This is a genomic window from Acidovorax radicis (genome assembly GCF_020510705.1).
GTDB lineage: Bacteria > Pseudomonadota > Gammaproteobacteria > Burkholderiales > Burkholderiaceae_C > Acidovorax > Acidovorax radicis_A.
The window spans coordinates 4612501-4669165 of record NZ_CP075184.1 but is presented as its reverse complement, the minus strand read 5'-3'; the positions used below and the strand labels follow the sequence as shown (position 1 = coordinate 4669165).

The following is a 56665-nucleotide window of genomic DNA, read 5'->3' as shown; positions in this document are numbered from 1 at the left end:
GCTGTTGTGCAGTCGGGCTTTTTTTTGGAGCAAAGAGTTCGCGCTGGTTGGAGAGTTCGGTCTACATCCAGCAAGCGCGACAGTGACAAGAATTTCTTCATGTAAGCTCATGGTCAGCTTGCCCGGAGCAGGCGCCGTGTGAAGTGTCTGATACCAAGTCGCCGTCCACACCTACCAAACCGGTCACGCCGGGCTTTGTCGACGCGCTGCAAAGGGCTGCGAAAAGCCCCGCCCGAACGCAATGGGATGAGTGAACGCGAATCCGTATGAACCTTTCTTTATGACTCTGATGATTTCTAAGTTCCGGTGTCTGTTGCCCTGTGCCGTGGCCGTGTTGATGGCTGCGTGCGCGCCTTTGACGACCCCGTCCCAGGCGGAATATTCCGTGGGCCGCGCGCGTTTGGTGCTGCCGCCAGGGAACTGGCAAGACCTGGGTACCTCCGAAGAGGCGATGCCCGGCCCCGGAGGCCCTATGGCGTTGCAAACCCGCGCCGTGGGCCTGCATGGAGCGCGGGGTGAGTGGATAGCGGTGCTGCGCGTGCAGACAAACCGCACCGGCGCCCTGACCGGAACCCCGCCAGGGGTGGTGGGCTATTGCCCGGCCCAACAGGATGTCACGGTGGAGGATACCGCTGCGGGCAGCCCCGTGCGCGCGGACTGTCTTCGCCTCAAGCGCTGGGGGAGTAGCGCCCAGTGGCTTGAAAAAAACCGGCCGGACCTTGTTCAATGGCTGACGGGTCGCCAGATCGCGTTGAACCAGCCTTACTCCTATCTGAGCTACCGCTATGCCACCCCATCGGGTGCCTGGGTCGTGGTGGATGCGCTGGTAGACCAGCGGCTGTTGCGACCCACTAGTCGCAACAACGAAGAGTTCCTGGTGGCAGGTCGACCAGCATTGCAATGGGGGCATGACTTGGCCGAGGCTGCGCGTCTGAGCGTCGGCATGATGGACGGCCACTTGGCCTTGCCGCCGTTCCCGTTCGCCGTGCCTGTCCCCTAGCGCACGCAAGTCCCCTTTGCCTGGCGGCCTTGCATAACGATTACAAACTCGAGGAGACCTCTCATGCAGACAAGCCCAGTTCCGCAGCCGCAGCGTATCGGTGTGCCGCGGGAAATCTTCCCTGGCGAAAAGCGCGTGGCCACAGTGCCCGATGTGGTGGAGAAACTGATCAAACTGGGCTTCTCTGTCACGGTGGAATCGGGGGCCGGGGATGACGCCAATTTCAGCGATGACGCCTACCGTGCTGCAGGGGCTCAGATCGTTGGCGACGCTGCCGCGTTGTGGGCAGCATCAGATATCGTCTTCAAGGTGCGCCCGCCGAGCAGCGACGAGGTGGCACTGATGCGCGAGGGCACAACGCTCATTGATTTCATCTGGCCCGCCCAGCACCCTGAGCTGATGCAGCAACTGGCGGCCCGCAAGGCCACCGTGCTGGCCATTGATTGCCTGCCACGCACGCTCTCGCGCGCCCAGAAGATGGACGCGCTCACGTCCACCGCTGGCGTCAGCGGCTACCGCGCTGTCATTGAAGCGGCCAACGCCTTTGGTCGTTTCTTCAACGGCCAGATCACGGCGGCGGGCAAAGTGCCGCCTGCCAAGGTGTTCATCGCGGGTGCCGGCGTGGCAGGCTTGGCCGCCATCGGCACCGCTGCCAACCTGGGCGCCATCGTGCGCGCCAACGACACGCGCGCCGAGGTGGCCGACCAGGTCAAGTCGCTGGGCGGCGAGTTTGTCAAAGTGGATTACGAGGAAGAAGGCTCAGGCGGTGGCGGCTACGCGAAGGTCATGAGCGAAGGCTTCCAGGCCGCGCAGCGCAAGATGTATGCGGAGCAGGCCAAGGACGCCGACATCATCATCACCACCGCGCTGATCCCCGGCAAGCCCGCCCCCAAACTCATCACGACCGAGATGGTGCAGAGCATGAAGCCCGGCAGCGTGATTGTGGATATGGCCGCCGAGCAGGGCGGCAACTGTGAGCTAACCGTGCCTGGGCAGGCCGTGGTGCGCCATGGCGTGACCATTGTTGGCTACACCGATCTGGCCTCGCGTCTGGCCAAGCAGTCGTCCACGCTGTACGCCACCAACCTGCTGCGGCTGACCGAAGAGCTGTGCAAGGCCAAGGATGGCGTGGCCGTGGTCAATATGGAAGACGACGCGATCCGCGGACTCACCGTGGTCAAGGGCGGCGCGATCACCTGGCCCGCCCCGCCACTCAAGCAAGCTTCGGCACCAGCACCCAAGGCAGCGGCGGCCCCCGTGGCCGTGAAGAAGTCCAGCCATGGTCCGGGCGCCCCCATGTCGGCAAAGACGCTGACCATCGTCTTTGCCGTGATGGCTGTGCTGTTCTGGGCCATTGGTGCCCACGCGCCTGTGGCCTTCCTGGGACATTTCACGGTGTTCGTGCTGGCCTGCTTCATCGGCTACATGGTGGTGTGGAACGTCACCCCCGCATTGCACACGCCGCTGATGAGCGTGACCAACGCCATCTCCAGCATCATCGCCATCGGCGCACTGGTGCAGATCGCGCCGCCCGACGCGAGCCTGAACGGGCGCCCGGCCGGGCTGATTCTCTGGCTGGCCTTTGCCGCCACCGTGCTCACGGCCATCAACATGTTCGGTGGCTTTGCGGTCACGCGCCGCATGCTCGCCATGTTCCGCAAATAAATAACAACGATAAGAACAACGAGGAGCACAGAACATGTCCCAAAGTCTCGCCGCCGTCGCCTATCTCGGTGCGGCCATTCTTTTCATCCTGAGCCTGGGCGGGCTCTCCAACCCTGAAACCTCGCGCCGCGGCAACCTGTTCGGCATGGTCGGCATGGCGCTGGCCGTGCTGGCCACGGTGTTCGGCCCACGCGTCAGCCCGTCGGGCATGGCCTGGATCGTCGGCGCGCTGGTGATCGGTGGTGGCATCGGTCTGTATGCCGCCAAGGTCGTCAAGATGACCCAGATGCCCGAGCTGGTCGCTCTCATGCACAGCCTGGTGGGTTTGGCGGCCTGCCTGGTGGGTTTTGCCAGTTACGTCGATAGCTCAATCCCTTTGCAAGGCGTGGAAAAAACCATCCACGAGGTGGAAATCTACGTCGGCATCCTGATCGGTGCCGTCACTTTTTCGGGCTCGCTCATCGCCTTCGGCAAGCTCAACGGCAAGATCGGCGGCAAGCCGCTGTTGCTGCCCGGCCGCCACTGGCTCAACCTGGCTGGCCTGCTGGTGGTGATCTGGTTCGGTCGTGAGTTTCTGCGCGCCGAAACGGTGGAGCAGGGCATGCTGCCGCTGGTCGTGATGACGGTGATCGCCCTGCTGTTCGGCATCCACATGGTGATGGCCATTGGTGGCGCAGACATGCCGGTGGTCGTGTCCATGCTCAACAGCTACTCGGGCTGGGCGGCTGCGGCCACGGGCTTCATGCTCTCCAACGACCTGCTCATTGTCACGGGCGCGCTGGTGGGCTCTTCGGGCGCCATCCTCTCCTACATCATGTGCAACGCGATGAACCGCAATTTCATCAGCGTGATCGCGGGGGGGTTTGGTTCGGGGGCTGGCACGCCTGCCAAGAAGGGCCAACCCGGAGAACAGGCACAGCCGCAAGGCGAGGTGGTGCCTGTTGGCTCTGCCGAGACGGCCGAGCTGCTGCGCGACGCCAAGAGCGTCATCATCGTGCCCGGCTACGGTATGGCAGTGGCACAGGCCCAGCATACGGTGTACGAGATCACCAAGACCCTGCGCGAAAAGGGCGTGAATGTGCGCTTTGCCATCCACCCGGTGGCGGGCCGCATGCCTGGTCACATGAACGTGCTACTGGCCGAGGCCAAGGTGCCGTACGACATCGTGATGGAGATGGACGAGATCAATGCGGACTTCCCCGATACCGACGTGGCCATGGTCATTGGGGCCAACGACATCGTGAACCCCAGCGCCCTCGATGATCCGTCCAGCCCCATCGCCGGCATGCCGGTGCTCGAAGTATGGAAGGCCAAGACCTCGATTGTGATGAAGCGTTCCATGGCTTCTGGCTATGCGGGGGTGGACAACCCCCTGTTCTACAAAGACAACAACCGCATGTTGTTCGGCGATGCCAAGAAAATGCTCGACGAAGTGCTGACCGCGCTCAAGGGCTGAGGGGCATAATTCCTTCAAAATAAAAGCACGATCGTGCTGAAAAATCCAGCGCGATTTTCATGGCCCCAACAATACTTATGAGGAGACAACGAGAATGACCGACCGCCCGTGGCTGTCCGCCTATCCGCAAGGCGTCCCTGCTGACATTGACCCTACGCAATACACCTCGCTGGTGGCCTTGATGGAAGAGGCGTTCAAAAAGTACGCCGACCGCGTTGCCTACAGTTTTATGGGCAAAGACATCACCTTTGGCCAGACCGATGCGCTCAGCAATGCGTTTGCGGCGTACCTGCAGGGGCTGGGGCTGGTCAAGGGTGACCGCGTAGCCATCATGATGCCCAACGTGCCACAGTACCCTGTGGTGGTGGCCTCAGTGTTGCGTGCGGGGTTTGTGGTGGTGAACGTAAACCCGCTGTACACGCCACGTGAGCTGGAGCATCAGCTCAAGGATTCAGGCGCCAAGGCCATCGTCATCATCGAGAATTTTGCGACCACCCTGGAGCACTGCATCGGCCACACCCCGGTCAAACATGTGGTGCTTTGCGCCATGGGCGACCAACTGGGCGTGCTCAAGGGCGCGGTGGTCAACTATGTGGTGCGCAACGTCAAGAAGATGGTGCCTGCCTACAACCTGCCGGGTGCCGTGCGCTTCAATCAGGCGGTGGCCCAAGGCGCACGCGGCACGCTCAAGCGGCCCGACATCAAGCCTGACGACATTGCGTTGTTGCAATATACCGGTGGCACCACCGGCGTCAGCAAGGGCGCGGTGCTGTTGCACCGCAACGTGATTGCCAACGTGCTGCAGTCCGAGGCCTGGAACGAGCCCGTGATGAAGAAAGTGCCAGCGGGCGAGCAGCCCACCAGCATCTGCGCATTGCCGCTGTATCACATCTTCGCGTTCACCGTGAACATGATGCTGTCCATGCGGACGGGCGGCAAGACCATCCTGATCCCCAATCCCCGTGACCTGCCCGCAGTGCTCAAGGAGTTGTCCAAACACACCTTCCATAGCTTTCCGGCGGTGAACACCTTGTTCAACGGGCTGGTCAATCACCCGGATTTCAACACCGTCAACTGGAGCCACCTCAAGGCGTCGGTGGGTGGTGGCATGGCCGTACAGGGCGCTGTGGCCAAGCTGTGGCTGGAGAAGACGGGCTGCCCTATTTGCGAGGGCTATGGGTTGTCCGAAACCAGCCCCACCGTCAGCTGCAACCCCATGACTGCCACCGAATACACCGGCACCATCGGTGTGCCGCTACCGAGCACCCGCCTGAAGTTGCTGGACGACGACGGCCACGAGGTCACCACGCTGGGTCAGCCTGGCGAGATCGCCATCAAGGGCCCACAGGTGATGGCGGGCTATTGGCAACGCCCGGATGAAACCGCCAAGGTCATGACGGACGATGGGTACTTCAAATCTGGCGACATCGGCGTGATGGACGAACGCGGCTACTTCAAGATCGTCGACCGCAAAAAGGACATGGTGCTGGTCAGCGGTTTTAACGTGTACCCCAACGAGGTCGAAGAAGTAGTGGCCAACTGCCCCGGTGTACTCGAATGTGCGGTGGTGGGCGTGCCTGACGAAAAAACAGGCGAAGCCGTCAAGCTGGTCATTGTGAAAAAAGACCCCGCGCTGACCGAGGCGCAAGTCAAAGAGTTTTGCCGTGCAGAGCTCACGGGCTACAAGCAGCCCCGTGTGATTGAGTTTCGCACCGAATTGCCCAAGACCCCCGTGGGCAAAATTCTGCGGCGCGAGTTGCGCGACAAGAAATAACGCTGCGGTCGTTGGAGCGCCCGGTGTTGCACGCGCAGTCTGCGCCATGACATGACGCAGACCCGATGAATTTACCGTCCAGTAGGTAATACCCTAGCAAAGGGGAATTGGTTTTTTGGGGCATCATCCCGCGATGTTGCGATTCCTACTGACTCGCGTCAGCTTGCTCATTCCTACCTTTTTCGGAATGACCTTGCTGGCGTTTTTTTTGATACGCCTGGTGCCGGGCGACCCCATTGAAACCATGGCTGGCGAGCGCGGTATTGATGCCGCGCGCCACGCCGCACTGCTGGTGGAGTACGGCCTCGACAAGCCCGTGCTCACGCAATATGGCGTGTACATCGGGCGCGTGCTGCAAGGCGATCTGGGTAAGTCCATCATCACCCAGGTGCCGGTGCTCGACGAGTTCATGGCCCTTTTCCCCGCAACCATCGAACTTGCGGTGTGTGCCATTTTGTTTGCGCTGTTGCTCGGCATTCCGGCGGGCATCATCGCGGCGGTCAAGCGCAATTCCTGGTTTGACCACGGCGTCATGACGGTATCGCTCACGGGGTACTCGATGCCGATTTTCTGGTGGGGCTTGCTGCTCATCATGTTCTTCTCGGTCAATCTGGGGTGGACGCCGGTGTCCGGGCGCCTGGACGTGATGTTCTACGTCGAGCCCGTCACCGGGTTCATCCTGATCGATACGCTGATGGCCGGTGAAACCGAGGCGTTTTTCTCGGCACTCAAGCACCTTATCCTGCCAGCCATCGTGCTTGGCACCAACCCGCTGGCCGTGGTGGCGCGCATGACGCGCTCGGCCATGCTGGAAGTGCTGGGCGAGGACTACATCCGCACCGCCCGTGCCAAGGGCCTATCGGGTTTTCGCATCGTGGCGCTGCACGCGCTGCGCAACGCCCTCATTCCTGTGGTCACGGTGATTGGGCTGCAGGTGGGGGTGCTGTTTACGGGGGCGATCCTGACCGAAACCATTTTTTCCTGGCCCGGTGTCGGCAAATGGCTGATTGAAGCCATCAATCGACGTGACTACCCCGTGCTGCAAGGCGGCATGCTGCTGTTGGGCACCGTGGTGATGGTAGTCAACCTGCTCGTCGATGTGACCTACGGCATCATCAACCCGCGCATTCGCGTGGGCCACTGAAGGGTTTTCTAATGGCTTCCAACACTTTGGCTGTGGGTGCTGTGGCGCCCGTGCCCCCCGGCCCGCTGCGGGCTTTCTGGCAAGCGTTCTCGGCCAACAAAGGCGCCGTGTTTGGACTTGTTGTGGTGTGTCTGCTGCTCGTGCTGGCGGCGTTGGCCCCCTGGCTTGCTCCGCACCCTCCGTACGACACCAACAGCGCGGCTTTCTTGCGGCCGCCATTCTGGCAAGAGGGCGGTAGCACTACCCATCTGCTGGGCACCGATGCCATCGGCCGCGACATACTCTCTCGGCTGATGTATGGCTCGCGGCTGTCGCTCTCGATTGGCGCGGTGGTGGTGCTGATCGCTCTGGCGGTTGGCGTCACGCTGGGGCTGATCGCCGGGTTTTACCGCGGCATCATCGAGATCGCCATCATGCGCATGATGGACATCATCCTCACGCTGCCCAGCCTGCTGCTGGCGATCGTGATCGTGGCGATTCTGGGCCCTGGCCTCATCAACGCGATGCTGGCCGTGGCCGTGGTGGTGCTGCCGCACTATGTGCGCATCACGCGTGCGGCCGTCATCACCGAGGTATCCAAAGACTACGTGACGGCGGCGCGCATCAGCGGTGCCGGCACGCTGCGCCTGATGTTCCGGGAGGTGCTGCCCAACTGCGCCGCGCCGCTCATCGTGCAGGCATCGCTGGGTGTGTCCACGGCTATTCTCGATGCCGCAGCGCTGGGCTTTCTCGGCCTGGGCGCCCAGCCGCCTTCCCCTGAGTGGGGGACCATGCTGGCCGACGCGCGCGAGTTTGTCATGCGCGCCTGGTGGGTGGTCACACTGCCGGGTCTGATGATCGTGTTGGCAGTGCTGGCATTCAATTTGCTCGGGGATGGCTTGCGTGATGCGCTGGACCCCAAGCTCAAACGATAAGGCAGCCATGGCATTGCTTGAGATAGACAACCTCCGCGTGGAGTTTCCCACCCAGGGCGCGGTAATGCACGCCGTGGACGGCGTCAGCCTGCAACTTGACGAAGGTGAAGTGCTGGGCATCGTCGGGGAGTCGGGTTCCGGGAAAAGCGTCACTATGATGGCGCTGATGGGATTGATTGGCTACCCGGGCCGTGTCAGCGCCGACCGGCTGCGTTTTGCGGGGAACGACCTGCTGGGCCTGTCCGACCCCCAGCGCCGCTCCCTGGTGGGCAAGGACGTGGCCATGATTTTTCAGGACCCGACGACCAGCCTGAACCCGTGCTTCACCATCGGCTTTCAGCTGATGGAAGTGCTGCGCCTGCACCTGAAGATGGACAAGGCCAGTGCACGTAAACGCGCCACCGAGCTGCTGGAGCAGGTGGGTATCCCGGCCGCCAGTTCGCGCCTGAACGACTACCCGCACCAGATGTCGGGCGGCATGAACCAGCGCGTGATGATCGCCATGGCCATTGCCTGCAACCCGCGCCTGTTGATTGCAGACGAACCCACCACCGCGTTGGATGTGACCATCCAGGCGCAGATTCTGGATCTGCTGCGCACCCTGCAGAAAGACCGCGGCATGGCGCTGGTGCTGATTACGCACAACATGGGTGTGGTGCAAGAGATGGCGCAGCGCGTGGCGGTGATGTATGCCGGCCAGATGGTCGAGCAGCGCAAGGTGGCGCAGCTGTTTGTTGCGCCCCAACACCCCTATACCGAAGCCTTGCTGGCGGCCATGCCCGAACAGGCGGCGGCCAATGGGCGTCTGGCCACCATTGCGGGCGTAGTGCCTGGCCTGTACGACCGGCCCAGCGGCTGCCTTTTCACACCGCGCTGCGCCTACGCCACCACACGCTGCCAGGCCCAGCGCCCTGGGTTGCTGCCCGCGCCCGGCGTTGAGCCGGACGCGCGCGTGCGCTGCCATTACCCGCTGGGCGACGCAGATCGCGTTGCACGCATCCAGGCGGATGGGCGGCTGATGCAGGAGGTGGCGGCATGAGCGCGCCGGGTACTGCCGTGAACCAGGCGCCAGACCGCATCGTCGTGCAGGCTACCGATCTGCGCCAGGTGTATGCCATCCATCGCGGCATGTTCCGCCCGTCGGCCCAGCTGCAGGCCGTGGGCGGTGTGTCGTTTGTGGTGCGCGCGGGGCAGACGCTGGCGGTGGTGGGAGAGTCGGGCTGCGGCAAATCCACCCTGGCGCGCATGGTCTCGTTGATCGAGACACCGGCCGCAGGCACGCTAATGCTCGATGGCACGGACGTCACCCACGCCACGGCGCACGAACGGCGCGCCCTGCGCAAGACCGTGCAGCTGGTGTTCCAGAACCCCTATGGCTCGCTGAACCCGCGCAAGAAAATCAGCGCCGCGCTCGAAGACCCGCTGACCATCAACACCCAGTTGCCCAAGGCCGAACGCCGCGAGCGCGCCCGCGCCATGCTGGCCCAGGTGGGTCTGCGCCCCGAATACGCCGACCGCTACCCCCACATGTTCTCGGGCGGCCAGCGCCAGCGCATTGCCATTGCACGTGCCCTCATGCTGAGCCCGAAGCTCGTGGTGGCCGACGAGCCCGTGTCTGCGCTGGATGTGTCCATCCAGGCCCAGGTGCTGAACCTGCTGGCGGATTTGCAGCGTGACCTGGGCCTGGCCTACCTGTTCATCTCGCACGACCTGGCTGTGGTGCGCCACATCGCCCATGACGTGCTGGTGATGTACCTGGGCCACGCGGTGGAGCAGGGCCCCAAGGACAAGATTTTTGCGCAGCCGCTGCACCCCTACACCCAGGCCTTGCTTGCCTCGACACCCGGGCTGGTGGGGCCGGACGGCCAGCGGCGTGAGCGCATGGTGCTCAAGGGTGAACTGCCTTCGCCCCTGAACCCGCCCCCAGGCTGCGTGTTTTCCACGCGCTGCGCCTACGCCACCGACCGCTGCCGGGCCGAACGGCCGCTGCAGCGCCCGGTGGACGAGCGGCTGGTGGCCTGCCACTATGCGGAAGAGTTTTTGGCGCCGGCGACCCGCCCGGCGTCGCCTGGCGCGCTGCCGACCTCGGTGGCCTGATTTCAACCTGAAGGAGATCTGTGATGAAACACATCCGCTCGCGCAAGCGACTCGCTCTGGCCGCGTTGGCCCTGCCCGTGATGTTGGCCGCTGGCGCCGCGTCGGCCAAGACCCTGGTGTATTGCTCTGAAGGCAGCCCGGAGAACTTCTACCCAGGGGTCAACACCACCGGCACTTCGTTCGATGGCAACGAGCCCATCTACAACCGCCTGGTTGAATTCGAACGCGGCGGCACCAAAGTCGTGCCCGGCCTGGCAGAGCGCTGGGACGTGTCGGCCGATGGCAAGGAGTACACCTTCCACCTGCGCAAGGGCGTGAAGTGGCACAACACCAACAAGGGCTTCAAACCCACGCGCGACATGAATGCCGACGACGTGTTGTTCATGTTCGAACGCCAGTGGAAGGAAGACAACCCGTACTTCAAGGTCACCAGCCCCAACCACTCGTACTTCAACGACATGGGCATGCCCAAGCTGTTGGTGTCGGTGGTGAAGGTGAATGACCTCACGGTCAAGATCACGCTCAACAAGCCCGAGGCCCCTTTCCTGGCCAACCTGGCGATGCCCTATGCCGCCGTGCAGTCCAAGGAATATGCCGATGCCATGCTCAAGGCCGGCACACCCGAGAAGATCGACCAGGACCCCATCGGCACCGGCCCGTTCTACCTGGTGCAGTACCAGAAGGACGCCGTCATCCGCTACAAGGCCTTTGCCCCCTACTGGGGCGGCAAGGCCAAGCTGGATGACCTGGTGTATGCCATCACGCCCGATGCCTCCGTGCGCTGGGCCAAGCTGCAAAAGGGCGAGTGCCATGTCATGCCTTACCCGAACCCGGCCGACCTGGAGGCCATTCGCAAAGACCCCAACATCCAGCTGCTGGAGCAGCCCGGCCTGAATGTGGGCTACATGGCCTACAACACCAAGAAGAAGCCGTTTGACGACGTGCGCGTGCGCAGGGCGATCAACATGGCGATCGACAAGAAGGCGATCATCGACGGTGTCTACCTCTCCACCGGCATTGCCGCCAAGAACCCGATCCCGCCGACCATGTGGTCTTACAACGACGCCGTCAAGGACGACCCGTTTGACCCCGCCGCCGCCAAGAAGCTGCTGGCCGAGGCCGGTTACCCCAACGGCTTGACGACCGACCTGTGGGCCATGCCCGTACAACGCCCCTACAACCCCAACGCCAAGCGCATCGCCGAGCTGATGCAGGCAGATCTCGCCAAGATCGGCGTCAAGGCCGAGATCAAGTCGTTTGAATGGGGCGAATACCGCAAGCGCATGCAGGAAGGCGAGCACCAGATGGGCATGCTCGGCTGGACGGGCGACAACGGCGACCCGGATAACTTCCTGTACACCCTGCTGGGCTGCGCATCGGCAGAGTCCAAGAGCGGCAGCAACATTGCCAAGTTCTGCTACCAGCCGTATGAAGACCTGGTGGTCAAGGCCAAGACGGTGACCAGCCAGGCCGAACGCGCCAAGCTGTATGAGCAAGCCCAGGTGATCTTCAAGGAGCAGGCGCCCTGGTTCACCATTGCGCACGCCGTGCAATTGAAGCCCGTGCGCAAGGAAGTGGTGGACTTCAAGCTCAGCCCGTTTGGGCGGCACAACTTCTATGGCGTCGATCTGAAGTAAAACGACGGCTGCGGCCGCTTTGCCGTCACGGCTTTCATGCGCTGCGGGTGCCTGGAGCCGTGACCCTGCCCTGGTGCCCGAGATGGCCCAGGGTTTTTTATTTTTGACTGCCCCTTTTTGCCATGACCTTCGCCATCCTCAGCGCCCTGCCCGAAGAACAATCGGGCCTGGTGGCCCATCTGCAGCACCCCGAACAGGTGGCACGCGCGGGGCGCACTTTCACGCGCGGCATGCTGCACGGCCAGCCGGTGGTGCTGGCGCTGTCGGGCATTGGCAAGGTGGCAGCGGCCACCACGGCCACGGCGCTGGTGGAGCACTTTGGCGCTGCCGCCATCGTGTTCACGGGCGTGGCGGGCGGTGTGGGCGAAGGGGTGCAGGTGGGCGATGTGGTGGTGGCGCAAGACTATCTGCAGCACGACATGGACGCCTCGCCGCTGTTTGCGCGCTGGGAGCTGCCGGGGTATGCGCGCGCTCGCCTGGCATGCGATGCGCACCTATCTGCTCATCTTTTGGAAGCTGCTGGCGCTTGTGTATCAAGCGCTAGAGGCCATTTTGACTTGAATTACCCCGCGGCGCGTGTGCACCACGGCCTGGTTGTCAGCGGCGACCGGTTTGTGTCGGCCGCGCGGGAGTCTGATCGCCTGCGCCAAGACCTGCGTGCCGCCGGGCATGAGGTGCTGGCGGTGGAGATGGAAGGCGCTGCCGTGGCCCAGGTCTGCCTGGACTATGGTGTGCCTTTTGCCGCCGTCAGAACCATCTCAGACCGCGCCGACGACGCGGCGCACGTGGACTTCCCCTTGTTCGTGCAGACGGTGGCCAGCCGCTACGCGGAGCACATGGTGCTGGCATTTCTGCAGAAACTATCAAATTTATAGCCGCTAGCGCTTGATGGATAAGCGCTAGAGCCAGATTTGACTCATTTTTTGCGCAGAGACAGCCGCCGAACCCATCACCAGCCTTGCCCAAGGCTTCGACACGCTCAGCCCGAACGGGCAGGGGCTCGGATTCCTGGGATCTGCCATAGCGTCAGCGGCTACAAGTTCGACCACTGCACCATGAAACCGGCGCGCGCCCAATACCAGCGCCACCGCGGAACCGGCTCTGCCGGGCCGCTGGAGGCGTCCCCCCTCGGGGGGGACGGCGCGCAGCGCCACAGGGGGGGCTACTTCAACCAACCGCGCTTGCGGAAGTACCACATAGGCCCCAGCGCGCTGGCCACCATCAGCGCCAGCGCGTACGGGTAGCCCAGGGACCAGTCGAGCTCGGGCATGAACTTGAAGTTCATGCCATAGACGCTGGCGATCAGCGTGGGCGGCAGCAGGGCCACGCTGGCCACCGAGAAGATCTTGATGATCTTGTTCTGGTTGATGTTGATAAAACCGACCGTGGCGTCCATCAGGAAGTTGATCTTGTCGAACAGAAAGGCGGTGTGGTTGTCCAGCGATTCGATGTCGCGCAGGATCTGGCGTGCTTCCTCGAACTGCTCGGCGTTGAGCATCTTGCTGCGCATCATGAAGCTCACGGCGCGGCGCGTATCCATCACATTGCGGCGGATGCGGCCGTTCAAGTCTTCCTGGCGTGCGATGGCCGCCAGCACTTCTCCTGCTCGGGCGTCGGTCACGTCGCCGGCCAGCACCTGCGTGCTCACCTTTTCCAGCTCGTCATAGATGCGCTCAAGCGTGTCGGCCGAATATTCCGCGTCGGCGTCGAACAGCTTGAGCAGCACTTCCTTGGCGTCTTCGATGAGCCCCGGCGCGCGCCGGGCACGCATGCGCAGCAGCCGGAACACCGGCACGTCTTCATCGTGGATAGAGAACAGCACGCCCCGGCTCTTGAGGTTGGTGTTGTGCTGGTTCAGGATGAAGGCCACGCGCACCGAGCGGGGGTCTTCGTCGTCATCGATCAGAAAGTCGCTGCGGATGTGCAGCTCGCCGTTGTCTTCTTCGTAGAAGCGGGCGGATTCCTCGATGTCTTCATCCATCGCATCCTCGGGGATGGACAGGCCGTAGTGCTGCTTGATCCAGCGCTTTTCTTCGAGCGTGGGGGCTTCCAGGTCCACCCAGATGGGCTGGAACCGGGTCAGCTCCTCCAGGGACTCGATTTCTTCCTGGAACAGCCGGCCGTTGGCAAGCGAAAAGATGTTGAGCATGGACTCACTCCCTTGGTTGGTGGCGTCTGCAGTGCGGGGGGCGGGGTGCTTTCAACCCCACGGCAGGCCGGGGAGCCGAAAGCTACCAACTCGGGTAGGTTTCCAAGGAGCTGTCTCCGTCAAATTAAGCTGTCAGCAAAGGGCGGATTATGTCATTGCACAAGACGTCTCAGCCCTTGGATCGTGAACACGTTCTTGGCCTCAGGTGCCCGCGCAGGCTGCGCGCACCAGGGCCAGCGCGTGGCACAGATCGGCCCACGCGGCGGCCTTGGCGTCCTGGGAGCGCAGCAGGAAAGCCGGGTCGTACGTCACCACGGCGGGACATCCGGCCAGCGCATGGGGCCCGGCGCGCAGGCGGCCCAGGGGCTCGGTGCGGCTCAGCGCCACACGCGCGGCGATGTGGCCCAGCACCAGCACCATGGCAGGCTGCAGCGACTGCACGACATCGGTCAACGTGGTGGCAATGGCGTCATCGGCTTCACCGCCGGGCAACGCGCGTTCCAGTGCGGCAACAAATACGCGTGGGTGTTGGTGCAGGCGCATGGCGCGCAGCATGTTGTCCAGCAGCCGTCCGGCGTCACCTTGCAGTGGTTCGGACGCGTTCACGCTTTCGGTCACGATCAACCAGCCCCCACCGAGCTCGGCGGGTGTCTTGGCCGGATCTGCCGTGGGGTAAAGCGCCTGAGGCGCATGCAGCTTCAGCGCTGGCATGACCTGGCCAGCCGCAGGCGCAGCCGGTGTGGGCGCGCGCGCGCGGGGCGCTGCCGCTGCGGCGCGCGCCGTAGGGGGCGCGGGGATTGCTGAGGGCGGACGAGCGTTGGTGGCCACCGGCATGGGCGGCGGCACTTGGGAATGGCCGGGCGCCGTGCGGGCATCCGTCGGGCGTGCGGCGGGGTCTGCTACGGGGGCGATTGCGGTTGTGGTTGCGTTTGCAGTCGGTTCTGCAGGGGCCCATACGGTGACGCCCATTTCTTGCAGCATGGCGCGTTGCCGCGCATCGAGGTGAAGGCTCATACAGGCAGGGACGTGTTGGGGTGGCAGGTGGGGCGCTTGTGTCAGAGCGCCAGGCTCATGACCACGGCGTCTTCACGCTGGCCGTGTTCGGCGGGGTAATAGCGTTTGCGTTCGCCCACGCGGTGAAAGCCGTGGGTCAGATAGATGTCTTGGGCGCGCTGGTTGCTGGCGCGCACTTCCAGCCAGAGCCACTGTGCGCTGCGGCCCCGGGACCACAGGGCCAAGGCATCGAGCAGCACCCGTGCCCAGCCCTGGCGCTGGTAGTCCGGGTTGACGGTGAGGTTGAGCAGGTGCACTTCCTCCACCCCCATCATGGCCACAAAATAACCGAGCAGATGATCGTCCGCCATCAGCAACTGCGCCTGGTAGCCTGAGGCCATGGCATCGGTGAAATTGCCCCGCGTCCACGGGTGGGTGTAGGCGCGTTGCTCCACCGCCAGCACGGCATCAAGCTGTGCGAGCGTGAGCGCTTCAAAGCGCGCTTCGGGCCGCGAATTCAGTGCATCGCTGTCAGGGGACGTGGGTAAGGCGCTCATGCTGGTCAGGGTTGGGCTGTGGGCGGGTTGGCGCGCAGGGCGGCGCGTTCGGCCGTGGTTTGTGCCACTTTATCGCGGATATAGCGGGGCAGTGCCTCGCTGGCGGGCATGCCGCCGCCAGCGGCCAGCAGGGCGGGCGCCAGGCGCAGCAGGGCCGTGGCGGTGGGCAGCGCCACCACGTGGTGGGCGGCGGGTGCCAAACGATCACCGTAGGGCGCGCGTGCGTTGCCCGCCACGGTCCACCCGGCGGGGGCCAGCACCGTTTCGGGTGCGCCCAGGCCAAAGTCGCCATCGGCCTGCCAGCCGACGTCGCTGCCCAGCCACTCGCAGCGCGCGTGGTAGACCTCGTCCATGCGCGCATCCAGCACGGCCACCACCTGCGTGCAGCCGTGTTGCTGGCGGGCTTCTTCGGCCAGGGCGAGCAGGGTGTCCACCGGCAGCACGGGCACGCCCAGGCCGCCGCGGGCGCCAAACGCCAGCCCCTGCGCCACCGCACACGCGGTGCGCAGGCCGGTGAAGGACCCCGGGCCGCGCCCGAACACGATGGCGTCCAGCGTGTCGAACGACAGCCCCGCCAGCGCGAGCAGGCGGCGCACCTCGGGAATCATGCTGGCCGACGCCTGCGGCCCGCCCGGACCGGTGTGCTGCACCACGGCATCGCCGTGTTGCACGGCGATCGAGAGCGTGTCGGTACTGGTATCAAAGGCGAGCAGATTCATGGGACAGTGGGAGATGGTTACGAGGGCGGCCCTGCAGGCACCGCAGGGACGGCGGGCGCTGCACCCTGGCTTTTGCGCAACACGCCCAGCAGGATACCGGCGGTGACCAGCAGCAGCCCGGCGAACAGGTTCCAGTACATGGGCTCGTCCAGAAAAACGACGGCACCCATGGCCGAGAGCCCGGGCACCAGTGCGGTGATCATGGTCGACCGCACGGGGCCGAAGTGCTGGATCATGCGCGTAAAGCTGATGCCCGAGATCACCACCGAGCCCCCACCCTGGAACACCAGCTGAAAGACGATCTCGTTCCACGGCGCGATGCCCAGGTGGCTGTTGACTGCGCCCAGCGCCACCAGTAGCGCATAGGCGGGCACATACACCATGCAGGCAAAGGTGGTGATGGCTATGGTGGCCTGTACGGCGTCAACGGCATGGCGCCGCGCCAGCACGCTGTAGGTGGCCCAGCACGATGCGGCCAGCATGAAGAGCGCATCGCCCTTCCATACATCGCCACCAGAAAATGCGGCCAGCAGGCTGCGCCCTCCCACCAGCAAGTCACCCGCCACGATCAGCGCCAGCCCGGCCGCACGCAGCGGGGTGATGTAGTCGCGCAGCACTACTGCAGCGAGCAGCGTGGTCCACAGCGATAGGCTGCCGGGCATGAGCACCGCCGCATGCGTAGCGGGCGCATGAAAGAACCCCGAATAGGCCAGCAGCGCGTAGAGCAGCCCGCCAAACGTGCCCAGCAGTGTGGTGGTGCGTAATGGCAGGGGGGAGATGCCCAGCAGGCTGTATGCAGCCGCCTGCGCGCCCTGTGAGGCCTTGCGCCGCCGCACCATCCACCAGCCCCACGGCAGCAGCACCAGGCTGGCGCCGATGATACGCAGCAGGGCAATGTCGAACGGGGTGAGCGTGCGCTGGGCCGAGGCGCGGGCGATGACGATGAAGCCCGTCCAGATGATGACAGTGACAACCGCCGCCAGCAGGCCGATGGCGCGAGGAGAAAAACGCATCGTGGGATTATCGGGCGGCGCCGCAGCGAGGCTCATTCGCCGGGGTAAGCCCGCAATGGACACCCCGGCATCTGTAGCTGCGGCGCACCTCCCGCTGAGCGAGACCGGTCAAAACTCAGAAGGACTCCCAATCCTCGTCATTTCCGGTGTTGGACGGGCGGCTTTGGACCTTGGGCGCTGCCGCCAAGGCTGGCCGTGCCGCCTTGGGTGGAGAAAAGGGCACCTTGGCGGACACGGTCTGGGCGGTCGAGGTCTTTGCGACAGACTTGGATGCCGGTGCGGCTGGCGAAGGCGCGAGCTTCTTGGGGGCGGCAGGCCTGGAATAGGCGCCCGGCGCCTGGGTTTGGTCGGCCGTCAGCTTGAAGATGGCCACCACCTGCACCAGGTCGTGGGCCTGGCTTCTGAGGCTGCTGGCCGCTGCGGCCATTTCCTCTACCAGCGCCGCATTTTGTTGTGTGGCTTGGTCCATCGATGTCACGGCTTCGCCGACTTGCGCAACACCTGCACTCTGTTCGTTGCTGGCGGCACTTATTTCGCCCATGATGTCCGTCACCCGGCGAATGCTGCTCACGACCTCCGTCATGGTGTTTCCGGCCTTGTCCACCAGTGCGGTTCCGTGTTCTACCCGCTCCACGCTGGCGCTGATGAGGTTCTTTATCTCCTTGGCTGCTTCCGCGCTGCGACCAGCCAAGCTGCGAACTTCTGACGCAACCACTGCAAAGCCCCGGCCTTGTTCCCCCGCCCGGGCCGCTTCCACTGCGGCATTGAGCGCGAGAATGTTGGTCTGAAAGGCAATGCCGTCAATGACGCTGATGATGTCGCTGATCTTGCGGCTGGCGTCGTTGATGCCTTTCATGGTCTCGACCACTTCTCCCACCACGGCACCGCCCTGAACAGCGACATTCGACGCCGTCAACGCAAGCTGGTTGGCCTGGCGCGCATTGTCGGCGTTGTTACGGACGGCTGAATTGAGCTCTTCCATGCTGGCCGCCGTTTGTTCCAGCGCGCTGGCCTGGTGTTCGGTGCGGGCGCTCAGGTCGCTGTTGCCCTGGGCGATCTCAGCGCTGGCGTTGGAAACCGACTCGGAGCCACTGCGCACGTTGTTCACCACAGTCGCCAGGCTCGTCTGCATGAGTTCCAGCGAAGACATCAGTTCACCGACCTCGTCCTTGCCATACGCAGGGATCCGGGCGGTCAGGTCACCCGCTGCCACGCGTTTGGCAACGTCCGACGCCTGCGCCAGCGGCTTGGTGACTGAGTTCGCCAAAACCCATGAAAAGAGCCCGCCAAGAAAAATGCTGAGTACGCCCAGTGCCATTAGCAGCTGGCTGCTGGACTTGCGGTTGGCCTGGATGGCGCGCCCCAGTTCGTCAACCTGATCGCGTTGCGCACGCAGCAATTCATCCATCTTGGCCGCGTAGTTGTTGGCATCGGGCATGAACTGTTTTTCGAGGAGGCTGTTGGCCTCGTCCACTTTGCCTTCCTTTTTGAGGGCAAAGATCGTGTCGCGATTCTTCAGGTACAGAGAACGCAGGGCGCCGATCTCCTGAAAGATCCTCTTTTCTGAATCCAGATACATCAGCGCTTCGACAGCCTTTTGCAGCTCTCCCGAGCTTTTGGACGATGCCTTGCTGTCTTCGGCAAAAAAGTCTGCCAGGGAAGGATCGCTGCTGCGCGCGACGGCCGCCGTGCGCGTGATGCCAGTGCGCAGGTTGCGAGCCCAGTCGCTGACCAGTCGCTCTGTCTTGATGGGGTTCTGAACCATCTCTTCTGTTGCGGCCGCCAGGGCGTTCAGGCGCGAGATGCTCACGCCGATCACGCCCATGGAGAGCAGCAGCACCAGTGCGAATCCAAGCGCTAGGCGCTTGGCGACGGAGATATTTGAAAGTTGACTCATAGACACCCTGCTGTATGGAGATTGGAGATTTTTTGGGTTGAGAAGACTGTTGCTGAAAAGGCGGTGAACATGGATGCCTCCAGCCTGATGCTCCGAATCTGTTGCGTAGTGTAAATACGGATGTCATGTAGGGATCATTCCATGCGCCATCACGGCGCCGCGGTGGCGCTCGCGCCACACAGATCGATCGTGGTGCTGGTCTAGACTCCTCGCATGAAGACGACGCGATTCAACACGGGCCGCCGCCAGGTGCTCGCATGGCTGGGCGGTGCGGTGCTGCTGGCGTGCAGTGCCGGATGGCAGGATTCCCAGGCCCAGCCCGCGGTGGCCGCCCCGGTGGCCCTGCCGCCGGAGGTCGAGGCCGCGCTGGCCCGCGCCCGCCTGCCGCGCGAGGCGCTCAGTGTGCTCGTGATCGACGCCCAGGGCACTGAGCGAACAGCCCCACGCCTGTCGCACCGCGCACAGGTGCCTGTCAACCCCGCCTCGGTCATGAAGCTGGTGACCACTTACGCTGCACTGGACCAACTGGGCCCTGCTTATGTATGGAACACCCCCGTTTTTGTGGAGGGCTCGGTGCAGGACGGCAGCCTGCGTGGCAATGTCTACATCCAGGGACAGGGCGACCCCAAGATGGTCATGGAGCGTTTGTGGCTGCTGATGCGGCGCTTGCAAGGGCAGGGGATTCAGGTCATCGTGGGAGACATCGTTCTGGACCGCTCGGCCTTCGATGTGCCCGACCAAGATCCGGCACTTTTTGACGGCGAACCCCTGCGGCCGTACAACGCGTCGCCGGACGCGCTGCTGCTCAACTACAAGTCGTCGGTGATGACGTTTGTGCCAGATGTGGCCGCAGGTGTGGCGCGCATTCAATATGACCCGCCCCTGTCCGGTGTGCAGCGCCAGGCCAGCGTGGCGTTGGCGGCGCAGGGCGCTGGCTGCGGTGACTGGCGCGGCGCCCTGCGGGCGCAGCTGGCTGACCCGGTGAAGGTGACATTTCAAGGCGTCTATCCGGCCGCTTGTGGCGAGCGGGTGTGGCCCGCTGCCGCAGCAGACCCCAACGGCTTTGCGGCGCGGGTGGTGGAGGGCATGTGGCGTGAGTTGGGCGGAAAACTCACGGGCCGCGTTCGTGACGGTAAGGTGCCGGCAGGCCTCAAGCCCGTGTTTGTGTTCACTTCGCCCACATTGTCGGAAGTGGTGCGCGACGTGAACAAGTACAGCAACAACGTCATGGCGCAGCAGGTGTTCCTGACGATGGCGCTCCAAAAGAACGGAGTGGCCACTTTTGATGGTGCCCGTGCGGCGCTGCGCCAGTGGTGGCAGTCGCGGATGGGTGGCGCCGATGTGCCGCAGACCGACAACGGTGCCGGGCTCAGCCGCGACGCACGCGTCACAGCGCAGGCGCTGGCGCGCATGTTGCAGGTGGCCTGGGGGTCGTCGGTGATGCCGGAGCTGATGGCGTCGCTGCCGATTTCGGGGGTGGACGGAACCCTTCGTCGCAGCCAGAGCCGCGCTGGCATGGCCCACCTCAAAACAGGTAGCCTGCGCGACGTCATGGCGGTGGCGGGTTATGTGGATGCTGCCAGCGGCCGCCGCTACGTGCTGGTGGCCATCGTCAACCACGCCAACGCGGCCGCCGCGCGGCCCGTGCTCGACAGCCTTATCGACTGGGCCGCACGCGACCAGTGAATCATCCAGGCAGCAGCCCGGCCGCGCCCGGAATACTTTTTGTGCCCGCACGCCCTCTATGCAAACCTCCGAACTCATCGGCTATCTGGCCGCAGCGCTGACCACCTGCAGTTTCGTGCCCCAGGCGCTGCACACCTTTCGCACGCGGGACGTGAGCGGTATCTCTCTGGGGATGTACAGCGTGTTCACAGCCGGCGTGGCGCTGTGGCTGTTGTATGGCCTGGCATTGGCGGCATGGCCCATCGTGGTGGCCAATGCGATCACCCTGACGCTCGCGGGCACCATATTGACCATGAAGCTGCGCTACCGAACGCGCCCCAGGGATTGAGCGAGAGGCGGGTGGGGCTGCCGCTGTCGCCTACGTGTCTGGGAGCGCGGGATTCACGCGTTATCCCCAATGGATGCTGCAGCGCAGGTGCGAGCAGGATGCGTCGTTCTTTACTGTCCTGAGGTATCCATCCATGACTTATTTTCGCCTGAGCTGTGTGGCTGCTGCCGCGTTGCTGCTTGTTGCCTGCGGAGGCTCCGACGGCCCCGAGCGTGGTGCATTGATCGACCCACCAGCGACCTTGGCCACACTGACCACCGCGCAGATTGACGCAGCCACGGCCAGCAGCGGATTGCAGGCGCTCACCGGAAAAGCAAAGTGTGATGTGAAGGTGGTGGCGCTGAACTATGCGACCGTGGGCGCGAAAGAGGGAGAAAAAACCAATGCGTCCGGCGTGATGCTCGTACCCGGCGGGAGCTGCAGCGGTGCTGCGGCGTTGGTGGCCTATGCGAAGGGGACGGACGTTCAAAAGCCGCATACCCTCGCGAATCCTCAAGACAGTGAAACGTTCCTGCTGGCGGCCATGTACGCAGCCCAGGGCTACGCCGTGGTGGCCACTGACTATCTGGGTTTTGCCAAATCCGGCTATGCCTACCATCCTTATCTGCACGCAGACTCTGAAGCCACTTCGGTCATTGACTCGGTGCGCGCGGCACGCAACGCGGCCGGCACTGTGGGGGCGAACCTGTCGGGCAAGATCATGTTCACCGGCTATTCGCAAGGGGGTCACTCGTCCATGGCGGCGCAGCGCGCTGCGGAGCGCGATTACGGATCGGAGTTCAACGTGGTGGCGGGCGCCCATCTGGCGGGGCCGTACAACCTGTCGGGTTCGCTGCGTATTCCCGATGCCATTGCAGGCGTGCAGTTCTTTGTGCCCTATCTGGTCACGGCCTGGCAGAAGACCTACGGCAACGTTTATGCGAACGTCAACGATGCTTTCAAACCGCCCTATGCGACCTATATCGAGAACCTGCTGCCCAGCCCCACACTGAACTACACCACGCTGGTGACCACAGGTGCCTTGCCGGGCGGAACCCCCAACCAGGCTCGCGATGCGTTGTTTCAGCCCGCGTTTCTTGCGGGTGCGCAAACCAGTTCGAGCAACCCGCTGTATCTGGCCGCCAAAAAGAACGATCTTCTGGGGTGGACGCCCAAGGCGCGCGTGATGTTGTGTGGCGGCGCTGGCGACCCTACGGTGCCACCCGCAGTGCACCTGGCTGTGATGAAGGCCGACTTTGACAACCGTGGTGTGACCAACGTCACGACGGTGGATGTGGACGCAGCGGTGCAGGCGACATACGGGCCGGGCGGCAAGGCCCCCACGGATCCCACCTCGGCGGCCTTTGCGACCTATTACGGCAGCTACCACGGCGCCTACGAACCACCGTTTTGCCATGTAGCGGCACGCGCTGTTTTTGACGCGGTCAAATAGACGCAGAACCCGACGCCTGACATCCCGCGCGGTTGATAGAAAGGCCGCGATCCAAGCCTCATCGGTGTTATCCCGGTGAGGCGCTTTGGCGTTCCCGCATACAATCGCTGAAAAATAGAACGGTCGTTCTATTTTTAAGAATATTGCAGGAGTAATACGGATGAATTTTCAGCGCAAGGCATTGTGGGTTTCGCTGGCGGCTGCGGCGTTGCTGGCGGGGTGCGGTGGTGGAGGGGCTGACACCACTCCCTTGGCCCCGATCAAAAGCGTCAAGGTAGTGGGCGACAGTCTGGCCGACAGCGGCACGTTTGGCTACAAGTTCACGGTACAAGGCGCGGCTCCTACCGGGACGGGCGCCACTGCTTTGTGGGTCGACCGTGTGGCTGCCAGCTATAGCCAGACGCTGTGCGCACATTACGCGTCAGCCGATAACGTCAACTTTGCCAACAAGGCAGGTTGCACCAACTATGCAGTGGGTGGCGGACGCATCAACAACTTCTCCGCGCCTACGTCGCCGGTGTCGATCACGCAGCAGCTCAAGGATGCCGGTACTGCAGGCTACGTGGCCTCTGACCTGCTTTTGGTGGATGGGGGTGCCAACGATGCCGCCGATTTGATCGGTGCGTATCTCAAAGCGGCCAGCGATGGCGGCGTGGCCTACAAAACCGTGCTGGGCACCGTGCTGGACGCCGCCACCGTCAGCGCCGCGCTGGCTGCCGGCTCCACAGGTCTTGCACAGGCGGGGGGCGCCTACATGAAGACGCTGGCCGCCCAGTTTGCCGTCACGATCAAGGCCAATGCGCTGGACAAGGGCGCCACACGCGTCGCGGTCCTGAACGTGCCGGACATATTGAAAACGCCGCGCTTCAAGCTGGTGTTGGGCTCCATCACTGCCGCACAAGGCGCTGCAGCCGGTGCGCAGGCGGTGGTTGTGTTTGATGCGTGGATCCAGGCGTTCAACACGCAGTTGGCGGCGAGTTTTGCCGGTGACAGCCGCGTGGCCATCGTTGACTTCAACGCGTCATCCAAAGACCAGGCGGACCATCCCGCCCAGTACGAAATCGCCAATGCCACCACCCCGCTTTGCCCTGTCACCGGGCGAGGTAGCGATGGGCTGCCTACCTACACCTTTCCCGCCTGCACCGCTGCCGCCTTGTCGGCTGCACCGCCTGCAGGTGTGACCGGCGGCGCTGACTGGTGGAAGTTCTACGGGTTTTCCGATGGCTTTCATCCCGCGCCTTACGTACACCAGTTGATGGGGCAGTTGGTCTCGCGCTCGTTGTCCCAGGCGGGCTGGCTCTGAGCCCCTGCAGAACCCCCTCAAGGAACTCTCATGCACCATTTCCCCAAGATCGGCCTCGCCGTTGCCACCCTGCTGGTGGGCGCCAGCGCCAGTGCACAGGTCGCGGGCACGTTCAGTGCGCGCGCCGGTGTAACCCACATTGCTCCACAGGTGAGCAGCGGTTACCTGTCCACGCCCAGCTTTCCGGGCACTACCGTGGATGTCGGCTCAGCCAGTGCCTTGACCGGCGGGTTGAACTACATGGTGACCGATAACTGGGCGCTGGATCTGCCTGTTGGCCTGCCGTTCAAGCACGACTTTTATGGCGACGGCGCCATTGCCGGTACGGGCAAACTCGGCGAGACCAAAGTGATACCTGCCACGCTGTTTGCTCAGTACCGGTTTGGTGAAGCCAATGCCAAGTTTCGCCCTTACCTGGGGCTGGGGGTGACGTACAGCCGGTTCTTCAAGAACCGCTCGACGGCTGCGCTGACAGGGGTCACAGGTGGCAACCCCGCCAACCCGACCACGGCTTCGATCGACAACAAGTGGGGGCTGACGCCTCAGGTGGGTTTTGTCTGGAACTTCAACGAGCGCTGGTTCGTGGACGCGGCCTATTACAAGAGCTTCTTGAAGACCACCACACACCTGTCGTCGGGGCAGTCGATCAACATCAAACTCAACCCCAACGTGTTTGCCGTGGGCATCGGCTACCGCTTCTGAGCCTGGTGCTCTCGGGCATAAAAAAACCGACCTGCGGGTCGGTTTTTTTGTGCTGCGCAGGCTGCAAATTTACCAGCGCGCGCGCAAGCGGTCGTAGGCATAGGTGCCAAACTGGCGCTGGGCCGAAGGCGACAGGTAGACAGAGTCAGCGAAAGTGTATTTGTCCTGGTTGGCCCCGGACAGCAGCGTGGAGGTATTGCACAAGGCCGAGTTCACCTGGCCTGCACCGATGCCAATGCCATTGGTGGCATCCACCGACGTACACACGGCCGTGGTAGCGTCTTCGAAGCCGTAGCTACCGGGTGAGCTGGTGTACAGGTTCACATAGTAAGCCGAGTCCACGTAGAGCACGTTGGCACCCAGGTCCACGATGCCCACCAGCAGGCCTTCATTGAAGCGGCTGCTCGCGTTGGTCAGCAGGGATTCCCGTCCGATGGACTTGGCCCAGGGTGTTTTGCTTAGGTCGTAAGTGCCGGTCAGTACCACGTATTTGGCGCCCGCGTCCACCAGACGTTTGACTTGTGCGGCCATGTCTTCGCCCGCCTGGCGGGAGGCCGCCACCATCGCGGCTTCGGTCTGGGTGCCGGCCTGCACGGCTGCCGTGCCTGCGATCACGTCACTCACGCCGCCGCTCATGAACACCACATCGCTGGCGCCAAAGCTGCCGCCGCTGGCCAAAAAGCTATCGATCTGTTCGGTGAGGGTGAGGGTGCTGGTTTTGCCTGCGGCGTCGGGCTTGGCCTTGATGCGGGCATTGCCCACTGCATAACTCGTTCCACCAGCTGATGCCGCCGTCAAAGACTTGTCATATTTGGCCGCGATCTGCAGCGTCCAGTTGTTCACGCTGCCGTCGTTGACCGTGTAGCGCGAGCCGTTTTGCCCCACATCGCTGTTGGCATCACCGAACGCGATAAAACGCGTTGGCGTGATGGCCGATTCGGTGGTGCTTGAACCGCAAGCCGCAAGCAACGCGGCCGACGCACATGCGGCGACCAGAACGGTGCGGCGCATCCAATTTGCTGCCATGTATTTCTCCAGAAAAGTGAGGGGTAGTTTAACGACGCAACGTCAACGCATGTAAAGCGCCACGGTTGCCTGCCCGTGAGCCGCGAGAGGATTCTGGGGGCATTGTGCGTTGCCCCTTGCAGCCCAGGCCCGCGGACACGGGGCAAAGCCCGCCCCGCTGCGCTCCTGCGCGTTGGTGGCGTCCCCTGGGGACAAAGGCGTGATGCGAGTCACTCGGCACGCTGTCATGCCGTCACGCGGCTGCCGCACGTTGGAGACGGTCACGCACGCCCTCCCATTCGGGGCTGGGGGGCGGGGTCTCGATCCAGATCAGTTTCACCCGCTCATCATCGAAGCCGCGCAATACCGCAAAAAGCTGCTGCGCCGTGGCGGCAGCGTCGTCGGGCATGCGGCGTATCACCAACCGGGGGGATTTCGATCGCAGCACCACGCGGGCATATACCGCGATGTGGGCGGCGTCGCTTCCCAGTAGATCCAGGCCGGTTTGCAGCGCCTTGGCGTCCATGAGGCGGACCTTGGCATGGGGCGCGTAGTGGGCTTCAAGGGTGCCGGAGGCGCGGGGGGTGAGTGCGGGCAGGTCCTCCTTGGACAGGGGCTTGATGCCACACGCCGCCTCAATCTGCTCGCGCGTGACGGCGCCTGGGCGCAGCAGCACTGGCACACCGCGTGTGCAGTCCACGATGGTGCTTTCAATACCGACGGCGCAGGGGCCGCCATCGAGCACCAACAGGTCGGCTCCCAGCTCGTCTTGCACATGCTGTGCGGTGGTGGGGCTCACCCGGCCAAAACGGTTGGCGCTGGGAGCGGCCACGCCCCATACGGGCGGCCCGCCCTGGGTTGCCTCGTCGCCCGGCGCCGCGCAGGCCCGCAGCAGCGCCTGCGCCACGGGGTGGGCGGGGCAGCGCAGCCCCACGCTGTCCTGGCCGCCCGTGGCGGCGCCTGCCACCCCCGGCAGACGCGGCAGGATAAGGGTGAGGGGACCGGGCCAATACGCATCCACCAGCTTCTGCGCAAAATCCGGCACCTCGCTGGCGAAGTGCGCGATGCCTTCTGCGCTGGCCACGTGCACGATCAGTGGGTGGTCGCTGGGGCGGCCCTTGGCGGCAAAGATCTGCGCCACCGCCGCATCACTGCTGGCATCGGCGGCCAGGCCGTACACGGTTTCGGTGGGCAACCCCAACAGGGCACCGGCGCGCACGGCGTGGGCAGCGGCGGCGATGGCCGCAGGGTCATTTCCATCCAGGATCATGTCACTGCGGCCTTCAAAACGGGGCAATGCCAAGCAGCGCGGCAGCGCGCAGGGCGATGGCGCGCACGCCATCGGGCGTGGAACCGGTCACGTTGAGGTGGCCCATCTTGCGGCCGCGCTTGGCCTCGCGCTTGCCGTACAGGTGCAGGTGGGTGCCGGGCAGGGCCAGCACCTCGGCCCAGGGGGGTGTCTGCTCGGCATCGCCATGCGCAAACCACAGGTCGCCCAACAGGTTGAGCATGACTGCGGGGCTGTGCTGGCGCGGCTGCGTCAGCGGCAGGCGAGCCATGGTGCGCACCTGCAGCTCGAACTGCGACACGTCGCAGGCGTTCTGGCTGTAGTGGCCACTGTTGTGCGGGCGCGGGGCGATCTCGTTGACCACCAGGCTGCCGTCCTGCAGCACGAAGAATTCCACGCACAGCACGCCCACGTATTGCAGGCCTTCTGCTACAGATTTCGCAGCGGCTACCGCTTGTGTAGCAAGCGCTAGAGGCAAATTTCCTTCATAAACCTCGGTCACGGCCAGGATGCCGTCGCGGTGCAGGTTGCGCTGCACGGGCAGGTGCACCATGGCGCCATCGGCACTGCGCGCCACGATGACGGAGCATTCGAGCTGCAGGGGCAGCATCTTCTCCAGCACGCAGGGCACTTGGCCCACGGAATCCCAGGCGGCGGCCAGCTCGGCGGGCGCCTTCACACGCGCCTGGCCCTTGCCGTCATAGCCCATGCGGGCGGTCTTGAGGATGCCGGGGAGCAGATCGGCTGAAACGGCAGCCAGCTGCTCGGCGGTTTCGACCACGGCATACGGCGCGCAAGGCACGCCGCAGGCCACAAAGTGGGCCTTTTCCCGCGCTCGGTCTTGCGCCACAGACACGGCGCTGGCCGCTGGCGACACGGGGCGCTGCGCGGCCAGCGTGGCCAGTGCAGCGGCGGGCACGTTCTCGAACTCGGTGGTCACTGCGTCCGACAGGCGGGCCAGCTCGGCCAGGCCTTGCGGGTCTTCGTAGCCCGTCTGGATGTGGTGATGGCTCACCAGCCCGGCGGGGCTGGTGGGGTCGGCGTCGAGCACGGCGGTGAAATAGCCCATGGCCTGGGCCTGGTGCACAAACATGCGGCCCAACTGGCCACCGCCGAGCACGCCCAGCGTGCTACCGGGCAGAAGGGGTTGATCGGTGAATTTTTTCATCGCCGGGCCGCCCCAAGATGAAAAAGCGGCACCCTCGGGGGGCAGCGACCCGCGCAGCGGTGGAGCGTGGGGGTCTTGTTCATGCAGGTGGCAAGGTCATATTGCGGGCCACTTCCGTCTGCTCGGCGCGGAAGGCTTCAAGCCGCTGGCGCAGTTCGGGGCTTTCGTTGGCGAGCAGGGCCACGGCAAACAGGGCGGCATTGGCTGCGCCCGCCGTGCCAATGGCAAACGTGGCCACGGGGATGCCCTTGGGCATCTGCACGATGGAGTGCAGCGAATCCACGCCCTGCAGGTGGCGGCTGGCCACCGGCACGCCGAGCACGGGCACGGGGGTTTTGGCGGCGATCATGCCGGGCAGGTGGGCGGCGCCGCCAGCGCCCGCGATGATGGCCTTCAGGCCCCGGCCGGCGGCGGCCTCGGCGTAGGCAAACATGTCGTCGGGCATGCGGTGGGCCGAGACCACGCGGGCCTCGTGGGCGATGCCGAACTGTTCAAGAATCTGCACTGCATGCTGCATGGTGTCCCAGTCGCTGCTGGAACCCATGACCACGCCGATCTGGATGGGTTTCATGGTGTGGGGTGGTAGCGCCGACGGCTTGGCCAGCGGCACCACTTTGGATAGAACCCGCGATTTTACTTTTGCTGCGGGCATGCGGGTTGTTGCGCCCGGTGGCGGTGAGCCCAACGGTGGGGTTGTCAGTGCCTCACCGCACCCGTTGGTGCCGCGACATGCGTGGACGGGTGCAGGGGTGGGCGCGCGTGTGGCGCGATGATGGCGCGGATCGGGACGTGTGTGTCCTGCGAAATGTCCCCTGACAGCTGCAGTGCAAGGTAGCGGGTGCAGCACACGCGCAGGAACGAAGTGAAGTTGTCCACCGCGCCGCGCTCGGCGACCAGTTCGTCATACAGCTTGGTGCACAGCTGGGGCACGGTGTAGCCATCGCGGGTGGCAATTTCCTCCAGCACCTGCCAGAACAGGTTCTCCAGCCGAATGCTGGTCGCCACACCGTGCAGCCGCACCGAGCGGGCCCGGTAGGCATACAGCTGTGGGTCGGCGCTGACGAAAACTTGGCACATGGCGGGGCTTTCTGGAGGGGGCTCCCATGGTGGGGGCCGGGCGCTCAAGCGTCAAGTCCGGGGTGCTTTTATCAAAAATGATAGCTTGTAGCGCTTGTCCAGTAAGCGCTGCATGCTGTTTTTACCCACTTTTGTGTGTCACAGCGCCAGGGTCGGCGCTGGCGCTACCGGGCGGAGGGTTTAAAGCTGTATGCGTGTTCCAAGCAAGGCAAGGAACTGCGCGATCCACGCGGGATGGGCGGGCCAGGCGGGGGCGCTGACCAGATTGCCTTCGGTGTGGGCCTGGTCCACGGGGATGTCGGCATAGTGGCCGCCGGCCATCTCCACCTCCACACGGCAGGCGGGGTATGCCGAGCAGGTGCGGCCCTTGAGCACGCCCGCGCCCGCCAGCAACTGCGCGCCATGGCAGACGGCTGCCACCGGTTTGTTTGTGTCAAAGAAATGCCGCACGGCGGCGCACACGGCGGCGTTGTTGCGCAGGTATTCGGGGCCCCGGCCGCCGGGAATGACCAGCGCGTCGTAGTGCTCGGGCTTGACCTCGTCGAAACTGGCATTGAGCGTGAAGTTGTGCCCGGGTTTTTCGCTGTAGGTCTGTGCGCCCTCAAAGTCGTGAATGGCCGTCTTGATATGGTCACCCGCCTTTTTGTCGGGGCACACCGCATGCACGGTGTGGCCTACCGCCATCAGCGCCTGGAACGGGACCATGGTTTCATAGTCCTCGCAATAGTCGCCGCAGATCATCAGAATTTTTTTGCCTGCCATGTGTGTCTCCTGGTGTGGTTGTGAGGGAAAACGGTGCGTTGCCATTGTGGTGGCCGTGTGGCCGAGGCGGGTGTTAACCGGCTACTACAGCCGGCGCACCCGCGCGCTGCCGCGCACGCTGCGCACGCTGCGCTAGCGTGGGCCTGCGCGCGGGGAATCCGGGGCCATCGCCTACACACCCGCACCACGCAGGGTGATGAAATTGCTGGAGAATCCGCGCTGAACCTGCGCCACAACCGTGGTGGCCACCCGGCCGCCTGCGTTGCGGTACGGCCTGATTCATCCATGATGACCAACGGGCTGATCCATTGATTGGCGTGTGGCGCCTCGCGCCTCACGCCGCACCACCGGGACTGAACATGATCGATGTCACCATAGAAAATTTTGAAGCCGAGGTGATCGCCGCCTCTACCGACGTGCCTGTGCTGGTGGATTTTTGGGCGCCCTGGTGTGGCCCCTGCAAGTCGCTGGGCCCGGTGCTGGAGAAGTTGGAGGTTGCCTACGAAGGCCGCTTCAAGCTGGTGAAGATCGACTCCGACCAAGAGCAGCAGCTGGCGGGCATGTTCGGCATCCGCAGCATCCCTACCTGTGTGCTGCTCATGAACGGCCAACCTGTGGATGGTTTCATGGGAGCGCTGCCCGAAGGCCAGGTGCGCGAGTTTCTCGACAAACATGTGCCCACGGCCGACGTGCTGGAGGCCAACGCCGAGGAAGAACAGGCCCTGGAGGCGTTGGCCGATGGCGACACCACCACTGCGCTGGAAAAGCTGCAGCACGCCGTGGTCACCGATCCCTCCAACGACGATGCACGTTTTGACTACGTCAAGCTGCTGCTGCAGCTCGGCCGTGAGGACGATGCCAAAGTGGCCTTTGCCCCGGTGATCGCCAAAGCCCTGGCCTCGCGCCGCCTGGGGGCGTTGAAGGCCTGGATGGATGCTATTGATTTCGTAGCTGTTAGCGCTTATAGTGAAAGCGCTGAAGCCGTATTTGATGCAAAAATTGCAGCCAACAAACGTGACTTTGGCACCCGCTATGCCCGCGCGCGCTGGCTCATGGCGGGCCAGCGCTGGACGGATGCCATGGATGAACTCCTTGAAATCCTCATGCGCGACAAGGCTTGGGGCGAAGAGGCTGCGCGCAAGACCTATGTGGCCATCCTCGAAATCATCGACAAGCCCAAACCCAAGGTGGCAGAAGGCCAGATCCCGCCGGAAGACCCGGTGGTCGCCACCTACCGCCGTCGCCTGTCGAGCGTGGTGCTGAGCTGACAGGGGGTGACGGGGTGAGAGGCCTGCCTGCGTTGCCTGCACCTCCTGCGCTTTCTGCGCCTGTCCCTTTGAACCTTGTCCCTGCGGCACTGACCGGATCGCCCGCGCAGCGCCGCTGCGCAGGGCTGTGCGCACATTGGCGGCTGCCGCTGGTGGCCGTGCTGCTGTGTGGCCAGCTGGTGGGCTGCGCCAACCGCCCGCCCGCGCCCGATGCGGCCGTCTCTGGTGTGGCGTTGGCGCGCGAGCGCATCCGGTTGCCGCCGGATGTTGTCTTCGAGGCCACATTGCTGGATGTGACCAACCCTGATCTGCCCCCGGTGGTGCTGGGGCGCCAGCGCCGCGAGTCTGCCGGCAACCCGCCGTATGCGGTGTGGATCCCTTACCCCTCGGTGCGATTTGTGGCCAAGGGCCGATATGAAGTGCGTGCGACCGTCACGCTGGACGGCCGCTTGATGCTGGCCAGCAACAAGCGTTATGCCGTGCCGCAGGAGGCGGCCTTTCGCCATGTGGACCTGTGGCTTGAAAGGCCACCACCGCAATCGGCCACGGCGGATGCCGGGGTGCCATTGACGTTGACCCATTGGCGGCTTGTCGACGTGGGGGACCAGCATGTGCCGCGCCCGCGTGACGGTGGGGTGGTGCCGTTCGTGGTTTTCCAACCCGATGAAGGTGGTGTGACGCGTATCACCGGCTCGGGCGGATGTAACCGCTTCCTGGCCGACTACGCAGTGCAGGGCTCACGGTTGCGTGTGGACCGACTGGTCTCCAACATCACCTTGTGCCTGCCAAACGGCGCCATGGAAACACGGTTTTTCGAGGCCTTGACAGCGGTGGTGGGCTTTCGGCAGCAGGATACGCAACTGCAATTGAAGGGCGCCGATGGAGAAACGCTGTTGCGTTTTGAGGCGCAAGAGGCCCCCCTGCGCTGACTTCCTGTTCGTGAACGCAGCAGCCAGGCCACTGCGTCCAGTCCCTGGTTTACGAAGCGGTCAGGCGATCCAGCGCTTCTTGGTATTTGGCGGCGGTTTTTTCGATCACATCCTGTGGCAAGCGGGGTGCGGGCGCTGTTTTGTCCCAGGGCTTGCCGTTGACCTTGGCCTGCTCCAGCCAGTCGCGCACGAACTGCTTGTCGTAGCTGGGAGGGTTCTCGCCTGTGGCGAAGGCGGCCTCGTAGCCTTCCACGGGCCAGTAGCGCGAGCTATCGGGGGTCAGCACTTCATCCATCAGCACCAGCGTGCCGTCGGGCGCCAGACCAAATTCGAACTTGGTGTCGGCAATGATCATTCCCTTGGTGAGTGCGATCTCGGCGGCCGCCTTGTAGATGGCGATGCTCAGATCGCGGATGCGGGTGGCCAGGTCTGGGCCGATCATTTCCACCGTGCGTTCAAAGGTGATGTTCTCGTCGTGTTCACCCATGGCCGCTTTGGCGGCAGGTGTGTAGATGGGCTCGGGCAACTTGGCGGCGTTGGTCAGGCCCTCGGGCAGCGGCACCCCGCAGACCGATCGCGACTCCTGGTATTCCTTCCAGCCGCTGCCGGCCAGATAGCCACGTACCACGGCCTCTACGGGGATGGGCTGCAGGCGTTGCACCAGCATCGAGCGGCCGCGAATCTGCGCGGCTTCGGCGGGGCTCACCACACTCTCCGGGGCGTCGCCGGTCAGGTGGTTGGGGCAGAGGTGGCCAAGCTTGTCGAACCAGAACAGCGCCATCTGCGTGAGCAACTCGCCTTTGCCGGGAATAGGCTCGCCCATGATCACATCAAAGGCAGAAAGGCGGTCGCTGGCCACCATCAGAATGCGGTCGTTGCCCACGGCGTAGTTGTCGCGCACCTTGCCGCGTGCCAGCAGAGGCAGCGAGGTCAGTGCAGAGGTGTGCAGGGCGTTGGAGCTGGGCTGGGTCATGGTGTCGGTGAAGGCGGTCGATATCCGCCAGGGGCAGTCCGAAGGAGGAGAGGAAACGAGTGCTGGGCGAAGCGTCCGCGCAGCCAGTGGATTTTACGCGCGGGGCGGGTGTTGGTGCCTGCGTGAGCCAAGCCGGGCTGCTGTCTTGCGCTTTGCAGTCTGCGGCGTCGCGTATCGGGCGGCTGGCGGCGTACCCGGAAAGAGCCGGCACCCCACGGAGACCACCCTGCAACCCCGCTGGGCACCGAGTGGGCGGTTCGTACAGATTCTGGAAGCGCCAACCGCTTAACCGAATCATTGTGCGCGCTTTTGGAGCGCTTGGCACTTCGGGCGCGATAACCCAGCCGAGGGAACCGGTATGAGATTGCTTTTAGGTGGGCACAGGGGCATAGTGAACTCACGTCAACGGATGCATTCAAGTTCCCCCTGCCGCTCCTCTGATCCAGGGCGGCGTTTCTTCCACCGAGAGCCAAAGGAGACTTTTTTTATGAACTTGACGATCAGTGGTCACCACCTCGAAGTCACCCCCGCATTGCGCAGCTACGTTACTACCAAGCTTGATCGGATCACCCGCCACTTTGACCAGGTTGTCGATGTCAAGGTGCTGCTGACGGTAGAGAAACAAAAGGAAAAGGAGAAGAGGCAACGCGCCGAATGCAATATTCACGTCAAAGGCAGTGATCTGTTCGCCGAAAGCGCCCATGCCGATTTGTATGCAGCGGTGGACGAGTTGGTCGATAAAATGGACCGTCAGGTAGTGCGGCACAAGGACCGTCTGCAAGATCACCATCACGAAACCGCCAAGCGCGAACTCCAGGCTTGATGCGTCGGCCCAGAGCCTGGCACCGAGGCCGCCCTTTTGGGCGGTTTTTTTGTTGCCCGGTGCGCAGTGCTCAGGGTTTTTGCCAATATGTGCATAATTGTTACCCTTGACCATGAACCGACTTTCCTCCATCCTGCCCCCCGCTCAAGTTCTTGTGAGCGTGGACGCCACCAGCAAGAAGCGCGCTTTTGAAGAAGCGGGGCTGCTGTTCGAAAGCCAACACGGACTCGCGCGCGCACTGATTACAGACAGTCTGTTTGCGCGTGAACGCCTGGGTTCTACGGGTTTGGGTCATGGGGTCGCCATTCCCCATGGGCGCATCAAGGGGCTCAAGGCTCCGATGGCAGCTGTGTTTCAGTTGCTGAACCCGATTGGTTTTGACGCGCCTGACGAGCAGCCCGTAGGCCTTCTGATCTTTTTGCTGGTGCCCGAGGCAGCCACGCAAAAGCACCTCGAGATACTCTCCGAAATTGCCGAGCTGCTCAGCGATTCGGCCTTGCGCGAGAAGCTCAAGGCATGCGCCGATGCCCAAGCGCTGCACGGCATGATCGCAGGCTGGCAGTCTACGCAGGCTGCCTGATCGGTCGCGCGCGCCTTAGCCATTTCGCTGGTCTGCCGTGAAACCCAATTTTGTCAGTGCCGATGTCCTGTTTGAGGAATTTCGCGGCCTGCTGAAATGGGAATGGGTGGCAGGGCTGGGGGCTTCCGAGCGGCGTTTTGATGAAGTGGCCGTGCGCTCGGCGCGGTCCGGTGCTGATCTTGTCGGTTACCTCAATTACATCCACCCCTATCGTGTGCAGATTCTGGGCGAGCGCGAAATTGCCTATTTGAGCAATGCGTCTGCTGACGACTGCAAACGCCGCATTTCGCGCATCGTGACGCTGGAGCCCCCGGTGCTGGTGCTGGCCGACAGCCAGACGGCGCCCGACGAGCTCGTGTCCATGTGTGAACGCGCGCAGATTCCGATGTTTTCGACACACGAATCGGCGGCGTTTGTCATCGACGTGTTGCGCGCCTATCTGTCCAAACATTTTGCCGACCGCACCACGATGCACGGTGTGTTCATGGACATCCTGGGCTTGGGGGTGATGATCACCGGTGAATCGGGCCTGGGCAAGAGTGAACTGGGGCTGGAGCTCATTTCGCGGGGGCAGGGGCTGGTGGCGGACGATGCGGTGGACCTGTTTCGCATCAACCAGACCACCATAGAAGGCAAATGCCCCGACCTGCTGCAGAACCTGCTGGAAGTGCGTGGCATCGGTCTGCTCGATATCCGTGCCATCTTTGGCGAGACTGCGGTGCGCCGCAAGATGCGGCTCAAACTCATCGTGCACCTGGTGCGCAAGGAAACGCTGGAGCGCGACTACGAGCGCCTGCCTTACGAACCCCTCACGCAGGACGTGTTGGGTGTGCCGGTCCTCAAGGTGGTGATTCAGGTGGTGGCGGGCCGCAACATCGCGGTGCTGGTAGAGGCCGCTGTGCGCAACACCATCTTGCAGCTGCGGGGCATCGATACCTATCAGGAGTTCGTGGAGCGGCATCGCCGCGCCATGGAGCGCGATACCGGCCACTGAGGTCCCACGCCCCTTCAAGGGATGTGGTGGCGGACGGTCTGAGCGTGTGGACCGTCCGGCGGGTTTTTGCTTCTGCCGATTCCTTTTTGCTTTTTATTTCTGAGCGCAACTCGCGCATTGTCCATACAAGGCCATCGTGTGGTCTTGCACCACCCAGCCTTTGGCTTTTGCAACGGTCTGCTGGCGCTTTTCAATTTCGGGGTCGTAAAACTCTTCCACCTTGCCACACGATGTGCAGACGAAGTGGTCGTGGTGCTGGCCCTCATTGAGCTCGTAGACGGCCTTGCCGCTTTCAAAGTTGCTGCGAATCAGAATGCCGGCCTGCTCGAACTGCGTGAGCACGCGGTACACGGTGGCCAGGCCAATGTCCGAGCGATCTTCCAGCAGCACACGAAAAACATCTTCAGCCGTCATGTGGCGCTGGGCGCCTTTCTGGAAGATCTCTAGGATCTTGAGGCGAGGCAACGTGGCCTTGAGCCCGGTGCTTTTGAGCTCGTCGATATTGGTCATGGCGTCCTCTTTGATGGATGAAGGCCTCCGCCACAAGGTCTTGGGGGGCAGCCGCTACAATGGGCAGATCATATCCTCAGCCCTTTTATCCATGCCCGATAAAGCCCGTTGCAGTGCCCGCCTGGGCCTGGTGTTTCTGATCGGCGCCAGCATGGCTGCCCTGGCCGGCTGCAGCAGCCTCAATGGCGCAAGCAATCGCATTGCCGGCATCGTAAAACCTTACAAGGTGGATGTGGTGCAGGGCAATTTTGTGTCGCGTGAACAGGTACAGGCCTTGCAGCCTGGCATGAGCCGCCAACAGGTGCGCGAAATTCTGGGCACGCCCCTGGTCACGAGTCTGTTCCACGCGGACCGCTGGGAATACGTGTTCACGCTCAAGCGTGCCGGCGAAGAGATTCAGACCCGCAAGTTGACCGTGTTCTTCAAGGGCGACGTGCTGGACCGCTCTGAGGGCGATGAAATGCCTACAGAGACAGAATTCGTGGCCACGCTCGGTGCACACGGCGACAAGCCCAAGGTTCCTGTGCTGGAAGCCACGCCCGATCAATTGAGCAAATACCCCGCGCCTCCGAAGCCCGCTGCTTCAGCGCCAAAGGCCCCTTCGGTGCCCTTGCCTTCCAGTTATCCGCCGCTCGAAGCGCCATCGCGCTGAGCCCGGCGTTATCGCGGCACACCGCCTTCGTGTGCTGCATTCCAACCCGACAGGATTTTCATGACAGGGACCTCTTCGCCCGCTGCCACCATTTCCACTCCCTGCCGTGTGGCCGTCGCAGGGGCTTCAGGCCGCATGGGCCGCATGTTGATCGAGGCGATCCGCGCCAGCGATGACTGCGTGCTGGCGGGCGCGCTGGACGTTGCGGCGAGCCCTGCCGTTGGCTCCGACGCCACGGCTTTTCTGGGTCACGCCAGCGGTGTTGCCATCACGGCCGACATCGGCACGGGCCTCAAAAATGCCGACGTACTGATTGATTTCACGCGGCCCGAAGGCACGCTGGCCCACCTGGCTGTGTGTGCGGAACGTGGCGTGAAGGCTGTCGTCGGCACCACGGGGTTCAGCGATGAGCAGAAGGCCGAGATTGCGGCCTTTGCCACACGTACCGCCATCGTGATGGCCCCCAATATGAGTGTGGGCGTGAACGTCACGCTCAAGCTGCTGCAGATGGCCGCCAAGGCGCTGTCTGAGGGCTATGACATCGAAATCATTGAAGCCCACCACCGCCATAAGGTGGATGCGCCATCGGGCACCGCACTCAAAATGGGCGAGGTCATTGCCGAGGCCATGGGCCGCAATCTCAAGGAATGTGCCGTTTTCTCCCGCGAAGGGGTGACGGGCGAGCGTGATCCGTCGAGCATTGGTTTCGCCGCCATCCGCGGGGGCGACATCGTGGGTGACCACACGGTGCTGTTTGCCGGCGTGGGCGAGCGCATCGAGATATCGCACAAGTCGTCCAACCGGTCGGGTTATGCACAGGGCAGTCTGCGCGCCGTGCGGTTTCTGACCCAACACACCACAGGCATGTTCGATATGTTCGATGTGCTGGGTTTGAACTAGCCAAACCGTTCACCATGGATGCTCTGCACTGGTGGCGCCAGGGCGATATGGTCACCCAGAGCACGGCGCTGGTCCTTTTGGCCATGTCCGTCGCGAGCTGGGTGGTGATCGTCTGGAAGCAGCGGCTCATGCACCGCGCCAGCGCCGATGTGGCGCGTTGCACGGCCGCGTTCTGGCAGGCGCCCTCGCTGGAAGTGGCTGCCCAGCGTTTGCGGTCTTTTGACCGCGAGGCGCTGGTGCTGCCTTTGGTGGATGCTGCAAATTTGATAGCGAATTCATCCGGCTCCGGCCCACTGGGCTCTTTGGCGACAGCAGGCAGCCTGTCGCAGCGGCTCACGCGGGTGCTGCGCGATGCCTTGCACGGTGTGCTGGGACGCCTGCAATTTGGCCAGGTCCTGTTGGCTACGGTGGGCTCCACGGCCCCCTTTGTGGGGCTGCTCGGCACGGTGTGGGGCATCTACCACGCGCTCACGGCCATGGCAGGGGCCGGGCAGATCACCATTGACCGTGTGTCCGGGCCCGTCGGCGAGGCGCTGGTCATGACCGCAGCCGGGCTGGCGGTGGCCATCCCCGCCGTGTTGGCCTACAACGTGTTCGGCCGGTTGCTGGGGCGGATTGAAGCCGACCTGGAGGGTTTTGCGCGCGATCTACGCGAACTGCTCATCGACACCCAAAACCAGTCCGTGCACACCACACCGCTGGAGCCGCAGCCTCAGGCCTCGCGCCCGGACTGAACCGCCGAGACGCCCACATGGCCTTCGGACGCCTTGAACGCACCTCGGGCCCCCAGCCCATGAGCGACATCAACATGACGCCGCTGGTGGATGTGATGCTGGTGCTGGTGGTCATCTTCATCCTCACGGCGCCGTTGCTGGCCAGTTCGATCCGGCTCGATTTGCCGCGCACCGAGGGTGCCACGCCGGGTGCGGCGCCGCAGTTTGTCACGCTGGTGGTCGATGCGTCGGGGCAAGCCTATCTGGACGACCAGCCGCTGGCGCAGGCCGCGTTGGTCGAGCGGTTGCAACGCATTGGCGCCGAGCGGCCAGACACCGAAGTGCAGCTGCGGGCCGATGCAGCCGTGCCGTATGGGCGTGTGGTGGAAGTCATGGGGGCGGCCCAGTTGGCCGGGTTGCAGCGCATCGGTTTTGTGGCAGAACCGCCGGCAGCGGGTGCGCCTGCCGCAGCCTCCAAAACACCCTGATCTTGCGCGGAATGCGCCATGCGCCCGGCAGGGGGCACCCTTTGGCCTGGGGTTTGGTGCCAGTACCACGCGGGCTGGGGCGCACGACCGCCTAGAATCTGCGCAGCGCAGCCCTGCGGCTGCCCACTTCTGTCACCTCCGAGTTCCCATGCAAGACAAATATTCTCCCCAAGACGTCGAACGCGCAGCGCACGACCACTGGACCGCCACCGACGCCTACCGCGTGACGGAAGACGCGAACAAGAAGAAGTTCTACGCCTGCTCGATGCTGCCCTACCCCAGCGGCAAGCTGCACATGGGCCATGTGCGCAACTACACCATCAACGACATGCTCACGCGTTACCTGCGCATGAACGGCCACAACGTGTTGATGCCCATGGGCTGGGATGCGTTTGGCCTGCCCGCCGAAAACGCGGCGCTGAAGAATGGCGTGCCACCCGCGAAGTGGACGTACGAAAACATCGCGTACATGAAAAAGCAGATGCAGGCCATGGGCCTGGCCATCGACTGGAGCCGCGAAGTCGCCACCTGCGACCCCACGTACTACAAGTGGAACCAGTGGCTGTTCCTCAAGATGCTGGAAAAAGGCATTGCCTACCGCAAGACCCAGGTCGTGAACTGGGATCCGGTGGACCAGACGGTGCTGGCCAACGAGCAGGTGATTGACGGCAAGGGCTGGCGCACCGGCGCCACCGTGGAAAAGCGCGAGATCCCCGGCTATTACCTCAAGATCACCGACTACGCTGAAGAGCTGCTCGACTTCGTCACCGGTGACAAGCTGCCCGGCTGGCCCGAGCGCGTGAAGCTGATGCAGGAAAACTGGATCGGCAAGAGTGAAGGCGTGCGCTTTGCGTTCCCCCATGACATTCGTGGTGACGACGGTGCGCTGATTGGCGACGGCAAGATGTACGTGTTCACCACGCGTGCCGACACCATCATGGGCGTGACCTTCTGCGCCGTGGCGCCCGAGCACCCCTTGGCCGCCCACGCCGCCAAAACCAACCCGCAGCTCGCCGCCTTCATCGAAGAATGCAAGAGCGGTGGCACCACCGAGGCCGAGCTGGCCACGCAAGAAAAGAAGGGTGTGCCCACGGGCTTGTTCGTCACCCACCCGCTCACTGGCGAAAAGGTGCAGGTGTGGGTCGGCAACTATGTGCTGATGGGCTATGGCGACGGCGCCGTGATGGGCGTGCCCGCGCACGACGAACGTGACTTTGCGTTTGCCCTCAAGTACGGCATCGACATCAAACAGGTGGTGCTGGTCGATGGGGAGACCTTCGATTACCACCAGTGGAACGACTGGTACGGCGACAAGCAGCGTGGCGTCACCGTCAACTCCGACAGTTTCAGCGGTCTGCCCTATAAGGATGCGGTGGCTGCGGTGGCGCATGCGCTGGGCGAAAAGGGCCTGGGCGAGCTCAAGACCACCTGGCGGTTGCGCGACTGGGGCGTGTCGCGCCAGCGCTACTGGGGCACGCCTATCCCCATCATCCATTGCGACGAGCACGGCGCCGTGCCGGTGCCTGAAAAAGACCTGCCCGTGGTGCTGCCCACCGACTGCGTGCCCGACGGGTCCGGTAACCCGCTGCACAAACACGAGGGCTTTCATGCCGGCGTGACATGCCCCGTGTGCGGCAAGGCCGCGCGCCGCGAGACGGACACCATGGATACCTTCGTGGACAGCTCGTGGTACTTCATGCGGTATTGCGACCCCAAGAATGCCGACGCGATGGTGGCTGGCGGCGCGGATTACTGGATGCCGATGGACCAGTACATCGGCGGCATCGAGCACGCCATCCTGCACCTGCTGTACGCCCGCTTCTGGACCAAGGTGATGCGCGATCTCGGTTTGGTCAAGGTCGACGAGCCCTTCACCAAGCTGCTCACGCAGGGCATGGTACTCAACCACATCTACAGCCGCCGCACCGCCAAGGGCGGCAAGGACTACTTCTGGCCGCACGATGTGGAGCATGTGCTCGATGAAGGCGGCAAGATCATCGGCGCCAAGCTGAAGAACGAAGCCACCAGCGGCGACGGCATGTTGCCCGTGGGCACGCCCATTGACTATGAGGGCGTGGGCACCATGTCCAAGTCCAAGAACAACGGCGTGGACCCGCAGGACCTGATCGAGAAGTACGGCGCCGACACCGCCCGCCTGTACACCATGTTCACCGCCCCGCCCGAGGCCACGCTGGAGTGGAACGATGCGGCGGTGGAAGGCAGCTACCGCTTCCTGCGCCGTGTATGGAACTTTGGCGTCAAACTCTGTGCTATGGATATGGGAGCTACTAACGCAAGCGTAATAAGCGCTAGCGCCCTGAAAGATGTGGATTTTGGCAAAGAGGCCAAGGCCTTGCGCCTCGAGATCCACAACGTGCTCAAGCAGGTGGACTACGACTACCAGCGCATGCAGTACAACACCGTGGTCTCGGGCGCGATGAAGATGATCAACGCGCTGGAAGACTTCAAAGCCACCGACACAGCGGGCGCGCAAGTGGCCCTCATCGAAGGCTTCGGCATCCTGCTGCGCGTGCTCTACCCCGCCACACCGCACGTGGCGCACAGCCTGTGGAGCGAGCTGGGCTATGCAGACCACCTCGGTGACCTGCTTGACGCGGCCTGGCCGAAGGTCGATGCCGGCGCGCTGGTGCAAGACGAGATCGAACTGATGCTGCAGGTCAACGGCAAGCTGCGTGGTTCCATTCAGGTGCCTGCGCAGGCTGACAAGGCCGAGATCGAGCGTATGGCCCTGGCCAGCGAGGCGTTCACCTCCCATGCAGCAGGCGCAGCGCCTAAACGCGTGATCGTGGTGCCCGGCCGTCTTGTGAACGTGGTGGTGTGATCATGCACCGGCGCACCCTGCTGTCCCTGGCCCCTGTGGCTCTTTTGTCTGCCTGCGGTTTTCGCCTGCGTGGTGTGCCGGAGTTCGCATTTGAGTCGCTCTACATTGCCGCGCCCACCACCTCGCTGCTGGCGCGTGAGCTGCAGCGCACGCTCGAAGGCTCCACCAGCAAACTGCGGGTGCTGCGCGACCCGGCCACCATGACCACCGCGCAGACCATCATGGATCTGATTCAGGAGCAGCAAGAGCGCGTGGTGGTGGGGCTCAACGCCTCGGGCCAGGTGCGCGAACTGCAGCTGCGCCTGCGCGTGAAGTTTCGCCTGCGCACCCCCACCGGGGTGGAGCTCATCCCCGAGACGGAGATCCTGCAGGAGCGCGACATCAGCTACAACGAAACCATCGCCCTGGCCAAAGAAGCCGAAGAAGCGCTCTTGTACCGCACGATGCGCACCGACATCGTGCAGCAATTGCTGCGGCGGCTTGCCGTGGCCAAGTTGGCGCCGTAATTCTCGGTGGGCACACTCTGGCGGTGAGCGTGGATGCAGCGCGGCTGAGCCTTGCGCGCATGGCCCGGCCAGCCGCAGTGCCTGCAAGGTCGCTTGGGGAATGGTTGCGACGCCGTTGCCTTGATCCCACCCCGCTGGGGCACGGCTGCCGCCGGCATGTTGGCGGCGATTTATTTGGGAAGAATAGGCTCTAGGGATTCTCTGCACAAATCCCTGCGTAATGTGCTTACGAAGGCTTGAAGCCGAGACAATAAGGCCATGAAGCAAAGCAGCCTGGGCCTGAGCAATACCACCAAGCGCACACGCAAGCGCGAGTTCCTTGATGCGATGGAGTTGGTGGTGCCCTGGGCCGAGTTGGTCTCGCTCATTGAGCCCTACGCCCCAGAGATCGGACGCCGGGGCCAGCAGCCCTTTGCGGTGCAGACCCTGCTGCGTATCCATTTCATGCAGCAGTGGTTCAAGCTTAGCGACCCAGCCATGGAAGAGGCACTGCACGACGTGCCAGCCTTTCGGGACTTTGCCGGCCTGTCTCACTGGGACGAACACATTCCCAGTGAATCGAGCATCCTGCGTTTTCGGCATCTGCTGGAGCGCCACAAACTGGCCGATCAGATCCTCGCTACGGTCAATGCCCTGCTGCAAGCCAAAGGGCTGCAACTCAAAGCAGGCACGGTGGTGGATGCCACGCTGATTGCGGCGCCGACGTCCACCAAGAATGAAGGCAAGGCACGAGACCCCGAGATGCATCAAAGCAAGAAGGGCAACGAGTGGTACTTTGGCATGAAGGCTCACATTGGCGTGGATGCGGATTCAGGCCTGGTGCACAGCGTGCGCGGCACCAGTGGCAATGTGAACGACGTGATAGAAGCCAACAGCCTGCTGCACGGGCAAGAAACGGATGCCTTTGGCGATGCGGGCTACCAAGGAGTGGACAAGCGGCCCGATGCCAACAAGAACGTGCGCTGGCATGTAGCCATGCGCCCGGGGTTGCGCCGGGCTTTGGACAAAAACAAGCCTGTGGATGCGCTGATCGACCAACTTGAACGCACCAAGGCCAGCATCCGGGCCAAGGTGGAGCACCCGTTTCGGGTGCTCAAGCAGCAGTTCGGGTACGTGAAGGTGCGCTACCGGGGGCTCATGAAGAACACGGCGCAGATCGTCACGCTGTTTGCGCTGGGCAATCTGTGGATGGCAAGGCACAAGTTGCTGGCCTGCATGGGGCAGGTGCGCGTGCAGGGGGCGTAAAGCCTCCGATATAGGGGCAATGGCCCTCGCCAAACGCCTGCTGGGTGCGCTGCGCACGCCTCATTACTCAAAGCGAGTGCTGTTTTAGTTCAGGCATCGCTGTGACATAGCCAGAACCGATTCGTGAAGAGCTTCCCTAGCGATTTATAAATAAGCGCTGACAGCTATCTATTTGATAGTAATTGTGGTGGTGATCGGTGTGCTGGGCTGTTCTGCCTTCACACGGGGCGTGCCCGCATCAGCGTGCTTTTGCCAAAGAGCGACTCCACCAGGTCCACCGCCAGCGCGGCGGTGCGGTTGCGCACATCCAGCGCGGGGTTCAGCTCCACGATGTCGAGCGAGGCGAGGCGGCCGCTGTCGGCAATCATCTCCATACAGAGTTGGGCCTCGCGGTAGGTGGGGCCGCCGGGCACCGTGGTGCCCACGCCGGGTGCGATGTCCGGGTCGAGAAAATCCACATCAAAGCTCACGTGCAGATGGGTGTGGGCATCGAGCCCGGCCAGCGCCTGCTCCATGACCTGGCGCATGCCCACCTCGTCGATAAAGCGCATGTCGAAGACTTCGAGGCCTTGCTCGTGCACGAAGCGTTTTTCGCCTTCGTCCACGCTGCGGATGCCGATCTGGCGGATTTGCGAGGGGTGCAACGCCGGGCCACCGCCGGGCATCTGCGCCAGTTGGGTGAGCTCTGCAGGGCCAAAGCCGCATAGGCAGGCCACGGGCATACCGTGCACATTGCCGCTGGGGGTCAGTGCGCTGGTGTTGAAGTCGGCATGGGCATCGAGCCACAGCACGCGCAGTTTCTTGCCGACCTCGGCGCAATGGCGTGCCACGGCGCTGACGCTGCCCAGTCCCAGGCAGTGGTCGCCGCCCAGCAAGATGGGCAAGTGGCCCTGTTGCAGCTCGGCATACACCGCATCGAACACCCGCTGGTTCCATTCCACCACCTCGGGCAGGTGGCGGTAGCCAGCTTCAGGGGCTTGCCAGGGGTTGGCTGGCCCGCTGAGGTTGCCGTGGTCCATCACCTGCAGGCCGTGGCTTTCCAGCGCCGTTTGCAGGCCCGCGACCCGCAGCGCTTCGGGCCCCATGGAGGCGCCTCGCGTGCCGGCACCGACGTCGGTGGGGGCGCCAATGAGGCAGATGGTGGGCGTGGCGTGGGGGGCGTTGGCAAGTGTCATGGGGATGCAATGGGTTGGAAGTCGCCTGGCAGGATGGAAGCGGGCCCGACGGCTCGGAGTGCTCGGTGAAAAAGCAGATGCACCCTGGGTGCCGCTGCCGGATTTTGCTTGGCATGGGCGCCAAAGAAAAGGTGCACACCTGCATGGCTGTGGATAGGGACTGCGCAAACTGCAGGCCTGGGCTGACGATTCGCGTGGTTGACCGGTTGGGCCGCTGCGCCAGAGCTTGCTCTGCGTGGTCTTTCTCAATACCCCGTGCAGATACCGGTGTGTGTGCCAGCGAGGCGATAAACTTTGTCCCATGCAAGTCGCCCTGGCCCAACTTTCGACCCACCTTCAGCGGGCCTTGTCATCCCTGTATGTTTTGCATGGCGATGAACCGCTATTGCAGCAAGAGGCCGCAGACGCCATCCGTGCCACCGCCCGCGCCCAGGGCTATACCGAGCGCAGCAGCTACACCGTGGCCGGTGCCCACTTTGACTGGAGCGCCGTGCTGGCCGCAGGCGGGTCTTTAAGCCTGTTTGCCGACAAGCAGATCGTCGAGATCCGCATCCCCTCGGGCAAGCCCGGCAAGGACGGCAGCGTGGCGTTGCAGCAGATTGCCGAATCCGCCCGGGGCAATGACAGCACGCTCACGCTGGTGATGCTGCCGCGCCTGGACAAGGCCACCCGCACCGGGGCCTGGTTCGCCGCGCTGGAAGCGCAGGGCATCTCCATCCAGATCGACCCCATCGAGCGCGGCATGCTGCCGCAGTGGATTGCCCAGCGCCTGGCCGCGCAGGGCCAGCGCGTGGTGGCGGGCGAAGAAGGCCAGCGCACCCTGCAGTTCTTTGCCGATCGCGTGGAAGGCAACTTGCTGGCCGCGCACCAGGAGATCCAGAAACTGGCCTTGCTGCACCCCGCGGGTGAACTGACCCAGGCCCAGGTCGAAGCCGCCGTGCTCAACGTGGCGCGCTACGACGTGTTCAAGCTGTCCGAATCGGTGCTGGCCGGGCAGACGGCTCGCGTGCAGCGCATGCTCGACGGCCTGCAGGCCGAGGGCGAGGCCGAAGTGCTGGTGCACTGGGCGCTGGCCGAAGACATCCGGGCCCTCAAGCGCGTGAAAGACGCCATGAACGCCGGCCGCCCCCTGCCCATGGCGCTGCGCGAAAACCGCATCTGGGGCCCCAAGGAGCGGCTGTTTGAACGCATCCTGCCCAAGGCCAGCGACGCCGCCCTGGCGCGCCTGCTGCAATCGGCCCACACGGTGGATGGCATCGTCAAAGGCCTCAAGCAGCCCGATTGGCCGCAAGACGGCTGGCAGGCCCTGCAGCGCCTGGCCTTTCAGCTGTGCCGCCTGACCAGCGCGGCACGGTGATGGCGGGCGCTGATGCCTCCCTGCGGTCGCCGCAGGGCTCCATGCCATTGCGCTTGCCCAACGACGACGCCACCAACGGCTGGTCCGCCATCCTGCCCTCGCGCACGCCGCGCCCTGCGCTGCAGGGCGATGTGGCGGCCGACTGGTTGGTGCTGGGCGCGGGCTTTGCGGGCCTGGCCGCCGCGCGCCGCCTGGCCGAGCTGAGCCCCCACGCCCACATCGTGCTGGTGGACGCTGGCACCGTGGGCAACAACGCCTCGGGCCGCAACTCGGGCTTTGCCATCGATGTGCCGCACAACATCGGCAGTTCGCTCGAAGAACTGCGCCAGGCCGCGCACTACCAGGCCTTGCTCACGGCGGGCATGACCGACTTGGAGCGGCTGGTGGCGCAGCACCGCATCGACTGCCAATGGCGGCGTGCAGGCAAGTACCACTGCGCCGTATCGCCCGCCGCCGAGCGCACGCTGCAGCGCCATGTTCAGGAGCTGCGCGCCCTGGGTGCACCGCACGAGCTGCTGGACCGCAACGCCTTGGCCGCGCGCCTGGGCACCCGCTACTTTGCCGCCGGGCTCTACACGCCGGGCACCGTGCTGCTCAACCCCGCCGCACTGTGCCGGGGCCTGGCCGATGCGCTGCCCGACAACGTCACCCTGCACGAGCAAACGCCGGTGCAGCGGCTGGATTGGTCAGGCGGCAAGGTGGTGGCCCACACGCCGCAGGGCAGCGTGCGTGCGCCGCAGTTATTGCTGGCGGCCAATGGTTTTGCGCAGCAGCTGGGGTTGTTTGGCAGCGCCTGGGGGGCGGAGACGTTTCCGCTGGTCACCTTTGGGTCGCTCACGGCCCCGCTCACGCCCGAGCAGCGCAGCCGCCTGGGCGCCCCCGAGGGCTGGGGCGTGACGCCCGCCAGCGCCGTGATGGGGGCCACGCTGCGCTACACGGACGACCACCGCATTCTGGTGCGCCAGGGCTTTGAATACGCGCCGCATTTCCGCGTCAGCCCAGCGGTGCGCGAGCGGGTGCGGCGTGAGCATGCGGCCGTGTTTGCTGCGCGTTTTCCGCAGCTGGCCGATGTGGCGTTGGAGCATTTTTGGGAAGGCTCGATTGCCATCACCCGCAATGGCGCGCCGCGCTGGGGGCGGCTGGCGCCGCAGGTGCATGGCGTCGCCGGGTGCAATGGGGCGGGGGTGGTGAAGTTCACTGCGCTGGGGGCGTTGGCGGCGGATTTGGCGCTGGGGCAGGACCACCCCTTGCTGGCCCATGCCTTGGCGTTGGGTGGGCCGACGCGCATGCCGCCGCAGCCGTTCATGGGGCTGGGGGTGCGGGCTTATATTGCGCGGGAGAAGTGGTTGGGGCGGGCGGAGGTTTGAGGGGGTTTTGGCCGCTTGCGCTTGTGGAATAAGCGCTAGCAGCTATGAAATTGGTAGTGATTGCCTAAGCTTTCCTCCCCCTGTCGCACCCCCGCCCGTTCGGGCTGGGCTTGTCGAAACCGGGGAGTGCGCCCGGCGGCGCAGTAACTTTCTTTTGCTTCGCCAAAAGAAAGTAAGCAAAAAAAAGGCGACCCCCAGTCTGCGACCCCTTCGCGGAGCGAAGGGGCAAACCTGCGTCGGGGCGGTTGCGGGGTGCGCCGTGGAACTCGCTTTGCGCTGCGCGCGCCGCTCGGACAGCCACGGCGAGTCAGATCACGAAACACGCGCGCTCCGACGCGCGTGTCGCCCCGCAACCGCCCCGCCGTAGGCAGGGGGTGGGCATCCGAACAGCCGAACATCCATTCGGGCCATTGCTGCGCTCGGCCCTAGGGTGTCAGCTGGCGGTTAACGTGCCTTGGGCTTTTTCTACCCACATCGTCAGGTTTGCTACCAAGTCCTTCTGGCTGAACGAGCAGCTTTCTTCCGAGAACAATGCGCTGGATTCCAGTCGGTCCAGCAGATTCAGCAGCACGTCGCTGTAGCGCGGGGGCAGGGCGGCGAGCAGGGTGGATTGCTGGCGGGCCAGGGTGCTCAGGGTGGCGGCGGTGTGGTCGCCGCGTTCAAAGGCTTGCAGGGCTTGGGCCAGGGTGGTGAGCTGGGTGGATGCGGTGTCGGTCATGGTGGTGCGGTGGTGTGCAACAGGGGCAGGCCGCAAGGGTAAATGCAACTGCGGCAAAATCGCAGGATGAACGCCCTCAATGTCGCTGAATACACGCACACCCTCGGTCTCCAGGCAAAAACGGCCTCTGCGCTGATGGCGAAAGCGCCGGCAGCTATCAAAAACAAAGCATTGCTGGCCCTGGCCCGTTTGCTGCGCGAGCAGACCGAGGCGCTGCAGGTGGACAACGCCCGCGATCTGGAGCGCGCGCGCGCTGCGGGTTTGGCCGAGCCGATGGTGGACCGTTTGAAGCTCACCCCCAAGGTGCTGGAGACCTGCGCCCAGGGCTGCGAGCAACTGGCCGCAATGGCCGATGTGATTGGCGAGATCATTGGCATGAAGCAGCAGCCCAGCGGCATCCGCGTGGGGCAGATGCGGGTGCCGATTGGCGTGTTTGGCATGATTTACGAGAGCCGCCCCAACGTCACCATCGAGGCCGCCAGCCTCAGCATCAAGAGCGGCAACGCCTGCATCTTGCGCGGCGGCTCCGAGGCCATTGATTCCAACCGGGCCCTCGCCAAGCTGGTGCAGCAGGCGCTGGCCGAGGCGGGCCTGCCGCAAGACGCGGTGCAGCTGGTGCAGACCACCGACCGCGAGGCCGTGGGCCAGCTCATTGCCATGCCCCAGTTTGTGGATGTGATCATCCCCCGCGGCGGCAAGGGGCTGATCGAGCGCATCAGCCGCGATGCCAAGGTGCCCGTCATCAAGCACCTGGACGGCAACTGCCACACCTATGTGGACGACCCCTGCGACATCGCCATGGCCGTGAAGGTGGCCGACAACGCCAAGACCCACAAATACAGCCCCTGCAACGCAAGCGAAGGCCTGCTGGTAGCGCGCGGCGTGGCGGCCGCGTTTTTGCCCCAGATCGGCGCGGTGTATGCCGCCAAGGGCGTGGAGATGCGCGGCTGCCCCGAGTCGTTGGCGATTCTGCAATCGGTGGCGGGTGCCAAATTGGTCGCCGCGACGGAGCAGGACTGGAGCGAGGAATACCTGGCCCCCATCATCAGCGTGAAGGTGGTGGCGGGCGTGGATGAGGCCATTGCGCACATCAACCACTATTCCAGCCACCACACCGATGCCATCCTGACGCGCGACCACATGCACGCCCAGCAGTTCCTGCGCGAGGTGGACTCGGCCAGCGTGATGGTGAACGCCAGCACGCGCTTTGCCGACGGCTTTGAATTTGGGCTGGGGGCAGAAATTGGCATCAGCACCGACAAGTTCCACGCGCGTGGCCCGGTGGGCATCGAGGGCCTCACCTCGCTCAAGTACGTGGTGCTGGGTGAAGGTGAAGTGCGCGCCTGATGCAGTCGGCTGCCGGAGCGGGGCACGGCCACCGCAGTGGGTTTGCGGGCGGGCATGACAAGCTGGCTCGGGCACAACAAGCGGGCTTGCTCCCATTGACGCCCCGGCACCCTGTGTTGATCATTTCAGCGTGAAAATCATTATTCTTGGTGCGGGCCGTGTGGGCCAGAGCGTGGCCGACAGCCTCGCGTCGGAGCGCAATGACATCACCGTCATCGACACCGATGCCGCCCGCCTGCGGGACCTGGAGTCGCGGTTCGATCTGCGCGGAGTGGTGGGCAGCGGCACCGAGCCCGCCGTGCTGGCCGAGGCGGGTGCCCACGACACCGACCTGCTCATCGCCTGCGCCGCGCAGGACGAAACCAATCTGGTGTGCTGCAAGATCGCGCAGCTTGTCTTCAACATACCCACACGCATCGCGCGCGTGCGCTCGTCGGGGTTTGCGCTGGATGAGCGCCTGACGGGGCCGGACGGTTTTGCGGTGAGTCGCATCATTTGCCCCGAAGAGTCGCTCACGCGCTATATCGGCAAACTCATCGAATACCCCGAAGCCATGCAGGTGCGCATGTTTGCCGGAGGGCGCGCGTGCCTGGTGGCGGTGCGCGCACGTGTCGGCGCGCCCATGGTGAACCACTCGATTGGCGAGCTGCGTGATGCCAACCCCGAGATGGCCATGCGCATGGTGGCCATCTACCGGCGGTTCCCGGATGAGCCCGATCGTTTTGTGGCCTGCGATGGCAACACGCGCATCGAACCCGGTGACGAGGTGTTTGTCCTGGCGGCGCATGAGCATGTCGCCGGGGTGCTCGCGGCTTTGCACCGGCCCCAGTCCCAGCCCGCGCATCCTGTGCGGCGCATCATGGTGGCTGGCGGTGGAAGGGTGGGCCTGCGCCTGGCGCGCCAGCTCAGCCAGACGGCCGGGCGGTTTCATATCAAGATCATCGAGAGTGATGCGCAGCGGTGTGTGGAGCTGGCATCGGTGCTGCCGTCCGAGGTGTTGGTGTTGCAGGGCGATGCCACCGACGAAGACCTGCTGGGGGACGAAGGCATCGAAGAGGTGGACCTGTTCCTCGCGCTCACCGACGACGATGAAGACAACATCATGTCCTGCCTGTTGGCCAAGCGCATGGGCGCGCGACGGGTGCTGGCCCTCATCAACCGTCGCAGCTACGCCGACCTGATGCACGGCACGCAGATCGACATTGCGCTGTCGCCCGCGCAGGCCATGCTCGGTGAGTTGCTGGCTTACGTGCGCCAGGGCGACGTGCAAGCGGTGCACAGCCTGCGCCGCGGTGTGGCCGAGGCGCTGGAGATCGTGGCGCGCGGCGACCGCAAAAGCTCGCGGGTGGTGGGGCGCCAGGTGTGCGACCTGCACTTGCCGCGCGATGTGCACATGGGCTTGATCGTGCGGGGGGTGCCCGATCTGGTGGACAAAACCACTGCGGCCGTGGCCGCGAACGCGCCTGCGTCCGCGCAGGGGGATCCGCAGGTGATCATCCCGCGCAGCACGACCGTGATCGAAAGCAACGATCACGTGGTGTTCTTCCTGCCGCACAAGCGGCTTGTGCGCGATGTGGAAAAGCTTTTTCGCGTGAGCGCGACGTTCTTTTAAGTCTGGCCTGCACACCATGGTGGATCTGTTTCCTGTGCTGCGTGTGCTGGGCATTCTGACCATGGTCTTTTCGCTGTCCATGGGGTTGCCCCTATTGGTGTCGCTGTGGACCCAAGACGGGGTTTGGCGGGTGTACCTGGTGGCGATGGGGGCCACGTTGACGGCGGGCGCCTGGCTCTGGTGGCGGTTGCGGCTTTTCAGGCAAGAGCTGCAGCCCCGCCATGGCGTGATGCTGGTGTCGTTGGTGTGGACGTTGTTTCCGCTGTCGGCCGCGATCCCGCTGATGCTGGCGGGGCATGACATCGGGCGGCCCATGTCCTTCACGCACGCGTATTTCGAGGCCGTTTCGGGGCTCACCACCACGGGGTCGACGGTGTTGAGCGGGCTCGACAGCCTGCCCGTGTCGATCAATGTGTGGCGCACGTTCCTGCAGTGGATGGGGGGCATGGGCATCCTGATTTTGGCGGTGGCCGTGCTGCCTTTGTTGGGCGTGGGCGGCAGCCAGCTTTTCAGGGCCGAAGCGGCAGGCCCGGTGAAAGACACCAAACTCACGCCCCGCATGACCGGGACTGCCAAGGGTTTGTGGGGCGTGTATGCCGTTTTCTCGGCGCTGTGCGGGGTGGCCTTTTGGGTTGCGGGCATGGAGCCGCTGGACGCGCTCATGCACATGTTCACCACGGTGAGCCTGGGTGGGCTGTCGTCCCACGATCAGAGTTTTGGCTATTTTCAGTCGCCGTTGTTGGAGGCGATCTGCATGGGCTTCATGCTGGCGGCCAGTTGCAATTTTGCGTTGTACTTTGTCGCGCTGCGCAAGGGCGACTGGGGCGGCTTCTGGCGCGACCCCGAGGTGCGCGCCACGCTGATGGCATTGATAGGCGGCGGCTTGCTGGTGGCGGTCTTGTTGTGGATCAAAGGCGTTTATGGCCTGCTGGACGCTTTGCGCTATGGCATGTTCAATGTGATCTCGCTGGCCACCACCACGGGATACGCCACGACCGACTACCTGGCCTGGCCCGTGTTTGCACCGGTGTTCATGTTGCTGCTGTCAGGGGTTGCCACCAGCGCTGGCTCGACGGGCGGCGGCATCAAGATGGTGCGCATGCTGATTCTCGTCAAGCAGGCGCGCCGGGAGATGAGTCGGCTGGTGCACCCCCGTGTTGTGCAGCCCGTGCGCCTGGGTGACGCCGTTGTGGACAACCGCGTGATTTTTTCGGTGCTCGCGTTCATGCTGGTTTATGGAGGCACGATTTTTGGGCTCAGCATGGTGATGCTGCTCACAGACCTTGACCCGGTGACCGCATTTTCGGTGGTTCTGGCCAGCGTCAATTGCGCCGGGCCTGGGTTGGGGAGTGTGGGGCCTGCGTCCGCTTACGCGGTCTTGACCGATTTCCAGATCTGGGTATGTACGCTGGGGATGTTGCTCGGGCGGCTGGAGATACTGAGTTTCCTGGCGCTGTTGACGCCGGCATTTTGGCGGCGGTAACCTGCTCGCTAGCGTGGTGGCGGCCGTCAGCTTGTGAAATCCGGGCACGGCCCCACATCCCTACAATTCACCGCAACCGCTTCCCAAGGGCTCTTCATGGTTCCGCATCTCATCACGGCCCTCACGGGGCCGATCAACGAACTCGAACAGCGCATTCTGGACTCGATGCCCGCCATCGAGCGCTGGTTTCGCCTGGAGTGGATGGAGCACACGCCGCCGTTCTATACCTCGGTGGACATCCGCAACGCAGGGTTCAAGCTGGCGCCGGTAGACACCAACCTGTTCCCGGGCGGTTGGAACAATCTCACCAAAGAGATGCTTCCCCTGGCCGTGCAGGCCGCCATGGCGGCCATCGAGAAGATCTGCCCTGAGGCGCGCAATCTGCTGATCATCCCGGAGAACCACACGCGCAACACCTTCTACCTGTCCAATGTGGTGCAGCTGCAGCGCATCTTCAACATGGCGGGTCTGAATGTGCGTGTGGGATCGATCAGCCCCGACATCAAAAAGCCAACGCGCATCGACCTGCCCAACGGCGATTCGGTCACGCTCGAACCGGTGGTGCGCACCAAGCGCCGCCTGGGGCTCAAGGATTTTGATCCCTGCACCATCTTGCTCAATAACGATCTCTCGGCAGGGCCTCCCGGGATTCTCGAAGATATTCACGAGCAGTACTTGTTGCCCCCGTTGCACGCCGGCTGGACGGTGCGCCGCAAAAGCACCCACTTCAAGAACTATGAAGAAGTGGCCAAGCGCTTTGGCAAGATGCTGGGCATCGACCCCTGGCTCATCAACCCCCTGTATAGCCAGTGCGATGAAGTGGACTTCACTGAAGGCACAGGCATGGACAAGCTGCAGACCACGGTGGACGCGGTGCTGACCAAGGTGCGCCGCAAATACAAGGAATACGGCATTAACGAAAAGCCGTTCGTGATCGTAAAAGCCAACAACGGCACCTACGGCATGGGCATCATGACCGTGCGCGACGCCAAGGAGCTGGACGCCGCGAACCGTAAGACCCGCAACAAGATGGCTGTCATCAAAGACGGCCAGCCGGTCCACGATCTCATCATCCAGGAAGGTGTGCTCACCCAGGAGCGCGTGCACGAGGCCGTGGCCGAGCCGGTGGTCTACATGATGGATCGCTACGTGGTGGGTGGGTTTTATCGCATGCATGCCGAGCGTGGCGATGACGAAAACCTCAACGCCCCGGGCGCCAGTTTTGTGCCGCTGGCCTTCGAGCACAGCACGCACATGCCCCAGCCGGGCGTGCGGCCCGGTGTGAGTGGCCCGAACCGGTTTTATATGTATGGTGTGGTGGCCCGCCTTGCCATGCTGGCGGCCAGTTACGAGCTCGAAGCCACCAACCCCGATGCCGAGGTGTACGACTGATCCGTTTTGGGGCGTGGCGCGCCTGCCACGCCCGGGGTGGCTTGCCAAGCGCAGTTGTTGCGGTGCAACATAGTAATTTCCCTCCAATCGTGCGGGGGGCGTGAGCGCACAATAGCGTTCCCAAAAGTAACGGAACCCCGCCCAGCACACTGCGCGGGGGTGGTCAGTGCAAAGCTCCAAGTCATCGCTCGCGGCGCTCACGCTGGGAGCCATCGGTGTTGTGTATGGCGATATCGGCACCAGCGTGCTGTATGCCGTCAAGGAAGTGTTCGGATCAGGCCATGTGCCGTTCACACCCACCAACATTTACGGCATCCTCTCGATTTTTTTCTGGACGCTCACGATCATCGTGTCGCTGAAGTACGTGGTGTTGGTGCTGCGTGCAGACAACAACGGCGAAGGTGGCCTGATTGCGATGCTGGCCCTGGCGTCGCAGGCCGTCAAAGAAAAGCCCCGGCTGCGCGGTTGGCTGCTGGGGATTGGCATCTTCGGCACCTCGCTTTTTTACGGCGACGGCGTCATCACCCCCGCCATTTCAGTCTTGTCCGCTGTGGAAGGGCTGGAGGTGGTATCTCCCCATTTCAAGCAGTACGTGATACCCATCACCCTGGTGGTACTGTTTTGCCTGTTTGTGGTGCAAAAGCGGGGAACAGGGGGCATCGGCAAATTCTTTGGCCCCATTACCCTTGCATGGTTCATCACTATTGCGCTGCTTGGTGTGTCGCACATCGTCGGGCACCCAGAAATTCTGTGGGCACTGAGCCCGCACCATGCTGCCAAGTTCATCTGGTTCAACCCCGGTGTCAGCTTCATCATTCTTGGCGCCGTGGTGTTGTGCGTCACGGGGGCTGAAGCGCTGTACGCAGACCTTGGCCACTTCGGCAAGCGGCCTATCCGCCTGGCATGGTTTGGGGTGGCGATGCCCTCGCTCACGCTCAATTATTTTGGGCAAGGGGCGCTGCTGCTGGCCCGGCCCGAAGCCGTCAAGAATCCGTTTTACATGATGGCGCCCGATTGGGCGCTCGTGCCCCTGGTCATCATGGCCACCATGGCCACGGTGATCGCATCGCAGGCGCTGATCACGGGGGCGTTCAGCGTGACCAAACAGGTGATTCAGCTGGGTTACCTGCCCCGCCTGAACATCCAGCACACCAGTGTGCGCGACACCGGGCAGATATATATGCCACTGGTTAACTGGGGGCTGTTTGTTGCCATCGTGCTGGCTGTGGTGACGTTCCGCACGTCCAGCAATCTGGCGGCGGCCTACGGCATTGCCGTCACGCTTGACATGCTGATCACCACCATCCTGACGTTTTTTGTCATCCGTTATGGGTGGCACTATCCGCTTGTGTTGTGTATTGCCGCCACGGGCTGCTTCTTTGTGGTTGATCTGGCATTTTTCACCTCCAACCTGCTCAAGCTGTTCCAGGGCGGCTGGTTCCCGCTCATGATCGGCGGCATCGTGTTCTCGCTCATGATGACGTGGAAGGAAGGCCGCAGGCTGCTCAATAGCAAGCTGCGCGCCGATGCCATTGATCTGAAGGACTTCCTGGAGTCCGTCTTCATCAGCCCGCCGACACGTGTGGATGGCACGGCGGTTTTTCTGACCGCAGAGACCGGCTCGGTGCCCAACGCATTGCTGCACAACCTCAAACACAACAAGGTGCTGCACCAGCAAAATCTGTTTGTCACGGTGCACAACCACGAGACGCCCTGGATCGGGTTGGACAAGCGGTTACAGGTCCAACCGCTCGGACACGACTGCTGGCAAGTGGTCATTCACTACGGCTTCAAGAACGACCCCGACGTGCCCCGCGCGCTGGAACTGTTGCGTGGTCGCGGCTGCGAGCTTGAACCCATGACCACCAGCTATTTCCTGTCACGCGACACCGTCATTCCGAGCATTGGCAGTGGCATGGCGCCCTGGCGCGAAAAACTGTTCGCCCAGATGCACCACAACGCCAGCGGAGCGGCAGACTTTTTGCACCTTCCGAACAATGCCGTGGTGGAGTTGGGTTCCAAGATCGAGATCTGATGATTTCAAGCATTTTTGGCACCCGGCGCTTGATGGGTAAGCGCTAGCAGCTATAAATAATATAGCAAATTTATTGAGACCCCGGGCGCTTGGTGCCCAATCCATGGGCCGATGCAGCAGGTGCGATGCCAAAATCCGGCCCATGCAATTTTTCAAAGACCTGAGTCTGTCCACCTTTGTGGCAGGTTTCGTGGCGGTGTTGGTGGGTTTCACCAGTTCCGTGGCCATTGTGTTTCAAGCGGCGCAAGCATTCGGTGCAACGCCAGCGCAGATCACCTCGTGGATGTGGGCGCTGGGCTTGGGCATGGGGTTGTGTTCGCTGGTGCCATCCCTTGTTTTGCGCAAACCGGTCATGGTGGCGTGGTCCACGCCGGGCGCGGCCGTGTTGGCGACGGCGGGCCTGGCCGGTGGTTTCAGCATGGGCGAAGCCATTGGCGCGTTCATGGTCAGCGCCGCGTTCATCACGCTGGCCGGACTGACCCGCTGGTTCGAGCGCGTGATGAGCCGCATCCCGATGGAAATCGCCGCCGCCCTGCTGGCCGGCGTGCTGGCCCGCTTTGGGTTGCAGTCCTTCGCAGCTGCCCAGACGGCTCTGCCGCTGGTGCTTGTCATGTTGATGGTCTATCTGCTCAGCCGGCGACTGGCTGCTCGGTATGCCGTCGTCCTCACACTGGCAGTGGCTGTCGCTTTTGTGGCTGTTCAGGGCCAGATGGCGTGGTCTGCCGTGCAGCTGGAGCTGGCCATGCCGGTCTTTACCGCTCCGCAGTTCAGCGTGGCGGCCACCGTCAGTCTGGCCATTCCGTTGTTTGTGGTCACCATGGCATCGCAGAATTTGCCCGGTGTCGCCGTCATCCGGGCTTCGGGCTACGACCTGCCGATATCACGGCTCATCACGCTGACGGGGTTGGCAACGCTTGTCCTGGCGCCCTTTGGGGCGTTCGCTCTGAATTTCAGCGCCATCACCGCAGCCATGTGTATGGGCTCCGAGGC

Annotated in this window: 51 protein-coding genes (1 of these 51 cut by a window edge); 35 read left to right on the top strand and 16 right to left on the bottom strand. The window is 63.6% G+C overall.

Annotated elements, in window-relative coordinates; translation table 11 throughout:
* Nucleotides 1–289 precede the first annotated feature (289 nt).
* The 10 genes from KI609_RS21390 to KI609_RS21345 all read left to right on the top strand — a co-directional run bounded on the left by KI609_RS21390 (nucleotide 290) and on the right by KI609_RS21345 (nucleotide 12562).
* Nucleotides 290–1000 (top strand): hypothetical protein, encoded by a 711-nt coding sequence (locus tag KI609_RS21390; RefSeq protein WP_226445531.1) that lies wholly within the window; start codon nucleotides 290–292, stop codon nucleotides 998–1000.
* 63 nt (nucleotides 1001–1063) lie between these two features.
* Nucleotides 1064–2665, top strand: coding sequence for a Re/Si-specific NAD(P)(+) transhydrogenase subunit alpha (locus KI609_RS21385; protein WP_226445530.1), 1602 nt, complete (start codon nucleotides 1064–1066; stop codon nucleotides 2663–2665).
* A 34-nt stretch (nucleotides 2666–2699) separates the two neighbouring features.
* A complete protein-coding gene (pntB, locus tag KI609_RS21380; protein WP_226445529.1) occupies nucleotides 2700–4121 on the top strand; it encodes a Re/Si-specific NAD(P)(+) transhydrogenase subunit beta in 1422 nt (473 codons plus the stop codon).
* A gap of 94 nt (nucleotides 4122–4215) precedes the next feature.
* On the top strand, nucleotides 4216–5895 hold the full coding sequence (locus KI609_RS21375) for a long-chain-fatty-acid--CoA ligase (RefSeq protein WP_226445528.1): 1680 nt from the start codon (nucleotides 4216–4218) through the stop codon (nucleotides 5893–5895).
* Nucleotides 5896–6028: 133 nt separating this feature from the next.
* Nucleotides 6029–7039 carry an ABC transporter permease subunit gene (locus tag KI609_RS21370; RefSeq protein WP_226445527.1) on the top strand — a complete coding sequence of 337 codons (1011 nt, stop codon included), beginning with the start codon at nucleotides 6029–6031 and terminating at the stop codon, nucleotides 7037–7039.
* Between the two features lie 11 nt (nucleotides 7040–7050).
* Nucleotides 7051–7953 (top strand): ABC transporter permease subunit, encoded by a 903-nt coding sequence (locus KI609_RS21365; protein WP_226445526.1) that lies wholly within the window; start codon nucleotides 7051–7053, stop codon nucleotides 7951–7953.
* Nucleotides 7954–7960: 7 nt separating this feature from the next.
* Nucleotides 7961–8992 carry an ABC transporter ATP-binding protein gene (locus KI609_RS21360; protein ID WP_226445525.1) on the top strand — a complete coding sequence of 344 codons (1032 nt, stop codon included), beginning with the start codon at nucleotides 7961–7963 and terminating at the stop codon, nucleotides 8990–8992.
* A complete protein-coding gene (locus tag KI609_RS21355; RefSeq protein ID WP_226445524.1) occupies nucleotides 8989–10050 on the top strand; it encodes a peptide ABC transporter ATP-binding protein in 1062 nt (353 codons plus the stop codon). Before KI609_RS21360 ends, KI609_RS21355 begins: the two co-directional genes overlap by 4 nt.
* A 23-nt stretch (nucleotides 10051–10073) precedes the next feature.
* Complete coding sequence (locus KI609_RS21350) at nucleotides 10074–11687, top strand: ABC transporter substrate-binding protein (protein WP_319003117.1); 1614 nt, start codon at nucleotides 10074–10076, stop codon at nucleotides 11685–11687.
* 122 nt (nucleotides 11688–11809) lie between these two features.
* The gene (locus tag KI609_RS21345) at nucleotides 11810–12562 is read left to right on the top strand and encodes a 5'-methylthioadenosine/adenosylhomocysteine nucleosidase (protein WP_226445523.1); all 753 of its coding nucleotides are present in this window, start codon (nucleotides 11810–11812) and stop codon (nucleotides 12560–12562) included.
* Between the two features lie 287 nt (nucleotides 12563–12849).
* Here KI609_RS21345 and corA read toward each other — a convergent pair whose 3' ends face one another.
* The 6 genes from corA to KI609_RS21315 all read right to left on the bottom strand — a co-directional run bounded on the left by corA (nucleotide 12850) and on the right by KI609_RS21315 (nucleotide 19015).
* Nucleotides 12850–13836, bottom strand: a complete 987-nt coding sequence (gene corA / locus KI609_RS21340) for a magnesium/cobalt transporter CorA (RefSeq protein ID WP_226445522.1) — start codon at nucleotides 13834–13836, stop codon at nucleotides 12850–12852.
* Nucleotides 13837–14037: 201 nt separating this feature from the next.
* Nucleotides 14038–14850 carry a uracil-DNA glycosylase family protein gene (locus tag KI609_RS21335; RefSeq protein WP_226445521.1) on the bottom strand — a complete coding sequence of 271 codons (813 nt, stop codon included), beginning with the start codon at nucleotides 14848–14850 and terminating at the stop codon, nucleotides 14038–14040.
* 41 nt (nucleotides 14851–14891) lie between these two features.
* Nucleotides 14892–15386, bottom strand: coding sequence for a ribosomal protein S18-alanine N-acetyltransferase (gene rimI / locus KI609_RS21330; RefSeq protein WP_226445520.1), 495 nt, complete (start codon nucleotides 15384–15386; stop codon nucleotides 14892–14894).
* A gap of 5 nt (nucleotides 15387–15391) precedes the next feature.
* On the bottom strand, nucleotides 15392–16105 hold the full coding sequence (gene tsaB / locus KI609_RS21325) for a tRNA (adenosine(37)-N6)-threonylcarbamoyltransferase complex dimerization subunit type 1 TsaB (protein WP_226445519.1): 714 nt from the start codon (nucleotides 16103–16105) through the stop codon (nucleotides 15392–15394).
* Nucleotides 16106–16122: 17 nt separating this feature from the next.
* Nucleotides 16123–17118, bottom strand: coding sequence for a DMT family transporter (locus KI609_RS21320; protein ID WP_226445518.1), 996 nt, complete (start codon nucleotides 17116–17118; stop codon nucleotides 16123–16125).
* A 115-nt stretch (nucleotides 17119–17233) separates the two neighbouring features.
* The gene (locus KI609_RS21315) at nucleotides 17234–19015 is read right to left on the bottom strand and encodes a methyl-accepting chemotaxis protein (RefSeq protein WP_226445517.1); all 1782 of its coding nucleotides are present in this window, start codon (nucleotides 19013–19015) and stop codon (nucleotides 17234–17236) included.
* Nucleotides 19016–19228: 213 nt separating this feature from the next.
* Between KI609_RS21315 and dacB the strand changes: the two genes are divergently transcribed.
* From dacB to KI609_RS21290, 5 genes are all read left to right on the top strand, one after another.
* Nucleotides 19229–20701, top strand: a complete 1473-nt coding sequence (dacB, locus tag KI609_RS21310; RefSeq protein ID WP_226445516.1) for a D-alanyl-D-alanine carboxypeptidase/D-alanyl-D-alanine-endopeptidase — start codon at nucleotides 19229–19231, stop codon at nucleotides 20699–20701.
* Nucleotides 20702–20759: 58 nt separating this feature from the next.
* Complete coding sequence (locus KI609_RS21305) at nucleotides 20760–21029, top strand: SemiSWEET transporter (protein WP_226445515.1); 270 nt, start codon at nucleotides 20760–20762, stop codon at nucleotides 21027–21029.
* Between the two features lie 133 nt (nucleotides 21030–21162).
* Nucleotides 21163–22461 (top strand): lipase family protein, encoded by a 1299-nt coding sequence (locus KI609_RS21300; protein WP_226445514.1) that lies wholly within the window; start codon nucleotides 21163–21165, stop codon nucleotides 22459–22461.
* Nucleotides 22462–22621: 160 nt separating this feature from the next.
* A complete protein-coding gene (locus KI609_RS21295; RefSeq protein ID WP_226445513.1) occupies nucleotides 22622–23764 on the top strand; it encodes an SGNH/GDSL hydrolase family protein in 1143 nt (380 codons plus the stop codon).
* A 30-nt stretch (nucleotides 23765–23794) separates the two neighbouring features.
* Nucleotides 23795–24466: an OmpW/AlkL family protein gene (locus tag KI609_RS21290; RefSeq protein ID WP_226445512.1), complete on the top strand. Its 672-nt coding sequence runs from the start codon at nucleotides 23795–23797 to the stop codon at nucleotides 24464–24466.
* 69 nt (nucleotides 24467–24535) lie between these two features.
* Here KI609_RS21290 and KI609_RS21285 read toward each other — a convergent pair whose 3' ends face one another.
* The 6 genes from KI609_RS21285 to KI609_RS21260 form a co-directional block, all read right to left on the bottom strand.
* Entirely contained in the window at nucleotides 24536–25492 is a 957-nt protein-coding gene (locus KI609_RS21285; protein WP_226445511.1) for an SGNH/GDSL hydrolase family protein, read from the bottom strand.
* A gap of 232 nt (nucleotides 25493–25724) precedes the next feature.
* Entirely contained in the window at nucleotides 25725–26741 is a 1017-nt protein-coding gene (locus KI609_RS21280; protein WP_226445510.1) for an L-threonylcarbamoyladenylate synthase, read from the bottom strand.
* A gap of 13 nt (nucleotides 26742–26754) precedes the next feature.
* A complete protein-coding gene (locus KI609_RS21275) occupies nucleotides 26755–27927 on the bottom strand; it encodes a 5-(carboxyamino)imidazole ribonucleotide synthase (RefSeq protein WP_226445509.1) in 1173 nt (390 codons plus the stop codon).
* Nucleotides 27928–28006: 79 nt separating this feature from the next.
* The gene (gene purE, locus KI609_RS21270; protein ID WP_226445508.1) at nucleotides 28007–28498 is read right to left on the bottom strand and encodes a 5-(carboxyamino)imidazole ribonucleotide mutase; all 492 of its coding nucleotides are present in this window, start codon (nucleotides 28496–28498) and stop codon (nucleotides 28007–28009) included.
* Between the two features lie 125 nt (nucleotides 28499–28623).
* Nucleotides 28624–29004 carry a ribbon-helix-helix domain-containing protein gene (locus KI609_RS21265; RefSeq protein WP_226445507.1) on the bottom strand — a complete coding sequence of 127 codons (381 nt, stop codon included), beginning with the start codon at nucleotides 29002–29004 and terminating at the stop codon, nucleotides 28624–28626.
* Between the two features lie 180 nt (nucleotides 29005–29184).
* Complete coding sequence (locus tag KI609_RS21260) at nucleotides 29185–29766, bottom strand: DJ-1/PfpI family protein (RefSeq protein WP_226445506.1); 582 nt, start codon at nucleotides 29764–29766, stop codon at nucleotides 29185–29187.
* Between the two features lie 359 nt (nucleotides 29767–30125).
* Here KI609_RS21260 and trxA point away from each other — a divergent pair, with 359 nt between their 5' ends.
* A complete protein-coding gene (gene trxA / locus KI609_RS21255) occupies nucleotides 30126–31034 on the top strand; it encodes a thioredoxin (RefSeq protein ID WP_226445505.1) in 909 nt (302 codons plus the stop codon).
* A 68-nt stretch (nucleotides 31035–31102) separates the two neighbouring features.
* Nucleotides 31103–31963: an META domain-containing protein gene (locus tag KI609_RS21250; protein WP_226445504.1), complete on the top strand. Its 861-nt coding sequence runs from the start codon at nucleotides 31103–31105 to the stop codon at nucleotides 31961–31963.
* Nucleotides 31964–32012: 49 nt separating this feature from the next.
* Here the strand turns inward: KI609_RS21250 and KI609_RS21245 are convergent, their stop codons facing one another.
* Entirely contained in the window at nucleotides 32013–32936 is a 924-nt protein-coding gene (locus tag KI609_RS21245) for a phosphoribosylaminoimidazolesuccinocarboxamide synthase (RefSeq protein WP_226445503.1), read from the bottom strand.
* 487 nt (nucleotides 32937–33423) lie between these two features.
* Between KI609_RS21245 and hpf the strand changes: the two genes are divergently transcribed.
* The 3 genes from hpf to hprK all read left to right on the top strand — a co-directional run bounded on the left by hpf (nucleotide 33424) and on the right by hprK (nucleotide 35333).
* Nucleotides 33424–33759 (top strand): ribosome hibernation-promoting factor, HPF/YfiA family, encoded by a 336-nt coding sequence (hpf, locus tag KI609_RS21240; protein WP_226445502.1) that lies wholly within the window; start codon nucleotides 33424–33426, stop codon nucleotides 33757–33759.
* A gap of 112 nt (nucleotides 33760–33871) precedes the next feature.
* A complete protein-coding gene (locus tag KI609_RS21235; RefSeq protein WP_226445501.1) occupies nucleotides 33872–34339 on the top strand; it encodes a PTS sugar transporter subunit IIA in 468 nt (155 codons plus the stop codon).
* Between the two features lie 37 nt (nucleotides 34340–34376).
* Nucleotides 34377–35333 (top strand): HPr(Ser) kinase/phosphatase, encoded by a 957-nt coding sequence (hprK, locus tag KI609_RS21230; protein ID WP_226445500.1) that lies wholly within the window; start codon nucleotides 34377–34379, stop codon nucleotides 35331–35333.
* Nucleotides 35334–35426: 93 nt separating this feature from the next.
* Here the strand turns inward: hprK and fur are convergent, their stop codons facing one another.
* Entirely contained in the window at nucleotides 35427–35843 is a 417-nt protein-coding gene (fur, locus tag KI609_RS21225) for a ferric iron uptake transcriptional regulator (protein ID WP_226445499.1), read from the bottom strand.
* A 91-nt stretch (nucleotides 35844–35934) separates the two neighbouring features.
* Here fur and KI609_RS21220 point away from each other — a divergent pair, with 91 nt between their 5' ends.
* The 7 genes from KI609_RS21220 (at nucleotide 35935) to KI609_RS21190 (ending at nucleotide 43189) form a co-directional block, all read left to right on the top strand.
* A complete protein-coding gene (locus KI609_RS21220) occupies nucleotides 35935–36495 on the top strand; it encodes an outer membrane protein assembly factor BamE (protein WP_226445498.1) in 561 nt (186 codons plus the stop codon).
* Between the two features lie 60 nt (nucleotides 36496–36555).
* Complete coding sequence (dapB, locus tag KI609_RS21215; RefSeq protein WP_226445497.1) at nucleotides 36556–37395, top strand: 4-hydroxy-tetrahydrodipicolinate reductase; 840 nt, start codon at nucleotides 36556–36558, stop codon at nucleotides 37393–37395.
* A gap of 14 nt (nucleotides 37396–37409) precedes the next feature.
* Complete coding sequence (locus KI609_RS21210; RefSeq protein ID WP_226445496.1) at nucleotides 37410–38129, top strand: MotA/TolQ/ExbB proton channel family protein; 720 nt, start codon at nucleotides 37410–37412, stop codon at nucleotides 38127–38129.
* Nucleotides 38130–38146: 17 nt separating this feature from the next.
* A complete protein-coding gene (locus tag KI609_RS21205) occupies nucleotides 38147–38596 on the top strand; it encodes an ExbD/TolR family protein (protein WP_226445495.1) in 450 nt (149 codons plus the stop codon).
* 148 nt (nucleotides 38597–38744) lie between these two features.
* On the top strand, nucleotides 38745–41438 hold the full coding sequence (gene leuS / locus KI609_RS21200; RefSeq protein WP_226445494.1) for a leucine--tRNA ligase: 2694 nt from the start codon (nucleotides 38745–38747) through the stop codon (nucleotides 41436–41438).
* A 2-nt stretch (nucleotides 41439–41440) separates the two neighbouring features.
* Nucleotides 41441–41944, top strand: coding sequence for an LPS assembly lipoprotein LptE (gene lptE / locus KI609_RS21195; RefSeq protein ID WP_226445493.1), 504 nt, complete (start codon nucleotides 41441–41443; stop codon nucleotides 41942–41944).
* 258 nt (nucleotides 41945–42202) lie between these two features.
* Nucleotides 42203–43189, top strand: coding sequence for an IS5 family transposase (locus KI609_RS21190; RefSeq protein WP_226443853.1), 987 nt, complete (start codon nucleotides 42203–42205; stop codon nucleotides 43187–43189).
* Between the two features lie 218 nt (nucleotides 43190–43407).
* On the opposite strand, the gene rocF is transcribed toward KI609_RS21190, so the two are convergent.
* A complete protein-coding gene (rocF, locus tag KI609_RS21185) occupies nucleotides 43408–44364 on the bottom strand; it encodes an arginase (protein ID WP_226445492.1) in 957 nt (318 codons plus the stop codon).
* Nucleotides 44365–44665: 301 nt separating this feature from the next.
* Here rocF and holA point away from each other — a divergent pair, with 301 nt between their 5' ends.
* Both holA and KI609_RS21175 read left to right on the top strand, forming a co-directional pair.
* Nucleotides 44666–45721 (top strand): DNA polymerase III subunit delta, encoded by a 1056-nt coding sequence (gene holA / locus KI609_RS21180; protein ID WP_226445491.1) that lies wholly within the window; start codon nucleotides 44666–44668, stop codon nucleotides 45719–45721.
* A 41-nt stretch (nucleotides 45722–45762) separates the two neighbouring features.
* Nucleotides 45763–47088 carry an NAD(P)/FAD-dependent oxidoreductase gene (locus KI609_RS21175; RefSeq protein ID WP_226445490.1) on the top strand — a complete coding sequence of 442 codons (1326 nt, stop codon included), beginning with the start codon at nucleotides 45763–45765 and terminating at the stop codon, nucleotides 47086–47088.
* Between the two features lie 433 nt (nucleotides 47089–47521).
* Here KI609_RS21175 and KI609_RS21170 read toward each other — a convergent pair whose 3' ends face one another.
* A complete protein-coding gene (locus KI609_RS21170; protein ID WP_226445489.1) occupies nucleotides 47522–47806 on the bottom strand; it encodes a hypothetical protein in 285 nt (94 codons plus the stop codon).
* A 66-nt stretch (nucleotides 47807–47872) separates the two neighbouring features.
* On the opposite strand from KI609_RS21170, the gene KI609_RS21165 reads away from it, so the two are divergent.
* The 6 genes from KI609_RS21165 to KI609_RS21140 all read left to right on the top strand — a co-directional run.
* Complete coding sequence (locus KI609_RS21165) at nucleotides 47873–49153, top strand: glutamate-5-semialdehyde dehydrogenase (RefSeq protein ID WP_226445488.1); 1281 nt, start codon at nucleotides 47873–47875, stop codon at nucleotides 49151–49153.
* A 130-nt stretch (nucleotides 49154–49283) separates the two neighbouring features.
* On the top strand, nucleotides 49284–50765 hold the full coding sequence (gene trkA / locus KI609_RS21160) for a Trk system potassium transporter TrkA (RefSeq protein WP_226445487.1): 1482 nt from the start codon (nucleotides 49284–49286) through the stop codon (nucleotides 50763–50765).
* Nucleotides 50766–50781: 16 nt separating this feature from the next.
* Nucleotides 50782–52248: a TrkH family potassium uptake protein gene (locus KI609_RS21155; RefSeq protein ID WP_226445486.1), complete on the top strand. Its 1467-nt coding sequence runs from the start codon at nucleotides 50782–50784 to the stop codon at nucleotides 52246–52248.
* Nucleotides 52249–52344: 96 nt separating this feature from the next.
* Nucleotides 52345–53640 (top strand): glutamate--cysteine ligase, encoded by a 1296-nt coding sequence (gshA, locus tag KI609_RS21150; protein ID WP_226445485.1) that lies wholly within the window; start codon nucleotides 52345–52347, stop codon nucleotides 53638–53640.
* Between the two features lie 166 nt (nucleotides 53641–53806).
* A complete protein-coding gene (locus KI609_RS21145) occupies nucleotides 53807–55675 on the top strand; it encodes a potassium transporter Kup (RefSeq protein ID WP_226445484.1) in 1869 nt (622 codons plus the stop codon).
* A gap of 142 nt (nucleotides 55676–55817) precedes the next feature.
* Nucleotides 55818–56665 carry the 5' portion of a benzoate/H(+) symporter BenE family transporter gene (locus KI609_RS21140; protein WP_226445483.1) on the top strand. 340 nt of this gene lie beyond the right edge of the window, so the window shows 848 of its 1188 coding nt (coding positions 1–848); its start codon is at nucleotides 55818–55820; its stop codon lies beyond the right edge, outside the window.

What these genes read in the sequence shown, in the direction of transcription:
- KI609_RS21390 (WP_226445531.1), top strand. Translation starts at nt 290, where the DNA reads ATGATTTCTAAGTTCCGGTGTCTGTTGCCCTGTGCCGTGGCCGTGTTG.
- KI609_RS21385 (WP_226445530.1), top strand. Translation starts at nt 1,064, where the DNA reads ATGCAGACAAGCCCAGTTCCGCAGCCGCAGCGTATCGGTGTGCCGCGG.
- pntB (WP_226445529.1), top strand. Translation starts at nt 2,700, where the DNA reads ATGTCCCAAAGTCTCGCCGCCGTCGCCTATCTCGGTGCGGCCATTCTT.
- KI609_RS21375 (WP_226445528.1), top strand. Translation starts at nt 4,216, where the DNA reads ATGACCGACCGCCCGTGGCTGTCCGCCTATCCGCAAGGCGTCCCTGCT.
- KI609_RS21370 (WP_226445527.1), top strand. Translation starts at nt 6,029, where the DNA reads ATGTTGCGATTCCTACTGACTCGCGTCAGCTTGCTCATTCCTACCTTT.
- KI609_RS21365 (WP_226445526.1), top strand. Translation starts at nt 7,051, where the DNA reads ATGGCTTCCAACACTTTGGCTGTGGGTGCTGTGGCGCCCGTGCCCCCC.
- KI609_RS21360 (WP_226445525.1), top strand. Translation starts at nt 7,961, where the DNA reads ATGGCATTGCTTGAGATAGACAACCTCCGCGTGGAGTTTCCCACCCAG.
- KI609_RS21355 (WP_226445524.1), top strand. Translation starts at nt 8,989, where the DNA reads ATGAGCGCGCCGGGTACTGCCGTGAACCAGGCGCCAGACCGCATCGTC.
- KI609_RS21350 (WP_319003117.1), top strand. Translation starts at nt 10,074, where the DNA reads ATGAAACACATCCGCTCGCGCAAGCGACTCGCTCTGGCCGCGTTGGCC.
- KI609_RS21345 (WP_226445523.1), top strand. Translation starts at nt 11,810, where the DNA reads ATGACCTTCGCCATCCTCAGCGCCCTGCCCGAAGAACAATCGGGCCTG.
- corA (WP_226445522.1), bottom strand. Translation starts at nt 13,836, where the DNA reads ATGCTCAACATCTTTTCGCTTGCCAACGGCCGGCTGTTCCAGGAAGAA.
- KI609_RS21335 (WP_226445521.1), bottom strand. Translation starts at nt 14,850, where the DNA reads ATGAGCCTTCACCTCGATGCGCGGCAACGCGCCATGCTGCAAGAAATG.
- rimI (WP_226445520.1), bottom strand. Translation starts at nt 15,386, where the DNA reads ATGAGCGCCTTACCCACGTCCCCTGACAGCGATGCACTGAATTCGCGG.
- tsaB (WP_226445519.1), bottom strand. Translation starts at nt 16,105, where the DNA reads ATGAATCTGCTCGCCTTTGATACCAGTACCGACACGCTCTCGATCGCC.
- KI609_RS21320 (WP_226445518.1), bottom strand. Translation starts at nt 17,118, where the DNA reads ATGCGTTTTTCTCCTCGCGCCATCGGCCTGCTGGCGGCGGTTGTCACT.
- KI609_RS21315 (WP_226445517.1), bottom strand. Translation starts at nt 19,015, where the DNA reads ATGAGTCAACTTTCAAATATCTCCGTCGCCAAGCGCCTAGCGCTTGGA.
- dacB (WP_226445516.1), top strand. Translation starts at nt 19,229, where the DNA reads ATGAAGACGACGCGATTCAACACGGGCCGCCGCCAGGTGCTCGCATGG.
- KI609_RS21305 (WP_226445515.1), top strand. Translation starts at nt 20,760, where the DNA reads ATGCAAACCTCCGAACTCATCGGCTATCTGGCCGCAGCGCTGACCACC.
- KI609_RS21300 (WP_226445514.1), top strand. Translation starts at nt 21,163, where the DNA reads ATGACTTATTTTCGCCTGAGCTGTGTGGCTGCTGCCGCGTTGCTGCTT.
- KI609_RS21295 (WP_226445513.1), top strand. Translation starts at nt 22,622, where the DNA reads ATGAATTTTCAGCGCAAGGCATTGTGGGTTTCGCTGGCGGCTGCGGCG.
- KI609_RS21290 (WP_226445512.1), top strand. Translation starts at nt 23,795, where the DNA reads ATGCACCATTTCCCCAAGATCGGCCTCGCCGTTGCCACCCTGCTGGTG.
- KI609_RS21285 (WP_226445511.1), bottom strand. Translation starts at nt 25,492, where the DNA reads ATGGCAGCAAATTGGATGCGCCGCACCGTTCTGGTCGCCGCATGTGCG.
- KI609_RS21280 (WP_226445510.1), bottom strand. Translation starts at nt 26,741, where the DNA reads ATGATCCTGGATGGAAATGACCCTGCGGCCATCGCCGCCGCTGCCCAC.
- KI609_RS21275 (WP_226445509.1), bottom strand. Translation starts at nt 27,927, where the DNA reads ATGAAAAAATTCACCGATCAACCCCTTCTGCCCGGTAGCACGCTGGGC.
- purE (WP_226445508.1), bottom strand. Translation starts at nt 28,498, where the DNA reads ATGAAACCCATCCAGATCGGCGTGGTCATGGGTTCCAGCAGCGACTGG.
- KI609_RS21265 (WP_226445507.1), bottom strand. Translation starts at nt 29,004, where the DNA reads ATGTGCCAAGTTTTCGTCAGCGCCGACCCACAGCTGTATGCCTACCGG.
- KI609_RS21260 (WP_226445506.1), bottom strand. Translation starts at nt 29,766, where the DNA reads ATGGCAGGCAAAAAAATTCTGATGATCTGCGGCGACTATTGCGAGGAC.
- trxA (WP_226445505.1), top strand. Translation starts at nt 30,126, where the DNA reads ATGATCGATGTCACCATAGAAAATTTTGAAGCCGAGGTGATCGCCGCC.
- KI609_RS21245 (WP_226445503.1), bottom strand. Translation starts at nt 32,936, where the DNA reads ATGACCCAGCCCAGCTCCAACGCCCTGCACACCTCTGCACTGACCTCG.
- hpf (WP_226445502.1), top strand. Translation starts at nt 33,424, where the DNA reads ATGAACTTGACGATCAGTGGTCACCACCTCGAAGTCACCCCCGCATTG.
- KI609_RS21235 (WP_226445501.1), top strand. Translation starts at nt 33,872, where the DNA reads ATGAACCGACTTTCCTCCATCCTGCCCCCCGCTCAAGTTCTTGTGAGC.
- fur (WP_226445499.1), bottom strand. Translation starts at nt 35,843, where the DNA reads ATGACCAATATCGACGAGCTCAAAAGCACCGGGCTCAAGGCCACGTTG.
- KI609_RS21220 (WP_226445498.1), top strand. Translation starts at nt 35,935, where the DNA reads ATGCCCGATAAAGCCCGTTGCAGTGCCCGCCTGGGCCTGGTGTTTCTG.
- dapB (WP_226445497.1), top strand. Translation starts at nt 36,556, where the DNA reads ATGACAGGGACCTCTTCGCCCGCTGCCACCATTTCCACTCCCTGCCGT.
- KI609_RS21210 (WP_226445496.1), top strand. Translation starts at nt 37,410, where the DNA reads ATGGATGCTCTGCACTGGTGGCGCCAGGGCGATATGGTCACCCAGAGC.
- KI609_RS21205 (WP_226445495.1), top strand. Translation starts at nt 38,147, where the DNA reads ATGGCCTTCGGACGCCTTGAACGCACCTCGGGCCCCCAGCCCATGAGC.
- leuS (WP_226445494.1), top strand. Translation starts at nt 38,745, where the DNA reads ATGCAAGACAAATATTCTCCCCAAGACGTCGAACGCGCAGCGCACGAC.
- lptE (WP_226445493.1), top strand. Translation starts at nt 41,441, where the DNA reads ATGCACCGGCGCACCCTGCTGTCCCTGGCCCCTGTGGCTCTTTTGTCT.
- KI609_RS21190 (WP_226443853.1), top strand. Translation starts at nt 42,203, where the DNA reads ATGAAGCAAAGCAGCCTGGGCCTGAGCAATACCACCAAGCGCACACGC.
- rocF (WP_226445492.1), bottom strand. Translation starts at nt 44,364, where the DNA reads ATGACACTTGCCAACGCCCCCCACGCCACGCCCACCATCTGCCTCATT.
- holA (WP_226445491.1), top strand. Translation starts at nt 44,666, where the DNA reads ATGCAAGTCGCCCTGGCCCAACTTTCGACCCACCTTCAGCGGGCCTTG.
- KI609_RS21175 (WP_226445490.1), top strand. Translation starts at nt 45,763, where the DNA reads ATGCCATTGCGCTTGCCCAACGACGACGCCACCAACGGCTGGTCCGCC.
- KI609_RS21170 (WP_226445489.1), bottom strand. Translation starts at nt 47,806, where the DNA reads ATGACCGACACCGCATCCACCCAGCTCACCACCCTGGCCCAAGCCCTG.
- KI609_RS21165 (WP_226445488.1), top strand. Translation starts at nt 47,873, where the DNA reads ATGAACGCCCTCAATGTCGCTGAATACACGCACACCCTCGGTCTCCAG.
- KI609_RS21155 (WP_226445486.1), top strand. Translation starts at nt 50,782, where the DNA reads ATGGTGGATCTGTTTCCTGTGCTGCGTGTGCTGGGCATTCTGACCATG.
- gshA (WP_226445485.1), top strand. Translation starts at nt 52,345, where the DNA reads ATGGTTCCGCATCTCATCACGGCCCTCACGGGGCCGATCAACGAACTC.